We start from the raw sequence: 57,539 nt of genomic DNA, 5'->3' as shown, positions 1-57,539 counted from the left end.
CTGTGCTTGGCATTGTGACATCGTCTGCCTTCCAGGAAGAGCAGGTCCGGACAATGCGGCCCGGCGATACGGTGAACGTCTCTGGATATGAGCTGACATTTGACGGCGCAGTGCCGCGCCGCGGGCCGAACTTCGTAGAGGAAGTTGGGCACTTCACGGTTCGTGAAGGCGGTGCCTTCGTCGCCGAAATGGAGCCGTCCAAGCGCGTTTATACCGCGCGCCAGATGCCGACCACCGAAGCGGCAATCCATACGATTGGCTTTTCGCAGGTCTATGTCTCCTTAGGAGAGCGGCGCAACGACGGTGCGGTGGATGTCCGGGCCTATTACAAGCCGCTGATCACGCTGATCTGGATCGGCTGTGTAATCATGGCACTCGGCGCAGCCTTCTCCATGGCGGACCGCCGCTTGCGGGTCGGGGCTCCGAAACCGGCTGCCAAACGCAAACAACCTGCCAGCGTTCCGGCGGAATAGGAGACTGCTCTCAATGAAACGGCTCCTTGCGCGTCTTTCGCTGGTCTTGTGTGTCCTGTCTGGGCCTGCGCTTGCCATCTCACCGGATGAAATCCTGGAAGATCCAGCCCTGGAAACAAGGGCCCGGGCTTTGTCGGCCGAGCTGCGCTGCATGGTCTGTCAGAACCAGTCGATCGATGACAGCGACGCGCCGCTCGCCAAGGACCTGCGAGTTCTGGTGCGCGAGCGTCTGGTCGCTGGGGACTCAGACGCGCAGGTAATCGATTTTCTGGTCGACCGGTATGGCGAGTTTGTTCTTTTGAAGCCGCGATTTGCCTGGCACACGTTCTTTTTGTGGGCCGCTGGTCCTCTTGCGCTGATTGCCGGTATTGTCGCCATCGTGATCACGCTGCGCCGCAGACAAACAACAGCTGCTGCGGTGGGAGTAAACCAGCCGGTGCCGAAATTGTCGGAAGAAGAAGAAAAGCGCCTGAAAGCGCTGCTGTCTTCAAAAGACCAGAATTGATCCGAACGGCATTTGCTCAGATCATCTTGTGTGAACGCACTGGTCACGGCCTTGACACCAAGGCGTGACTTGTTTGCCCTTAAGCTCTCCTTACCTGTGCAGGGAAACAAGACTGGAGGGCCAGGCGTTGGCACAACAAGCACAAAAACTGGAATTTGAAGGATCGCAGGGCGCACACCTTGCCGCGCGGCTGGATCTGCCGGCTGGGCCCATCCGCGCCTTTGCGCTGTTTGCCCATTGTTTTACCTGTTCCAAGGATATCGCTGCCGCACGTCACATTGCCGGCGCCTTGAGCGCGGAAGGGGTTGCCGTTTTGCGGTTCGATTTTACCGGACTTGGGGGCAGCGGCGGCGATTTCTCCTCAACCGGCTTTTCCTCCAATGTCGAGGACCTGAAGCTTGCAGCGGATTTCCTACGCAAGAATTATGAAGCTCCGCAGCTTCTGATCGGCCATTCGCTCGGCGGCGCGGCCGTTCTGTCTGTCGCCAAAGACATCCCCGAAGTGCGGGCGGTCGTCACGATTGGTGCGCCATCGGAAGCCGGTCATGTCGTGCATAATTTTGCTCATGCGATCGATGATATTAAGGAGCAGGGCGCCCTAGAGGTTGATCTTGCCGGTCGGCTCTTCACGATCCGGCGCGAGTTTCTGGCGGATTTGGAACGCCAAGCGGTGCTCTCACACACTGCAGAACTCGGAAAAGCACTTTTGGTCATGCATGCGCCGCTGGACGAAACGGTCGGCATCGACAATGCCAGCGAAATCTTTCTCGCCGCCAAACACCCAAAAAGCTTTGTGTCGCTGGACAAGGCCGATCACCTGCTGTCCCGCAGTCAGGATGCGGAATACGCGGCAAAAGTCATTGCCGGATGGTCCAGCGGTTATCTGGATCCGATTGTTGAACCGGCCGCCAGCGCAAAAGGCGACGGCGTGGAAGTCATGGAAACCGGGCAGGGCAAGTTTCAGGCACTCGTCGCCAGTGGGCATCACCGACTGATCGCCGATGAACCGGAAAGCTATGGCGGTTTTGACAGCGGTCCGTCTCCTTATGGCTATCTCTCCGCGGCGCTGGGTGCGTGTACGGTCATGACGCTTCGCATGTATGCCGATCGGAAGGGGCTGGACATCGACCGTATCGGGACGACGGTGCTGCATGACAAGGTCCATGCAGCGGAGTGCGAGGACTGTTCGGAAGAGCAGAAGACCCGCGGCGGCAAAATTGACCGTTTTGAGCGGTTGATCACGCTGGAGGGCGATCTCGATGCAGCAACCCGGACACGGCTGCTCGAGATCGCAGACAAGTGCCCCGTTCACAGGACGCTGGAAGCCGGGGCAGCTGTCGTCACCCGGGAAATTGAAACGTAGTCGTTGGACGTTTTTTGAGATCTATGCAGCTTCGGCGCGTTCGGTTGCCTTGAGCTTGATTTTCATCAGGTTCAACAGCCGGCGGGCGTCCGTATCATCCAGCATGTGGTAATTGGTCAGCCATTTGCTGCCGGTGCTCTCCGGAAACTTCAGGTGCTTGCAACGCTCCTTGCAGATTGCCTGAAATTCCTTGGCACCAAGGCCCGTTGCCCGGCAGATGGTCGCAATCCCGGTGCTGTCAAACCGGACCATCAGGTTGTGGACATACTTCATCTGCATGCCGGAGAAGAAGGAAAGCAGGGCAACCACATCGAAAAGATTGTGTTCCACGCTGCACTGGTAGACCGCCTTGTTGAGTGTGGTCTTGCCCATCTTGATGCCCATGACCCAGGCCTTCGGGCTGATTTTGGACGGACGGCGTTGAAGTTCGCTGCCGGCTGCGATTTCACCATCGTCCTTGAAGAGGTCTTCCAGGAGCTCTTCGTTGGACTTACGCAGGTGGCGGATCCGGTCGCCCATCTGTTTGGGCATGTCTTTGACCAGCGCCTCAAACTCCGGCATCTCGATCTCTGCGCCAAGATTGCAGGCAACGGTTTGCTTGACGTCCTTGTCTCCACGCGAAATCAGGATCTTGGTCACGTCTTTACTGACGTGGTCGCGTTTGGCGAGCGCGAGGAGAAAGTCCTGACCCTTGGTTTGGGCCAGTTTGACGATATCTGCTTCGGACAGCGAGGTGGAGCGCTCCAGAACCGCCTGGGCGATCGGGATATCCTCGTTTGCAAGCGCTGCGGCAAGGGTTGAGGACATGGCAGAGACGTCTGCCAGCTTGTCCGACATCTCCTGCTTGGCTTCATCGCCAAGAGACGTATAAACGCCTTCCAGCATGGAATTCAGCAACTTGGTCTCTTCGGAGGAGGTGGTAGCGTCATCACGGGCCGCGAGCAGCCCGGTCATGTGAGCTGCCAACTCGTGCTTTTTCTGCGAGGAGCTTGCCTTTGCAAGTTTAAGAAGCGAATCGTCCATCACAAATCCTACCAACAGCAAATATTGCTGGAAGTTGTAAAAAAAGGTCTAAGCAAGGTGTTCCGTAGGGGCAGTTGCGTGGACTGCTTGACCCCGGCGAGCGGATGCGCGATGGGAACGGTATGACCGATCAGCCAATACTCTATTCGTTCCGGCGCTGCCCTTACGCGATGCGGGCAAGGCTCGCAGTGATGTCCAGCGGATTGACCGTGGAATTGCGGGAAATTGTACTGCGCGACAAGGCGCCCGAGTTCCTGGAAACATCGCCCTCTGCAACGGTCCCGTGCCTGAAGTCGGGTACGCAGGTGATTGATGAAAGCCTCGACATCATGGTCTGGGCATTGGAGCAATCCGACCCGGACAATTGGCTTAAACCGGAAACGGGGAGCCTGGACGATATGCGTGCCTTGATTGCAACCTGCGACGGGCCGTTCAAAACCCACCTTGATCGCTACAAGTACGACACGCGGTATGCCGATGCGGACAAAACTTCGGAACGGTCGGCGGCGTCCGAGTTTCTGAAGGAGCTTGATCAACGGCTGGAACGCTCTGCTTGTTTGTTTGGTGCAGAGCCGTGCCTGGCTGACTTCGCGATTTTGCCCTTTGTCAGACAGTTTGCGAATGCGGACCGCGACTGGTTCGATTCCCAGGACTGGGACAACCTGAAAACATGGCTGGTCACTTTCGAGAAATCCGACAGGTTCGCGGCCATCATGCCGAAGTTTTCCAAGTGGGAAATCGGCGATACGCCAGTTCTTTTTCCGTGATTTGTCAGATATTTAAGCCGTTGCCCGGCTGAACTGCTAGCAACCTTACAAAAACGTAATCCATCCGACAGGCGCCTGTAAGGGAGCCTTTCCTATCTTCAGTTTCGACCAGGAAACGCACGTCCCCGCGTGGTCCTGAATGAATTGACCTCCAGTCAAACTGTCGAAAAAGGAAGAATAGATGGAAAATCGTCGGTCAAGCTCCACTTTGCGGTCTCGCCGCGCCAAACTGCTGGCCGGTGCAGTCGTACTCGGTGCGGCCGGTCTCATGACCGTGCAGACCATTGTGCCGGCGCAACTGGCACAAGCAACGCCAGTCCGGATCGATAACGCCGCACCTGCCGATTTCTCTGATGTCGTCGGAGCCGTGAGTCCGGCTGTTGTCAGTGTGCAGGTGAAACAGGCTGCTGAGCCCCGGATGATGAATTTCAACGGCGGCAACAACTTCCGTGACTTCTTCGAGGATCTGCCGAACGGTCACCCGTTCGAGCGTTTCTTCCGTGACTTCGGCGAACGTGGCGGCGAAGAAGGCCGGCCGCAACGCCGCGCGCCGCGCCAATACGGCATGTCCCAGGGGTCCGGCTTCTTTATCTCCGCGGATGGGTTTGTTGTGACCAACCAGCACGTGATCGACAAGGGCACTGAATTCACAGTGATCGATCATGAGGGCGAAGAGTATGACGCTGTCCTGATCGGCGCTGACAAGCGCACGGATCTTGCGCTTCTGAAAATCGAAAGCGGCAAGGACTTCACCTATGTCGACTTTGCCGATGAGGCACCAGAAGTCGGCGAGTGGACCGTTGCCATCGGCAACCCGTTTGGTCTCGGTGGATCGGTAACCGCAGGCATCGTGTCTGCACGTGGCCGTGACATCGGCGCTGGTCCGTATGACGACTTCATCCAGATCGATGCTCCGGTGAACCGCGGCAACTCCGGTGGACCGGCGTTCAACATGAACGGTGAGGTCATTGGTGTGAACGCTGCGATCTTCTCGCCGTCCGGCGGCAACGTCGGCATTGCATTCGCCATCCCGGCCTCCACGGCTCAGGATGTCATCATGGAACTGAAGGACGGTGGCACGGTCGTGCGCGGCTGGCTCGGTGTTCAGATCCAAAACGTGACCGATGACATTGCCGAAAGCCTTGGTCTTGATGAAGCGCACGGTGCAATCGTTTCTGAAGCCCAGGAAGGCAGCCCTGCGGCCAAGGCTGGTCTGAGGTCCGGTGACACGATCCTGGAAGTAGAAGGCGCGAAGGTCGATGGCCCGCGTGATCTGTCCAAGATCATTGCCGCCTATGACCCAGACACCACGGTGGAAATCACCGTTTGGCGCAACGGCAAGGAGCAGGACATCGATGTGACCCTCGGTCGCCTGCAAGATCAGCAGCAAGCTGCTGCCCAGCCGGAAGCTGTGGAACCTGAAAACACCAGCCTGGACGACATGGGTCTTGTCCTGACGTCCAAGACAGATGCGGGCCTGGAAGGCAGTGGCGTCCTGATCGCTGACATTGATCCGGACAGTCCGGCCGCTGAGAAGCGCCTCAGCCGCGGTGATGTGATCCTTGAAGTCGCCGGCATGCCGGTCAATTCGCCGGAAGACGTCATCAAGGCGGTGAAGAAGGCGGAAGAAGATGGCCGCAAGGCAGTCTTGTTCCGGGTCGAAAGCAACGACAACACCCGGTTTGTGGCTCTGCCCATGAACCTGGCCTGATCAGGGCCGGTCCTGCACCGGCCTCTGAGAGCAAGACCGGTCTGCCCTCTGCCCCCAACCCCGACGGGCCGGTCTTGCGAATTGATGGCTGGCAACAGTGTTCACATCCGCATTGTTGCCAGCCCTTTTCTTTATCCTCTCACTCGCGGTAAAAGAGAGCCATGTTGCAGATTCTTGTGATTGAAGACGACCACGAAGCAGCCAACTACCTTGCCAAGGGTTTGAGCGAGCTTGGTCACAGGGCCGACAAGGCGGACGACGGCGACACCGGTCTGCAAATGGCGCTTGATCGCGACTACGACATCTTGATCGTCGATCGCATGTTGCCCAAACGCGATGGCCTCGCCGTGATCGAGGAATTGCGGAAAAGCGGCAATCATACGCCGGTCCTGATCCTGTCAGCGCTCGGTCAGGTTGATGACCGCGTCACCGGCTTGAAGGCGGGTGGAGATGATTATCTGCCGAAGCCCTATGCTTTCACAGAATTGCAGGCGCGCGTCGAAGCGTTGGCGCGGCGTCCGAAGTCTGCCAGCCAGGTAGAGACCACCTACACGGTCGGTGACCTGACGCTGGACCGTATGGCCCACTCCTGCCGCCGCGGTGACATGGAAATACCGCTGCAGCCACGCGAGTTCCGTTTGCTGGAATATCTGATGCAGCACGCGGGCCAGGTTGTGACCCGGACAATGCTTCTGGAGAATGTCTGGGAGTATCATTTCGATCCTCAGACCAATGTCATCGACGTCCACATTTCGCGTCTGCGCGGCAAGATCGACAAAGGGTTCGACGTACCGCTGCTCCACACGATCCGCGGTGCCGGATACACCATCCGTGACACGGCTCACTAGGTTTACCCGGACAACAGCGTTCAAGCTGTCACTGCTTTACATCGCAGTGTTCACGCTGTTGTCGGGCTTCCTGCTTGTCTACATTTCCGAAAATACAGACCACTTGATGTCGGAGCAGGTGGTTCAGACCATCGACGCCGAACTCAAGGGCTTGTCGGATATATATGTTCGCGGCGGTGTGCGCGATCTGGTGGAGACCATCGACCGGCGGTCGCGCCATCCAGATGCCAGCCTCTACCTTCTTGTTGATTTTGCGGGCAATGCCCTGGTTGGCAACATCGCCCGCCTTCCAACCACTGTTCTGGAAGAGGCCGACGGCGGTATCCGCCGGGTTCACTACACCCGCCTCGGGCAGGACAGCCCGGACACACAACGCCAGGCAATGGTCCGGACCTTTGAACTGCGCGGCGGATTTCGTCTGCTGGTCGGTCGTGACCTTGGCGAACAACTTCGGTTTTCTCACCTTCTCGGCAATGCACTTCGCCTATGGCTGATCGTTGTCGTCGCCATGGGTGCGATCACCTGGCTTTTTGTCAGCCGGCGCGTGATGAAGCGGATCGACGAGATTACAGACACCAGCCGAACGATCATGACCGGCGATCTGACCGGACGATTGCCGATTGCCGGCAATGATGATGAGTTTGACCGGTTGGCTGTCAGCCTGAACACGATGCTCGACCGGATCGAGCTTCTGATGCGGTCCATGAAGGATGTGACCGACAATATCGCACATGATCTGAAGACGCCGCTCACACGCTTACAGACTCGCGTGGAGACAGCCCTGCGGCAGGCGGAAGGGCAAAACTGCTACAAAGAGGCGCTTGAAGAAACGCTCAGTGAAACTGACCACTTGCTGAGGATCTTCAACGCGCTGTTGCGGATCGCCCGGATCGAATCCATGGCGCCTGGAGAGGTCATGGAGCGGACTGATATCAACAACCTTATCAATGAAGTCTCCGAGCTCTACGAGCCGCTGGTTGAAGATGAAGGGGGCGTGTTGGAGACCCAAGTATCCGACGGTCTCGAAGCCATCTGCCAAAAAGATCTGGTGTTTCAGGGGCTGGTCAACCTGATCGAGAATGCCCTGAAATACGGACGCCCGAAGGATGGAGAGTTCCGGATCAGGATTTCTGCTGAAGAACATGAGGGCCGTGTGGTGTTGAGTGTCTCCGACACAGGTCCCGGAATCCCGGAAAAGGATCAGGATCGGGTCAAAGACCGGTTTGTCCGTCTTGACGAAAGCCGCTCTGAGCCGGGAACCGGTTTGGGATTGAGCTTGGTCAAGGCCGTTGCCCGCTTGCATGGTGGAGAGTTGCAGCTCACAAATGGGGACCCGGGCCTTGTCGCCCGGATCGATCTTACCCGGGCCAAACCGGGGAGCAGCGGGAGCAGCAATGGGCACGGCGGAAAATCAGACGGGGCAGAGCCAAAACCGGAATGAGCCGGGGCAACACCAGCCGCTTATGGCGCGGATTTCGATCATTCCGCCCGTTGCAGACCCGGATCACGCGCAGCTTTTCCTGAACGATATCCTTGCCCAGCCCGAGGCCGGCGCAGATGTGAAAGCGCTGCTTGAGGACAAGCCCGACCTCGCGCGCCTGCTGCTTGGCGTCATCGGAAACTCGCCGTATTTGCGAGACCTGATGACTGCGAACGCCGCACGATTGCTGAGCATCCTCACCGATTCACCTGAACGCCGGCTCGCAGACTTGCTGGCAACAGCGCAGGAAACGACCGCCGAAGACGAGGCGGGGATCACACGGGCGCTTCGTCTGTTGAAACAGGATCTGGCCTTAACGCTGGGACTGGCCGACATTGGGGGTGCCATAGATCTTGATCAGGTGACCCATGCACTTGCAGGTTTTGCAGATGCAGCGCTGACCGCATCGATTCGGTTCTGCCTCAATGACTTGACCCGGCGCGGCAAGTTTGAGCCGAAGGATCCGGAGAAACCGGAAGTCGACTCGGGCCTGATTGTGCTCGCCATGGGCAAGCACGGTGCAAATGAGCTGAACTACTCCTCCGACATTGACCTCATTGTACTGTACGAGCCGGACAAAGCGCCAATGGCTGGATCCGCCGAGGCCCCGGTAGAGTTTGTGCGGCTGACCCGGCGTCTCGTAAAAATCATGCAGGACCGGACGGCGGATGGATACGTGTTCCGCACAGACCTGCGTTTACGGCCGGACCCAGGTGCCACACCGCTCGCCATGTCGGTTCCCGCAGCTCTTGTCTATTACGAGTCGCTTGGCCAGAACTGGGAGCGCGCGGCGCTTATCAAGGCGCGGCCCTGTGCCGGGGATATTCCGGCCGGTGAGGCCTTCTTGAAGGAAATCGTGCCGTTCATCTGGCGCAAGTATCTCGACTTTGCAGCGATTGCCGACGTGCAATCGATCAAGCGCCAGATCCACATGCACAAGGGCCATGGCGCAATTGCGGTTGCTGGTCATAACGTCAAACTTGGCCGTGGCGGCATTCGCGAGGTCGAGTTTTTCGTTCAGACCCAGCAGTTGATCGCCGGGGGGCGCAATCCGGAACTGCGCGGCCGCCGGACCCTCGATATGTTGCAAGGGTTGACCAAGGCCGACTGGATCCGCCCAAAGGCACGGGACGAACTCACCAGCGCCTACCGGTTTTTGAGAACCGTCGAACACCGTATCCAGATGCTCAATGACGAGCAGACCCAGCTCTTGCCCAAAGACGCGGAAGGTTTGACCCGCATCGCGTCCTTGATGGGATACGAAACGCTAGATGGCTTCAAGACGGATCTGCTTGGTCATTTCCAGAACGTTCAGCATCACTATGCGGAGCTGTTTGAAGATGAGCCAGGGCTCTCGTCCGAGACAGGCAACCTGGTGTTCACAGGCGATGACCATGATCCGGACACGCTGGAAACCCTGTCGAAGCTTGGCTTCCAGCAGCCAGCGGAAGCTGCTGCCATCGTCAAGGCGTGGCATTTCGGGCGGTATCCGTGCACTCGCTCGACAAAGGCCCGCGAACGTCTGACAGAGATGCATCCGGCTTTGTTGACTGCTCTTGCAGCCACGGATAACGCAGACGCAGCGCTCCGCGCTTTTGACAGTTTCATGGCCAAACTGCCGGCCGGGGTGCAGCTGTTCTCACTTCTGCGCTCCAATCCGCAACTCCTCACACTGCTCGCGACAACCATGGGCGCGGCGCCGCGCATGGCGGACACGGTGTCCAAACGGGTGCATGTCCTGGACGCGGTTCTGGATCCGGCATTTTTTGGTGCCATGCCAAGCGTTGACGAGTTTAGAGCCGGACTGGACCGGACACTGTCACAGTCGCAGTTCTATGAAGAGGCTCTTGATCGGGCCCGCATCTTTGCGCAGGAGCAGCAGTTCCTCATCGGTCTGCGCCTGATCTCCGACACGCTATCCGCGGACCGGGTCGGTTTTGCGCTCGCCCGTCTTGCAGAGGTCGTGGTTGACCGGATCATGACGCAGGTAATCGCTCATGTCGGCGAGACCCATGGAACCGTGCCTGGCGGGGAGGTTGCTGTTCTTGCCATGGGCAAGCTTGGCGGTCGTGAAATGACAGCGGCCTCTGATCTGGACCTGATCCTGCTTTATGAAGCCCCTGAGGACGTCAGACAGTCTGACGGAAAACGGCCGCTCGCCATCAGCCAGTATTACACGCGCCTCACACAGCGGCTGGTCACGGCCTTGTCCGCGCCAACGGCCGAAGGGTCCCTCTACGAAGTTGATTTCCGTTTGCGCCCATCCGGCAATGCGGGACCGCTCGCGACCAACCTGGACGGCTTCATTGCCTATCAGGAAAAGGATGCCTGGACCTGGGAGCACATGGCTCTGACGAGAGGAAGGGTGATTGCATCGACGTCCGATGCCTTCAGGCAAAAGATCCAGGACAGCATTTGTGGAACATTGGTTCAGCCGAGAGACCTGAAAAATCTGGCCGATGATGTCCGGTCCATGCGCGCAAAGATCGAAAAAGAGAAAGGGACCAAGGACATCTGGGACTTGAAACAGGTGGCGGGCGGTCTGGTCGATATTGAGTTCATTGCACAGTTCCTGCAGCTCGAAAATGCATATGAGAGCCGAAGTGTTCTGGCTCAAGGAACCGAACAGGCTTTGGAGAACTTGCGGGACAGCGGCTTTCTGGAAAATGGAGATGCCGGAAACCTTCTAGAGGCCTTGCGGCTCTATCACCGCCTAACCCAGGTTCTGCGGTTGGCTTTGTCTGGAAAATTTGTTCCTGCCGATGCCCCGCGCGGTGTGCTCGATCTACTGCTTCAGGCTTCGGGCAGTCCGGCTTTTGAGCGCCTTGAGGCTGAGTTGAATGAGATGCAGCAAGGTGTCCGGGCCATCTTTGAAAGGCTCGTTGGCCCCGTCGAAATCATCGAGGCCGCGCTAACATCGCAGTAAGTAAATGCCCCTTTGCCGTGCTCGCTGGTCATAGGCCGCGCTCAAAGGCAAAGGGGCCGAAATGTGTTTATCCGCGGCCTGCGTTCATGCCGCCGTCGTGTTCTTGACCGAAGAAAGTGCCGCCCAGCTGGCCGCCGGTGCTCGAATTTTCCGCGACTTTCTTGATGCGCTCGGCTTCTTTTTTGATCTCAACTTCGCGTTTTTCACGGTCTGTCATCATGTCTCTTTTCAGTTTCATGAGCCTTGTAAACGCGCGAAGCCAAACTTCGTTCCAAAGAAATTCAGGATGTGGCCTGTAGATGCCTTTAAGTGGTGGTTTCAACTGGTGCACTTAAGGCTTGTTTGCGTGCGCGCGCTCGTGTAGGGACAGCATCGTCCGGCGGCCAATTTCTCAACGCGCAGTTATCCGATTGCGCGACCCCTTTGTATTTCCCGGAGTATTTCAGTTGATTTTCCCGACATCTGACGCGATCCGCAATCCGGAGCGCACAGCGAAGCTTTCTTTGCAAAACGGCCGGAGAATGGCCTGGTCCGAGTGGGGACCGGAGACCGGTAAGCCGGTTCTATTCATTTCAGGGGCCGGAACTGCTGGGTCGCTTGGTTTTGGCGCTGACTGTCTCGATGAGCTGAACATTCGCCTGATCGCTCCGGACCGGCCGGGCCTTGGCGGCTCTGACCCGGACCCCGGCAAAACCCTGCAAAGCGTTTCTGATGATTTCGCTGAAATGATCTGGCACCTGGGACCTGGCTCAATCCCGGTTGTGGCCGTCTCGCAGGGAGTGCCCTTTGCACTGGCGCTTGCTGCCGGTGGGCCGGTCAGTCGGTTGGCGGTGGTCTCCGGGCAGGATGAGCTGTCCAGGCCGGAGTTCTTCAATGGTTTGCCAGACCAGCTTCAGCAGATGGTCCGGGATGCCGAGGACGATCCCAAGGCATTAATTGCAATGCTCGAGGGCTTTGCCGATCCGGATAGCTTTCTGGAGTTCATTATCTCAACCAGCTCTGCGCTGGATCAGGGGATCTATTCGTCCGAACCTTTCCGTTCGGCCTTCAAAGCCGCTCTGGACCGTGGTTTTGCGCAAGGGGCGACCGGCTATGCCCTCGATACGGTTGCTGCAATGGGGCCATGGTCGTTCACTTGGGACGCAATCACCTGTCCCGTGGATCTCTGGTATGGCGGGAAGGATGCAAGCCCGGTCCATTCACCTGACGGCGGGGCGCTGATGGCATCCCGTCTCAAGCATGCGAACCGGCATTTCTTTGAGAATGAGGGCGGCTCTCTGCTCTGGGCGCGCTCTCGGGAAATTCTAACCGTTCTTGTCGAGGCGGATTAGGTTCAAACACAAGGTCTGGGCTTCAATAACGGTTGGCATTGACGAAAAATCCCCGGCCTTGGGCCGGGGACAGTGCGGTTTTGAACGTATTTTACCGGCTAGAAGCCCTGCAAAGCGATCTTGCTTATGCTGCCGCAACATCGTCCAGGAAGCGGTCAACGGCCTGCTTCAATGCTTCGGTCTTGGTGTTCAAATCATCCGATGCGGTCACAACTTCACCGGCCGAGGTATTGGTCCGGCCGACCGCGTCGGTCAGTTCCGTGACATTGTCAGTCACCACTTCTGTGCCCTCGGATGTTTGCTGGATGTTCCGGGAGATCTCAGACGTGGCCGAACCCTGTTGTTTGACTGCGGCCGCAATCGCGCTGGTGTAGCTGTTGACCTCGTCCATCGTCTCGGTGATCGAGCCGATGGCATCCGCGGACTCCTGCGTCGCAATCTGGATCGCGGCAATTTGCGAGGAGATTTCTTCGGTCGCTTTTGACGTCTGTGTTGCCAGTTCCTTGACTTCGGCGGCAACAACGGCAAAGCCCTTGCCCGCTTCACCGGCGCGGGCCGCCTCGATGGTCGCGTTCAGGGCGAGTAGGTTGGTTTGCTCCGCAATTGCTTGGATGAGTGTGACCACTTCTCCAATCTTGGAAGCCGATGCGGACAGGCCTTCGACTTTCTCGTTTGTGGTCCGGGTGCCTTCGGTGGCGCGGCCAACCACATCCGTGGTGCGCGCGACCTGTGCGCTGATTTCGCCAATGGATGCTGCGAGTTCTTCGGCGGCAGAGGCGACCGTCTGAACATTATGAGCCGCGTCGCTGGACGCTGTGAGCGTGTCATTTGCGCGCGAGGCGCTGTCACGGGCAATCCCGGTGAGGTTCTGTGCGGTCCGGTCCAGCCGTTCAGCCGTTGTGCCCACTGAGCCGAGCAGATCTTGTGCGGTCGCACGAAAGTCCGTGATCAGTGTGTCGACCAATTGCTGCCTTGTTTGCCGCGCGGATTGCTCTGCTTCTTGTTCCTGACGCAGGCGCGCGCGTTCCTGTGCGTTGGTTTTGAAGACCTCGACGGTCCGGCTCATTTCACCGATCTCGTCCAAACGGGTCGTCTCCGGGATCTCCATGTCCCTTTCACCACCAGCGAGGCGTGCCATGACGTGTGTGAGCGAACGGATCGGACGTGTGATTGCGAGGCTTAGGACATATGCCAGAAGGACCCCTGTTCCAATGGCGATAACAAGGGCGAGCGCGATCTGAAACAACGCGTTCTGGCTGGCCGTGCGGGTCACAACCGATTGATTGGCAGCAATCGCGAGGATGTCGGCACCAATCTCATTTGACAGGGATTGCAGTTGAGCGAGCAACATATCCCTTTTTGTCTTTGTCGCCACGATCTCGTCAAACGCTTCAGAGAAATCCATGGACGCCTTGAGAACCAGGGCGATGGTATCAGCGGTTTCCGGGATAGCCTTGCTGCTGTCTTCCAGAGTTGCGGAGATCAATCGGAGTTGGTCAGCAGCGTGACGTACCTCATCTGAATTTGCGCTGCTCAAGCCGGTTGCATATTCCACAGTACCCGAGCGGATGACCGTCGTGGATTGAGCCAAGGCGATCGCCTGTTGTCCTATCCCGGTGAGTGCCGCCAACCGTGCCTGGGTATCTGTGGCGTTTGCCAGTTCCTCATCGAATGTTTCGTAGATCGAGATCCGGGCGCTTAGTCCACCTTCCTGAAGCAGGGCCAAGAGGTCTGCAACAGTCTTCTTTTTACCTGCCCGGTTAAACAGGTTTGTTTCTCCGAGAAGGTCCGAAAGAGCGGTTGGAAACGCTCTGGCGCTGTTCGCCAGGAGCTTGGTGGTTTCTGGGGGCAATGTCGAAAGATCAGCATTTTCAAGCGTCTCTGCAGCTGCAATCATCTGTGTCATGCCGGCATCGATTTCGTCCATGACATCATCTGTGAGCTCCTTGAGTTTGAATTTTCCGCCATAACCAAACTTCGGAGCAAGAAAGTCGGCTTGAGCCTGCAACTCTACAGCTGCGCGACCCAACATGCGGGCCGTGTCCTGGGTTACCTTTGCTGTTTGGGCTGCAGTTGCTGCGGACTGCTGTTCATTTGCGACAGCCTTTCCGATCTGCTCCGTTAAAGCCGAGAGTTCTGATGCTGTAAACAAAACTGTGTCCAGGGCAGCGGCTTGAACACCGATCGCGACTGCGAGTTCCTGGAACGTCCGTTCGAGTTCTTTAACGTTTTCCTTTGCGGCGTTCATGTTACGGGTCAAAGCTGGATCGTCAACAATCGCGCCGTCAAGCGATTGCAGCGATCCGTGAAGTGCGCGCAGTTCGGTCAACGCGGCGTCGGCGTTCTTCTCGTCGGGTGCCTTTAAGTAAAGCTCCCGGGCGTTGGCCGCTTGATTTAGGTCCGCCAGAGCTGAAGACGTCTGGTTCAGTGTCTGTGTGCGGTCTTTAAGTCCAAGTATCGTAAGGGTCGCGACACCGCCTACTATTGCAGCCAGCATGAGGATAGCTGTAAAACCGCCCCAGACTTTGTAAGGAAGTCTTATATTATTGGTAAATCTTGCAATGAAAATCATTTGATTACCCAGAGTAAGAATTGAATGATTGGCTTTGGTTGAAGAAATAATTATTGCAACAAGTGAATCAGACGTAAAAATTGCTGAAATATGGCGGGTATATACCATTGGTTTAGGCGGCTTATTTGAGGTTTTACTTACGGGTGTGACTAAAAATATGTCATTACCTATGGAAAATGCATAGATATTTACTTAGCGGGCAAAATATATGTTGTGTGGATAAATCGACGCAATTCGCGGAAGGCGCAGCTATGTCCGAGCGAGCAGCGCTTTACTATGATGGATATGAAGCCACGCGGGAGAGGGGCGCTGGAAGCCAAAGACGGCGCGTTGATCAGGCAGACTGCGCGATCTGAGTGCTGTCGGTGCGGGCCAGCGGCAGCGAAAAGCTGACAACGGTCCCTTTCTTGACCTCAGATTCAATGGCCAGTTTTCCGCCGTGCAATTCAACCAGAGAGCGGGCAATTGCAAGGCCCAGTCCGGACCCCTGGTGGGTCTTTGTGAACTGGTTTTCTACTTGAACAAACGGCTTGGCCAACCGTTCTATATCGCGCTCCGAGATGCCAATTCCGGTATCGGCCACTTCAAAGCGGACTTTGTCGCCGCGCGGGCGGGCCTTCAGGGTGACGGTTCCATTGTCCGGTGTGAACTTAACGGCATTGGCGAGAAGGTTGAGCAGCACCTGTTTCAGCGCGCGTTTGTCGACGTCGACATGAAGGTTGTCGGCAACGTCTGCAGAAATGGCGATGTTCTTTTCCGTAGCGGCGCCCGTGATGATCCGCGCCGCGTCTTCCGCAGCTTCGCTTGCGTTGACCACTTCGGTTTCGATCGACATCCGGCCGGCTTCGATCTTCGACATGTCGAGGATGTCGTTGATCACATTTAACAGGTAGGTGCCGGAAGAGTAGATGTCCTTGCAATAATCCGTATACCGGTCTGTACCGAGCGGGCCGAACATCTCCTGAGTCATGATGTCGGAGAAGCCGATGATCGCATTCAGCGGAGTTCGCAGCTCATGTGAGATGTTGGCAAGGAATTCAGACTTCGCCTGGTTGGCGGCTTCCGCGCGCGTCTTTTCTTCCTGATACTTTTCGGCCATTTCGGAAAGTTGGCGGGTCTGAACTTCAAGGATCTTGCGGGAGCGCTGCAAGTCCGTAACCGAAGCTTTCAGGCGTTTTTCCGATTCCGTCAGGCGCTCTTCGTGCTTTTTCAGCGCTGTGATGTCCGTACCCACAGAAACGAAGCCGCCGTCCTTGGTCCGTCGTTCAGAGATTTGCAGCCAGCGACCGTCTTCCAGCTGTGCCTCATAAGATCCTTCCGGCCCGCCCTGACGTTTGCTGAGTTGGACCGGCTGCGGAGAAACCGCACCGTTTTCGGCTGCTGCCAGAACATCCTTGTAGGGCGTTCCCGGCTTCACGGCGCTTTGAGGCAGGTTGTGCAAGGACTGATAGTTGGAGTTGCAAATCACCAGTTCGTTGCGGGCGTTCCAGAGAACGAAGGCTTCGGAGATGGTCTCAATCGCATCGCGCAGGCGCAGGTCCGCCATCTGGCTTTGCTCTGCAAGCAAATGCTGCTCGGTGATGTCGAGGCAAATGCCGATGAGATGCGGCTCGGCACGGCCTGGATCCATCTGTATTTCGCCGCGGGCGCGGAGCCAGATCCAGCTGCCGTCGGCGTGGCGCATGCGGAATGTCTCATCGACCAGCGTTTCACCGCTTTCCAGGAGATGCTCTGCCAGTCCGAGAAGGTCGATGTCGTCCGGGTGCGTGAGGTCGGAGACTTCTGCAAAGCTCAAGATGTCATCCTTGGGCTCACGGCCAAGGAGTTCGTAAAGCGACGAAGACCAGAACATGCGGCCGCGCGAGAGATCCCAATCGAAGAGACCGCAGCGGCCATGGGTGAGGGCTGTGTCTATGCGGGCCCGGGTCGCCGCATAGTTCTCGTCCGCCTGTTCGGCGCGCGATGCTTGGCTGAAAAAGCCGTAGATTATCGCCAAGAGGACCAGCGAGATTCCCACATAGAGTGTGACATTGGCAGACAGGGCACTGCGCCAGTCTGCAAATACGACCGACTCTGGCTGCAGGACGGCAATCATGCCGAGTTCGCCGTCAAGGTGGCGGACAGTAGCCAGCACAGGTTCCGGGCCGTCGCGGCCGGTCAGGATCACCGGAATGGAAAGAACGCCAGCGCGTTCGCCAAACACAGTTAAGGGCTGCGCCGGACCAAGAAGGTCGGTGAGCGGGCGGCCTTCCAGAGAAGGCTGCAGCGGTGCGGACGCTGCGATCGTGCCGTTCGTATCGGAAATCAGAAAGATGCGGCCCTTGCTGGTCGCGCCGGAGGGAAGGCTGTCTGCAAGGATACGCTTCAGTGTCGTCCGGTAACCTGCTACCGGGAGATCTTTCCCGGATGCATTGAGGGGAGGTGCGACAACAGAAGCCATAAGGCTGAGGGTGGTTTCTGCCTCTGATCGCGCGGCTTCATGGTCCCCGATGAGCTCGCCTGTGCGATAAACAGCCAAAAAAACCAGAAACAGGATGGCGAGGGCCGGGATCAACCGGCGCATCAGGCCATCAGAGCGTTCAAGGTGATGATGGGCGGAAGACACGAAGTTGAGCCAGAACGCTTTTTGTGCGCCCGTGCTGGTTTTACGTCCTGAATCCTTAGCGCTGCGCCGCCCGGTAGCGGAGCCCGCAAATGCTCTTGACATAGGAAGTGTGCCTCAATTCCGTCGCTCCGAAGCTGAGCTCCGAATCACTTCCATTTGAATCAAATCGTCAGTATTTGTCTAGAGTCGTAGAAGAAGAAAATGGTTAACAAGGCGCGCTTTTACCAGAGCTCTTGTTAACGTTTCCAAATATAGCAACTTACTGCAATGTCCGCTCGACAATGTCACGACAGTCTCTCGACAGTTCTTCGCTTGAAGAAACCCTCAAGAGGGCAGATTCAGCAAGGGATGATCTCCGGTCCTCCAAAGCTCTCCAGGAGCGGAAGCTTGTCAATAATCGCGAGGCCACCTGCGGATTTCTTTTGTCAATTTCCAGAACTGATTCGGCAATAAGCTTGAAACCTTTGCCGTCAGGGCGTGAAAACTGTGTCGGGTTCCCGGTGGCAAAGGAGTGCAGCACGGCGCGAACGCGGTTCGGATTGCTGGGCTCATAAAGCGGATCAGCGATCAAGTCTTGCACCACTTGAAGCGTGTCATCGCGCGGGGCTGTTGCGCGCGCTGAGAACCATTTGTCCATGGCAAGTGCGCTGCTCTCATGGCGGGCGCGGAATGCCTGAAGCGCGCCAGATGCGCCGTCGAAACCGTGGTGTATGAGTAAGGTCAGTGCCATGATCCGGTTGGTCATGTTGTTGGCGTTTTTGAACCGGTCATTGACCAGAGCAACGGCATCCGGATCGCTTGAGTGGGCATGATAGTTCAGAGCCCGGTTGGACAGAGCGCGTTTTCCGGTAGAGGCTGCGTCCGGGGAAAATGCGCTGTCTTTTGCGTAATCCCGCGCCAATGGCAACAGAAGGGATTGCAGCTCATCTGCAATTTCGGCAATCAAGCCGGATCGGGCGATATGAATAGCACCCGGATCGACATTGTTGCCGATCTCCTGGGCAGTATCTGTTTCGCTTGGCAACGTTAGTGCCTGGGCTTTGAGCGCAGGGTCGAGACGGTCATCCTCCAGCACGGTCTGAAGAACGGCGACAAGATCTGTAGCGCTTGCGAAATCCGTGTCGCGGCGCACCGCGTCGGTGCGCGCAAGAAGGGTTTGAGTGGCCAGTGTCTGGACGGCTTGCCAGCGATTGTAAGGGTCGCTGTCGTGCTTTGCCAGGAACGCCAAGTCGTCAGCCGACTGGTCCTGGGTCAGACGCACAGGAGCGGAGAAGCCGCGCAAAAGGGAGACCTTCGGGGTGTCAGGCATATTCTGGAAGGTGATCGTTTGCGTCGATTTCTCAAGCAGAATAACGTCGCCGATCACATCCGCACCGTCCACCGTCGTAATCCCGAGATCCTGGCCATTGGGTCCAAGAAGGCCAAATTTCAGTGGGATCACGGCCGCCTTTGCCGATTTTTGTCCCGGCAATGGCGGGATCTCCTGGGAGAGGGTCAGCGTGAAGCTTTTGTTTTCCGGATTGTGGGCGGTTTTGACCGACACGGTCGGTGTGCCGGCCTGTTCATACCAGAGTGAAAACTGCTCAAGATCATTGCCAGTGGCATCTTCGAAACATTTCAGAAATGCTTCGATCGTGGTGGCTTCGCCGTCGTGGCGGTCGAAGTACAGGTCCAATCCGGACCGGAAGCCGTCTTCGCCGAGCAGCGTTTGCAGCATCCGGACGATTTCGGCGCCTTTTTCATAGACCGTCGCGGTGTAGAAGTTGTTGATTTCCTGATAGGATCGCGGTCTCACCGGATGGGCCAGCGGGCCGGCGTCCTCAGGAAACTGGTGCATTTTCAAGAGTTTCACATCCGCGATCCGTTTTACCGGACGCGAGCGCATGTCGGCTGAAAACTCCTGGTCCCGGAAAACGGTGAGGCCTTCCTTCAGGCACAGCTGGAACCAATCCCGGCAGGTGATCCGGTTGCCGGTCCAGTTGTGAAAGTATTCGTGGGCGATCACGGCCTCGATATTGGCGTAATCCTGATCGGTGGCCGTCTCAGGATCGGCAAGCACGTACTTGTCGTTGAAGATGTTGAGGCCCTTGTTCTCCATCGCCCCCATGTTGAAGTCCGACACGGCAACAATGTTGAAAACATCAAGATCATATTCGCGGCCAAATGCCTCCTCATCCCAGCGCATGGAGCGTTTGAGCGAATCCATGGCCCAGTCGCAGAGCGCCTGCTTGCCATGCTCGACAAAGATATTGAGCTCGACCTGCCTGCCGGACGCGGTGGTGAAGCTGTCCGTGATATTTGCTAAGTCCCCGGCCACCAGAGCGAACAGGTAGGCCGGTTTTGGATGGGGATCGTGCCAGATGGCATAGTGCCTGCCGGTGTCCGAAACCAAACCAGTCTCGATCAGGTTTCCATTCGCAAGCAGGACCGGGCAGGTATCGCGCGGGGCTTCCAGCCGGACTGTGTAGACACTGAGGACATCCGGGCGGTCCGGAAAATAGGTAATACGGCGGAACCCGTCGGCTTCACATTGGGTGCAGTAGGTGCCGGATGATCTGTAGAGCCCCATCAGCTGCGTGTTCGCATCCGGATTGAGTTCGGTGGTGATGGCCAATGTGAACCGGTCAGAAGTTGGCGGAACGAGTTCAAGCGTAGAGGGAGTCACCCGATAGGCATCTTCCGGTAGAGTTACGCCATTTATCTCAATCGAGTGCAGTTTAAGGTTGTCGCCATCCAGGAGGAGGGGGGCACCGGGTTTGGTATCCGGTTGGCGGGCAATTTTCAGCTTGGCAACGACTTGGGTGGCTGTTGGGTCGAGAAGCACATTGAGGCTGACAGTCTCGATGCGGTAGGCCGGCGGCTGGTAGTCTTCCAGCTTGATGATGGTCGGCGTTTCTAATGGCATTGATGTCTCCGCGTGCGTCTCGCCTGTGTGAGGCAATCAGAGCCGCTGCTTGCAGGGTTCGGAACGGTTCGTCAATCGCCCAGCATCCCAATATGGCTGGCTGGCAGTTATCCAGCATGTTAAAAATTGGTAATACTGCTTCAATTTCAATGCCTTCATCGCCATCTGTATATCAAACGTAAATGGTCTAGCATAATGGGATTGCCCGCATAGCGATCCCCATGCCATCGTTTTAACGGGCTGATCCTTTGCTGGGAGGTGTGTGGTGGCTGACGAAAACACAAACGATTCAGGATCTGACTCGAAAATCGATTACAACACCAAACATGCCTATTTTTACCTGCCCAAAGTACCGACGGAAGATGGTGAAGTCGCCGATAACATTGACCTTGGGGCCATATTGCGACTGGGCGGCTATTGTGATCTGGAGCAGCAGGCCCATAAGGTGCCGGCCGATCAGCAGCATTATTATCCGCAAAAGCACATTGAGGTGCAGGGCGCTGGCAGCGAAAACGTCTTCAAAAAGTCAGCGGGCAGCAGCGGTGAGTCCAGCCATGGCATATTAATGGCCTGCGACGGGCATTTTCTTTTGAAGGCCGCTGAAAAGATGTTCGTTGAAACCGGGGATCACCATCTGCAGGTCAACGGAGACTATGAGCACGACACCACCGGTAGCGTTAAAGTGCAGTCTGGCGACACTCTGGACATAAAAAGCGGTGCCAACAAGACGCTCACACTGAATGCCGGCGACCAGACCGGAGACATGAAGCTGTTTGCGAACAACAAGACCGAAACGGTTCAAGGGGACAGTACGAGCAATGTGACAGGAGACGAAAACAAAACGACGAGCGGTGATTTTTCCTGGCTCAAAAAAGGTTTCGATACGACTTACTCACTCAAGGTGAGTGTTTCCGGGTTCGCTGCTGGGCAGATTGTCGGTTCATCATGGGGTTTTCAGTCTTTCGGTTATCTGTTCAAAATTTATCCAATAGGTCATTTGATTTTGTCAGGAACCCAATTTAATTCCACTGGTTATGCGATGGGTAATACAGCGCTAAGGAATAACATTGACGGTCTTTTGCTTGAAAACAATGGTGCACGGGTGAAAAATGCTTTAACCAACAACGGTTTCTTCGGGCTGAATATTCATTACGCTGAGATTGTAAACCAGTATGCTGCTCTCGGTGCTGGAGGCAACGGTGCCAATGTGAACAATGGCGGTCCTGATGTTCGCGTGCGGGCTCTGATGAGTTTCATGTAGTCCCAAATACTGTCAGACTGACGTTGAAAACCCGTACTCGTTGGGAGATAGTCTTCTTTAAAGAATCAATATTTTCAATGCCTTGGTGTTTTCGTCGACGGTAGCGACCTTCCAAGTTTATGCCTGTTGAAATACGAAAGGGCATTATTGGATTGCTCGCATAGCGATCGCCATGCCATCGTTTCAACGGGCTTATCCTTTGTTGGGAGGTGTATGGTGTCCGACGGAAACACAAACGAGTCAGGATCTGGCTCGAAAATCGATTACAACACCAAACACGTCTATTTCTATTTGCCCAAAGTGCCGACGGAAGACGGGGAAGTTGCCGATAACATCGATCTGGGAGCGATTTTGCGGCTCGGCGGCTATTGTGATCTGGAACAGCAGGCTCACAAGATCCCCGCTGATGAAAAGCACTATTATCCGCAAAAGCACATCGAGTCGCAGGGTTCAGGAAACGAAAATATCTTTAAGAAGTCAGCGGGCAGCAGCACAGACTCCAGCCACGGAATATTGATGGCCTGCGACGGGCATTTTCTCTTGAAGGCCGCAGAAAAGATGTTCGTCGAAACCGGAGATCACCATCTTCAGGTTAATGGAGACTACGAGCACGACACAACTGGCAGTGTGAACGTTCAGTCCGGCGATATCATGAAATTTAAGAGCGGTACGAACAAAACGTTGACCCTTAATGCCGGTGACAAAACGGGTGACATGGAGTTGCTTGCCAACAACAAGACGGAAACTGTGCAGGGCGACAGCAACGATAACACTTCAGGCAATAAGTCTGAAACAACCAAAGGAAACCACACACTCACCACGTGGGGGTTAACGATGACCTATAGCCTCGACGTGGCTTATTCTGCGTTCGCTGCTGGACAGATCGTGACGTCCTCCTGGGGGCTTCAGCTTTATCTCGCAACGCTGGTCAAGGTTTATCCAGTTTCCGAAGTTGTACTTGCGGGCATGCGGTTTCAAGCAACTGGTCTTAACGTTGCAAGTGTCCAAAGTCAGGTCGGCTACAAGGCATTGTCGGTCGAAAGCCGAATGGCGAACTTGCGAAGTGATCTCACAAGTATGGATGCGATCGAAATGCGAATATCGCAGGCTGATCTCGATGCAAACGCAACAGCAGTTGCAACCAACATGCGGGAGGCCAATCTGGAACAGGGTGAAGTCGATGCAAAGGTCAAACAGTTGGTCGTGTTTGTCTAATCGAGTCGCCCCCTCCAGGGCGGCCCGCCCGTTTTTTTGGTTTTCTCACGCTTTGGGAGCGTGGTCAGAATTCCACTAACCCACTTGCATGATCGCAAAAGATCATCGGTCGGGTCGCCAAAAATACCGGACCCTACATATTCACGATCATGTTCGACATGGCCACCATTGCGTTGGTTGTCGACATTTTGAACTCTCCAAGGTCAGTTTTCAGTTCGCGAGCTGCGACTTCGATTTCCGACGTTTTGGTTTGCAGCGGTGCGACATCAGCTTGAACATCGGAGACCCGGGTGCCGAGCGCCGTAATGTGTGTTTCGAGCTCTGTGATCTCCGCTTTCGTGGCCGGAACGACGACCTTCATTTCCGCGATGTCGAACTCGATTTTCTTGTAAGAAGCCTCGATTGTCGCGATTTCGATGTTTATCAGGAGGTTCATCTCGAGAGCCGCGGAGAGGGAGATGGAGCAGATGGCCGCCAGGTTCATCTCCAAACATCCACCAGTCACCATTTCAACCTTGCCGCCAGCAAAAAACTCATAACGGTTCGCATGGACGACCTCGTAGGAGTTTTCGGTGATCAACTCATAAGAATGACCAAGGATTTTTGTCTGCTGTTCCTTGCCCTGAATGTAGATCGTGCCGGTCTCGCTCCCTGCATCAAGGGTAATAGACTGATTTGTCCCGGATTCGATCTTGACCGTGCCTTCAGCACTCATGTCGATCTTCCCGGTCGTCTCCAGCTCGTAGTCCCCCTCAACATCAATGTTCTGGTCGCCGGTTTGCATATAATATTTCTCACCAGCCTTCACCAACATGCGGCCATCGCATGCCAGCAGAATTCCGTGACTGGATTGAGGGGAGGGACCGGCCGCTTTCTGATAGACGTCTTCAGATGCCACTCCGCCTTCGTCTTCAATGTGCTTTTCCGGGTAGTAGTGCTCGGTATCTTCCGCGATCTCGTTGGCCTTTTCTTCCAGTTCACAATAACCGCCGAGCCTGAAGATGGCGCCCAAATCAATGTTATCCGGTACGTCTGACTCGTCTTCCGAAATGCGGGGCAAATAGAAATACACATGCTTGGTATCGTATTGGATCTGGGCTTGCTGCGTTGTGTCGGCGTCTGACATCGTTCGTCACCTCAGTTGTGCTCAGATCCCGGGGCTGCCGTTCAAGCTGATTGTCGTTCTCCAACAACCGAACCGCGCAAAAAGCCGACCCGAAAATGGCTTTTCCAATTCCGCAGGGCCATCCAAAGTGTACGTAACGTCACCTTCAAACTTCCACTGCCGGAGTGAACTTGGCAGACAAGGATTAAGGCGGTGTTGCATCCCGGGATACACATCGGACTTTTTGACCTTGCTCGCCAGCCGGTCTATGCAGTGCAAACACTTTGCACAGTCAGGACTTTTTGCATGAGCCGCTTGGACAGTTTTATCCGCCGGATGACCTCTCAGAAGATCATTCTTGAATACCTCGTCGACAAGGTGAACGAGGTTGAAGGGCCCATTCTGGAGCTGGGGCTGGGCAACGGCCGGACATACGATCACTTGCGGGAAATCTATCCGAACAAGGAAATTTTCGTTTTCGATCATGCGTTGACGTGCCACCCGAGCTGCGCGCCGGATGCAGAGCACATGATCCAGGGCGACATTCGGGACACATTGGCGTTCTGCGGGCCGCGGGTCGGCGGTAAGGCGTCTTTTGCGCATATTGATATTGGATCTGGCGACCCGACGACAGATCTGGCCACCGTGCATTGGCTCGCGCCGATGATTGACGAGCGGATGGCGGTCGGCGGCTATATCCTGACCGGTCTGGAACTGAAGCTTCCCAATTTTGAGTATTTGCCGAACCCAGAGGGGATCAAGGCGGACCGGAACTTCATCTACCGCAAGACTTCCGAAGCTTAATAACAGCGGACATCAAGGACATACCAAATGACTGCGCCGCTTAAAGGCATCAAAGTCGTCGAACTGGCCCGGATTTTGGCGGGGCCGTGGATTGGTCAGACGCTTGCGGATCTCGGCGCCGACGTCATCAAGGTCGAAGCCCCGCAGGGCGACGACACGCGTGGCTGGGGCCCGCCGTTCCTGACCACAGAAGACGGTGAGCCGAGCGATGCGGCTTACTTTCATTCCTGCAACCGTGGCAAGCGCTCGATCACGGTCGATTTCCGGACCGAGGAAGGCCAGGAAGTTGTTCGCAAACTCGTCGCGGATGCAGACGTTTTGGTCGAGAACTTCAAGGTCGGCGGACTGGCAAAATACGGCCTTGATTATGAGAGCCTGTCAGAGGTCAATCCGAAGCTGATCTATTGTTCTGTCACCGGCTTTGGTCAGGACGGACCTTATGCTCACCGCGCCGGATATGACTTCATGATCCAGGGCATGGGCGGCATCATGGATCTCACCGGCGATCCGGATGGATCTCCGCAAAAGATCGGTGTTGCCTTCGCTGACATCTTTACCGGCCTTTACGGTGTGATCGGCGTGTTGGCCGCGCTCCGACGCCGCGATGAGACCGGGGAGGGCGAATGGGTCGATATGGCGCTTCTGGACGCCCAGGTCGGTGTTCTGGCAAACCAGGCGCTCAACTATTTCGTGACTGGGAAAACCCCAAAGCGGCTGGGCAATGCGCACCCCAACATAGTGCCGTATCAGGTCTTTCCGGCCAGTGATGGCCACCTCATCATCGCGGTGGGTAATGACGGGCAATACAAGCGCCTGTGCAGTGTGCTCGGCCGTCCGGAGCTTGCAGACGATCCAAAGTTTGCAACGAATGCTGCCCGGGTTGCGTCCAGAACGGAACTGGTAGCAATCCTGACGGAAGAGACCGCGGCGCGGGCGCGGGACGATCTCCTCGCGGCTTTGGAAATGGAGGGTGTTCCAGCCGGTCCGATCAACTCGGTGCAAGACGTCTTTGAAGACAAGCAAGTCAATCACCGGGAGATGAAAGTCGACCTGCCTGCAACGGATGTGGATGGTGGATCTGTGACATCAGTCCGGACGCCAATCCGGTTCAAGAATGGATCGCTTGTTCTGGAGCGGGCAGCGCCTGCACTTGGTGAACACACCGCCGAGATCCTGGCTGAGCTTGGTTTGATGGATAAAGGCTGATCTATATGAGCGCGCCGGTGAAGGAGACCGACTTCCTCAAGATCCTGAACGAGGAGCTTTTGTCGGACAATTGGGGCACGGTGACCAAGTATACGCTCGACTACCGGCGCCGGGACGGGACTTGGCAGCGGCAGACCCGCGAGGTCTACGATCGGGGGCATGGTGCGGCGTGCTTGTTGCACAATCCGGAAACCGGCTGTGTTCTTCTAACGCGTCAATTCCGCTTGCCCGTTTGGCTCACAGATGGCTCTGCAGCGTTCATCGAGGCACCGGCTGGCCTGCTTGAAGGCGCTCACCCGGAAGAGCGGATGCGGGCAGAGTTGATGGAAGAAACCGGCTTTGAAGTGTCGGAGCTGGAACATCTCTTCGATCTGCAAATGAGCCCCGGGGTCCATTACGGAGGTCTTGTCCTATTTCCGGGGCTACTATCAGGAGCGCCACCGGACAGGCGAGGGGGGCGGTGCTGAAAGCGAAGGAGAGGACATCGAAGTGCTCCATATTCCACTGGAAGAGGCGCTTCAGATGGTGTCCGATGGTCGTATCCGGGATGCCAAAACGGTGATTCTCTTGCAGGATCTCGCACTGCGTGAACTTCGAGCTGCAAAAGACTGAAGTCGTAGGGGAAACAATCGGATGGTATTCTTCGCGGCGGCTGCCTTAATTTGAAGGCAACTGTCAGGCATTACGATTTTAGGCAAACTCAGGACGGAGCCAGATGGCGCTGAATTTTCGCAAACCCCGGCGTGTCCGGCTGCAGCTGACGACGATCGTCGGGCTCGGCTTCGGCGGGTTTGTGGCATTGGCCATCGGATTGGTGCTGGCCCTCTCAGTGACCGCCAATTTCCAGAACACCTTCTCCTTGTTGAACGACAAGACGATCTTGAGCACGCAGTCGCTTGAGACCCAGGTGCGCACCCATTTCCAGTCAGTTGAAAATGCGGTGATTGGCCTCAAGCCGTTTTTTGAAGACGGCACCTTGTCGATCGAGGATCGCAACCGGATTTACGAAGACTTTTCAATCGCGCTCCAGACCAACACGGATCTGACCACGCTCGCCATCACCTACGCAGACGGCCGCCGCCTCGGAGTCTACCGGGCGAAAAACGGCAAGCTCTGGCGGATCAATTCAGACGCCCCGCCGCCCGGCATGAAAGAGGAGGTCGTGCCGGTTCTCACCGCGGACAGCCCGCCGACATGGGGCCCGATCATGCGGCATGAAGTTGGGCTCTTTGCCAACGTCTCCGCACCGCTTGTTCATAATGGCGAAATGTTTGCCGTGCTGACGGCGGCAACCACGATGGAAAACCTGTCGATCATCGTCGCCAGCCAGGATGAAGGCGTCAACAACACGGTGTTCATCCTTGATGGCAACGGAGATGTCTTGATGCACTCCGATGCGGACTGGATTCAGACCGGCGGCAGCATCGCCGAGAATTTGCCGGGGTCATGGAAGACTGTTGGAGATCCGGTACTCGCCGCCATGGGGGATGAGCAAAAGCTCGAGGAATTCGAGCGCGCTTCGGAGCTTGGGATCGACGTTTCGATCATTGAAGCTGCCGACGATGAATATCTCATGATGCGCCGGGTCGTGCCGGGTTTTAGTGATCAGCCTCTGACTGTTGGGCAATACTATCTGGGGGCGACTGTCTCTCGGGAGGTTCGGCGGCTGGCAGGCTCCGGCTTTGTTGGACTTGGAGCTTTGGTCATCTCTGTTCTTATCGCCATCTGGATGGGGCGCCGCGTGTCCCGACCACTACGCAATCTCGCGCGTCAGTCCGAGCGTGTTGCGACCCTGTCGCTCAAAGATGTCGAACCTCTGCCGCGCAGCCGGGTCGTGGAGATGGACCAGGTGGCCTCTGCCTTCAATGCGATGGTGGAGGGCCTCAAGGCCATGAACACCTATGTGCCGCGATCCTTGTTCATCAAGCTCATGCGCCTTGGCGGGCAAAAGGCCGCCGAGGCCCGCAAGGCGGAGCTGACGATCCTCTTTACCGACATCGTGGGTTTCACGGCGCTTTCTGAAAACATGAGCGCTGAACAGGCGGCCGCGCTTCTCAATCAGCATTTTGCGATTTTGGTCGATGCGGTGGAGAGCGAGGGCGGCACGGTCGACAAGTTCATGGGCGACGGGATGCTGGCATTCTTCGGCGCGCCGGATGACCAGCCGGATCACGCAGAAGCAGCCGTCCGGACAGCCCGGCGCATTGCAGCCGCCCAAATGCAGGCAAACGAAACGGCCAAAGCCGAAGGCGGTGTGACGCTGAGGATGCGGATCGGGATCCACACGGGACCGGTGCTGGTTGGCAATGTTGGCGCTCTGGACCGGTGGAACTACACGGTGGTCGGCGACACCGTGAACGCGGCGGAACGGCTGCAGCATTTGGGCCGCGAAGTGGCCGGTGAGCCGGAGATAACAATTCTGGCAAGCGCAGAAACCGTATGCCGGTTGCCGAATGAACACAGCCAGACAGAGGTCGGCGAACACTACTTGCGCGGCCGGTCCGGGAGGATGGAAGTCTACTGGCTGGCGCCAAGCGCAACCGACGTGTTGCCCGCAAATGAAGCATCGGAAGCGCCGGTTTCCGCAGCGGAGTAACCGCCTTCAATTCGTAACGTGTGTGTAAGTTGCGCCTATGATAGGCATTATCAGGTTGACGTGATCTAGATCACAGCACCTGCTTCCGGATTATTGCGTTGCTAATACAGCGTAAATTTGGTTGTCTTTGTTTCGCAACACAGGCTGGGTAAGCATCGGGGCGATAACCTTGGCCCGGGAGGAATTTGACGGTGAATGTTCTCTCCATCGAGGGATTGACGGTAGAGTTTAATACTGCCGAGGGACGGACCAAGGCGGTCAACGATGTTTCCTTCGTGGTTCCGGAGAACAAGACCGTCGCTCTTGTCGGAGAATCGGGTTCCGGAAAGACGGTTATATCCCAGACAATCATGGGCCTTTTGCCGTCGATTGCTTCGGTGACATCCGGAAAAGTGATCCTGTCTGATCCGACTGGCGCAGAACCGCCGGTTGACATTGCTGCGCTGGACCGCAAAGGACCGCAGATGCGCCATCTGCGCGGCAACCGCGTTGCGATTATCTTCCAGGAACCGATGACCTCTTTGTCGCCGCTGCATACGATTGGCGACCAGATCGGTGAGGCGGCAAAACTCCATCGCAACGTCACCGCGCCAGAAGCGCGCGAACTGACCCAGGAAATGTTGCGGTTGGTTCAGTTTCCAGATCCTGCAAGAGCGTTGGACACATATCCGTTCGAGTTGTCCGGTGGATTGCGTCAGCGTGCCATGATTTCCATGGCGATGATCTGCAATCCGGCGCTTCTAATTGCCGATGAGCCAACCACCGCATTGGATGTAACGATCCAGGCGGAAATTCTGAAGCTCATCAAGGATGTGCAGTCCGAACTTAGAATGTCGGTTTTGATGATCACCCATGACTTCGGGGTGGTGGCCAACATGGCCGACGAAATCGCCGTGATTTATCACGGCCGGATTATGGAAAAAGGCACAGCTGAGCAGCTGTTTGGCAACCCTCAGCATGACTACCTGAAGGCACTGCTGAACGCGGTTCCCGGCTTCCATATGGACAAGTCCGAACGATTGGTCCCCATCAGGCCGATTGAAGTGAAGTCGGAAGACCTGACCAGAAACCGTCCGAAATGCGATGTCCTGCCGGGCGAGACCTTGATGGAAATGCGCGGTGTCACCAAGGAATTCACCCTGCGCAAGGGGTCGTTGTTCAGCGGCAAGCCAAAGACGCTCAAGGCGCTGGATAACATCAACCTGACCATCAAGCGGGGCGAATGCCTGGGGCTCGTGGGCGAGTCCGGCTCAGGCAAGACCACGGCCGCAAAGGCGATCCTGCGTGCCCTTCATCTGGAACGTGGTGAGGTGGTCTATAACCGCGGCAAGGGCCTGGAAAACATAGCTGATCTCACCGGCGATGACCTGATGGACTACCGGCGGCGGGTTCAGCTGATATTCCAGGACCCGTTCTCGTCGCTCAACCCGCGCATGACCATCAACGATATTCTGGCGGAGCCGTTTGAAGTCCATGGGATTGGCACAGCGGAAGAGCGCTCTGAGCGTGTCCGCAGCCTGATAAGCCTGGTCGGTCTTGATCCGCGGTTTCTGCGGCGCTATCCACATTCGTTTTCCGGCGGTCAGAGACAGCGGATAGGCATTGCCCGGGCGCTTGCGCTCAATCCGGAGTTCATCCTGTGCGATGAGCCGACATCGGCTCTGGATGTGTCAGTGCAGGCACAGATCCTGAACCTCCTTCAAGATCTCAAACGCGACCTCAATCTGACATACTTATTTGTCAGCCATAACCTTGCGGTCGTCGACTATATCGCCGACCGGATCGCCGTGATGTGCCGTGGACGGCTGGTGGAGCTTGGAGAAACGCGCGAAGTCGTGTCCAATCCGCTGCATCCCTACACAAAAGCCCTGTTGTCTGCGGTGCCGGAACCGGACCTTTCGACGCCGCTTGATTTCTCGGCACTGGATGCCAACCGCGCATCCGAACCGCACCTGTGGCCGGAGCCATTCCGCGTCACCAATGAAGATGTTCCGTCGTTGTTTGAGATGGAACCAGAGCATTTTGTCTGTGCACCCGGTCTTAAGAATGCCGGAGCACTTGAGGGGACTGCAGCATGAAACTGAAACGCATTCTTGGTGGAGGTGTCTTCCTTGCCGCTTTTGCGCTGGCCGGACCGTCGTCCGCGCTGGATCTTGAAGAAACTCCGGGCCTGGATCCGAAGCTTCCGCCTGTGGCTGAACGGGTTCCATCAGAGCCGCTGGTCGTGGATCTGGAAGCCAAGGGCCGCACCGTCGGCGAACATGGTGGCAAGCTGAACACCTTGATCGGCCGGGCCAAGGATGTGCGCCTCATCAATGTGTGGGGGTATGCCCGTTTAATGGGGTACACCGAGGACCTGGAGCTGGTTCCGGACCTTCTTGAAAGCGTTGATGTGGAAGAGGGGCGTATCTTCACACTGCACACGCGCGAAGGGCACAAATGGTCCGATGGCCACCCTTTCGGTGCGGAAGATATTCGGTATTATTTTGAAGATGTTGTCAGCAATCCCGAGCTGACACCATCAGGCCTGCCGCCGTTCCTGCTGGCCGACGGAAAAGGACCAAAGTTCGAAGTTCTTGACGAAACAACTGTCCGGTTTACCTGGGATGCGCCGAACCCGCTGTTTCTGACAGAGCTTGCCAAGGCGCGCCCGCCGTTTATTTACCGGCCCGCGCATTATCTCAAGCAGTTCCACGAAAAGTACGGCGATCCGAAGACCATCGCGGCGGAAGCTGAGAAGGTAAAAGCGCGCAGCTGGGCACCGCTGCACAACAAGAAGGACGACATGTACAGCGCGCGCAATGTCGACCTTCCAAGCCTTCAACCTTGGATCCGCAGGGACGACAGCAGCGACCTTCGGTTTATTCTTGTACGCAACCCGTTTTACCACCGGGTGGACTCGACGGGGCAGCAACTGCCTTATATCGACGAAATCATCATGACGGTCGCTGATGGCAAGCTCATTCCGGCCAAGACACAGGCCGGTGAAACCAACCTGCAGGCACGCAATCTCAACTTCTCAGACATCACCGTGTTGAAGAAGGGCGAGAAGCTGAATGACTACATCACCGCGCTTTGGTCCAATGCCAAAGGCTCGGAGATGTCGATCCTGCCGAACCTTACGGTCAAGGATCCGGTCTGGCGGGAGTTGATGCGAGACACCCGGTTTCGCCGCGCTTTGTCGCTTGGCATTGACAGGACGTTGTTGAACCGCGTTTTGTTTTTCGGGCTTGGAACTCCGGGCAATGATACCGTTTTGAGCCGTAGCCCGCTGCATGAGCCGGAATTCACCACCAAATGGGCCGAATACGATGTGGAGAAGGCCAATGCACTTCTCGATGAAATCGGTCTGACCGAGCGCAACAAGGATGGCATCCGGCTGATGAGCGATGGCCGTCCGCTTGAGATCATCGTGGAGACATCCGGCGAAGACGAAACACAGTTGGATGCGCTCGAGTTGATCGCGGAAAACTGGGCCGAGATTGGCGTCAAACTGTTCGCCAAGCCGAGCCAACGTGACAACCTGCGGGAACGCGCGATCACCGGCGAACTCGTGATGTCGGTCTGGTGGGGCATGGAGAACGGCATCCCGACTGCGGACATGAGCCCGAATGACCTGGCTCCGGTTCAGTCGGAGAGCCTGACCTGGCACGCGTGGGGCGATCACTACGAAACGAAAGGTGTGGGCGGCGAACCCATGGATTGGGCACCGGCGCAACGTCTGATGGAGCTCTATCAGTCCTGGCTGGTGTCGAAAACGAGCGAAGAGCGCGAAAAGATCTGGCAGGAAATGCTTCAGATCCATGCTGAAGAAACCATTCGCATCGGCTTGGTGTCGGGCGTACGCCAGCCGGTCGTGATCAAGGGCGTGAAAAACGTGCCGCTGGAAGGCATCTACGGTTGGGATCCGGGCGCACATTACGGCATCCATCGGATGGATGAATTCTACATGGACGAATAAGGTTTGCGACAAGATGCCGGGCCGGTTCGATGGAACCGACCCGGTCGAGAACAGCGCAAGAATAGAGCGCTGTTCCGATAGTTGGAGGCGGCAAGAGAGAGCCAGCGGAGTTATTGAAGCACCGTTGGCTACGAGCCGCTTCAATAACCGGCAGTGTGGCTTTCTGCTGGTATGGCATTTGGGTCTTCAGCGTCGCCCGGCTCCCGAAACTTTTCGGAGCCATGAAGCGGAAGATCCGAGGCTGAGGGGAAATTAGGTGCTGTATTACATTCTGCGCCGGATCTTGATGATGATCCCGACATTGTTCGTGATCAGCTTTCTGGTGTTCTTCATCATCGAGTTGCCGACGGGCGATTACATTTCGAACCAGATCGCCGCGCTGAAAACGTCCGGCGAGCAATCGTCTATTGCGAAACTGGAGTTCCTCCGCAAAGAGTTTTCCCTCGACCGTCCGTTTTTCGAGCGGTACCTGATCTGGGTGGGCCTTTGGCCCGGACCACACGGTTTGGATGGACTGCTGCAGGGCAACTGGGGATGGTCGTTTGAGTTCGACAAGCCGGTGGCGGATGTTGTTGGACCGACTTTGCCGCTGACAATTGTGCTCAATTTCGCGACCATCCTGTTCGTCTACGTTGTGTCCTTTCCGATCGGGATCTATTCAGCGACGCGGCAGTACTCCTGGGGCGATTATGGTTTCACCTTCATCGGATATGTTGGCCTTGCCACACCAAACTTTCTGCTCGCGCTGATCCTCCTGTATTTCTTCAATCAGTGGTTTGGCCTGGCCGTCGGCGGGTTGATGGCGCCGGAGTACATCGATCAGCCCTGGAGTTTCGACAAGGCGATGTCAGTTCTGGCACACCTTATTGTGCCGACCATCGTGATCGGGACGTCGGGAACGGCCGGCATGATCCGGCGCCTGAGGGCCAACCTGCTCGATGAATTGCACAAGCAGTATGTGACGACCGGAAGGGCAAAGGGCCTCAAAGAAGGCCAGCTCCTGGTCAAATATCCGCTGCGGATGGCGATCAATCCGTTCATCGCAGACATCGGCAACCTTATTCCCTCGCTGGTGTCCGGTTCGGTGATCGTATCGGTCGTGATGAGTTTGCCGACCGTCGGCCCGGTCCTTCTGTCCGCGCTGCAGTCTCAGGATCAGTTCCTTGCCGGATTCGTGCTTCTCTTTGTCGCCGTCCTGACCCTGATCGGCATGTTGATTTCTGATCTGCTGCTGGCGGTGCTTGACCCAAGAATTCGTCTCGGCGGGAGGGCCTCGTCATGAGCGACGACCTCAACACCAAGAAACCAGTGAACGACGTCGAGCATTATGTGGATCCCGAGCCGTTCAATCCGGCAGTGGTCGAAGAGCTGAGTCCGGAACAGGAGCGGTTCTACCAAGCCTCCCAATGGCAAATCATGTGGTGGAAGTTCAAGCGCCACAAACTGGCTGTTTGGTCTGGCGTTATTCTCCTGATTTTTTACCTGTGCGTTCCGTTCGCGGAGGTGATTGCTCCCTATTCGCCAAACACGCGGGACAGTTATCATCTTTATGCTCCGCCGCAGCCATTGCATCTGTTCCATGAAGGCGAGTTCGTCGGGCCCTTCGTTTATGGACTGAAATCTGAAATCAATATGGAAACGCTCCAGTGGGAGTATTCTCCTGATCTGGAAAAAGTGCAGCCACTCCGCTTCTTCTGTTCAGGGGACGACTACGAGTTCTGGGGTTTGTTCCCGGCAACGTTCCATCTGTTTTGCCCAGCTGACGGCGGCACGGCATTTCTCCTCGGGACCGATCGGTTGGGCCGGGATCAGTTCTCAGGACTGGTTTATGGTGCGCGGCTGTCGCTGACGATCGGCTTGGTTGGCGTCACCATCTCCATTGTGCTTGGCCTGTTCTTTGGCGGCATTGCCGGCTACTTCGGCGGTATCGCGGACACGCTCATCCAGCGGCTGATCGAAATCATGCGGTCGCTTCCCGAGTTGCCGCTCTGGATGGCCTTGTCTGCGGCCTTGCCCGTAACCTGGAGCCCTGTCTGGGTCTATTTCGGCCTCACGATCATCCTTGGGCTGCTCGATTGGCCAGGGCTTGCGCGTGCCGTCCGATCGAAACTTCTGTCTCTCCGCGAAGAAGAATACGCCAAGGCTGCGGTGATGATGGGGGCCAAGCCAAAGCGGATCATCACGCGTCACCTTCTGCCCGGCTTCACCAGCCACATCATTGCCTCGGCCAGCCTGTCGATCCCGGCAATGATCCTTGGCGAGACGGCTCTGTCCTTCCTCAACCTCGGACTTCGAAGGCCGGCCATCTCCTGGGGCGTTCTTCTGAACGAGGCGCAAAACATTTCTGTCGTAACCGTCTATCCTTGGCTGATGGCACCGGTGATCCCGATTATCATTGTGGTTTTGGCCTTCAATTTCCTCGGTGATGGTTTGCGCGACGCGGCTGATCCCTATAAGTGATCACGAGATAAATTATTATGCGGCGGGCCTAAAGGGTCCGCCCGGTCTATTGGAGCAATCATGTCAAACAATGCGAGTACCGCCGAAGGCTGGGATGAGGAATACGTCGCTGGGCGCTGGGCCTTTTTGCGGTCACTTCCAGAAAGCGGCCGGTACGGCATTATCGGCATGTGGCTCAACCTGACCAACTCGATTGAAGAGGTGCTGGACATCGGTTGCGGGGAAGGGCTGCTCTATGAACGGCTCCAGCCGATGGGCGTCAAGCGGTACGTCGGCATGGATCTGTCTCCGGCGTCTCTCAAGATTGCCAATGTCGATCCGGAAATCGCGTCCTTGCGCGCTGGCGACATGCACACCTTTGAACCGGAAGCAAATGAACGGTTCTCAGCGATTGTCTTCAATGAGGTTCTTCACTTTGCCGAAGATCCGGCGGCCGTTGTTGAGCGTTACCTACCGTACCTCAAGGACGACGGCGTAATCGCGCTGTCGATGTACTCTCCGAACAAACCGAACTCCGGTGCCAACAAGCTCATTGAGAAGCTGTGGGATGCCACGGATGATGCGAGCAAATGGGACGTGCTCGATGATTATCGGCTGACGTCCGACAAAAAGGGCAGTGTGACCTGGCGTATGCGGTTGGTGAAACCGGTCGCCTGATCCGGATCCCATATGTTCAGAAACGAGAGCCGCTCTCGGAAACAGGGGCGGCTCTTTTGCTATCCGGAGATCCGGATCTGCACCTCGTTGCGCCGGAAGGGTGGCGGGGTCAACGGATCGTTGAAAAACGCAAAGGTTGGCGGCCCCAGGGCCGTGAGCCCTTCTTCTTGCAAGAACGCTTCAAGTCTTGTCTGATGCTCTTTCAGGTTCTGCGGAGACCATCGCCCGGAAAACCGAATCGTCGCAACCGTCGCATCCGAGATCGGGACTATGGAAACCCTAGAATCCTCTGGCTTCGGCGCAGTTTCTGGTGAAAAATCGGACGGCAGATAGAACGCGACCGTCCAGCTTTCCGCATTCGTTGGGCTTTGGATGACGGGTGCTGTCATCGAGATCTTGTCGGCCGCTCCGTTGTTTCCCGAGATGTAGCTGAACAGGATTCGGAATGCGTCGCGGGCCGCTTCGTCCCGGTCACCCAGGACTGTGACCTCTGCAGCGGCCGCTGATTTGTATTTCCGGATTTCGATTGGACCGTGGGACGCAACCAGTGTGAATTGTGGCTGCTCCAAAAACCTCGACATGTTGGACCAGAGCAGTGTTCCGATACCACCGAGTAGAAGGAGTGTGCCAAGCGTGATTGCAAAATACTTCAGCATGGACCGTTTACGCGCAGCGCGCTGGAAAGGACCACTTATTGATGGGTGCCGAACCGGCAATCCGCTCTGAACGAGTAGAAACGATCCTATTCTCAGTCCGGAGGTGACCATCCGGCCTGTTTGAGGTAGCCGGCCACTCGGTCCGGGTGGGCTGGGTCCCGCATGATGCGCGCAATGACCTCGTCGATCGGAATTGGCCAGGTATCCATCAGGATTTTGGCATGTCTTTGTGCCGTCTCGGTTTGGCCCAGGGCTTGGTGTGCGGCAATCTTGAAGGCCAGCATGCCAGAGCTGACGGGCTCCCCTTGTTCGGCTGCAATCTGAAGTGCCTGAAGGGTTTCAGCGTAGTTGCCAAGAAAGAAGTTGGCGACTGCATAGACATTCCGGTTCGCGGTGCGGTGGAGTTTCTCTTGAGCCTCAATGAGGGGCCGAGACAGGTCCAGCGCCAGCTGGAAGTCACCATTTGCCAGGGCCACCGTGCCATAAATCTCAAGAATATGAAGATCCGCTGGCGCCATTGCATTTGCCCGCGCCGACAGCCGGCTTGCTTCTGCATAGTCCCCTTTCGCCATGGCGGCCCAAGAGGCGGCAGACTGCGACCAGGGATCGGTCGGATCCAGCGCCACGGCCTTGTCCGCATAAGAGCGCGCTTGGGTTTTAAACGTTTCCTTCTGATCGCCGGCCGGGCTCAGCAAAGCAAGTGTACCGGTGGTCTGGGCCGCGCCCGCATACCCCCCCGCATAGTCCGGGTCGAGGCGGATAGCTTCTTTGAAAAAACCGAGCGACAGCCGCTGCCGCTCAACGTCGAAGATCGGAAAAATGAGATCGCGCGCCTGCTCCGCCATATTGACGGCTTGCAGCGCAGCCGGAGACTTCTCCAGGATGGCTTGCCTCTCAACCAACCTGCCCGAAGACGCGCTGATCTCACTCGAATGAGTGTGAAACCCATAGATGAAAAACGTTGCGCCGAAGGCCGTCAGCATTAAGAGCGCTGCTCCTGCCACCCAGTATGGCAGTGCGCGATGTCGCTGCGGTTGATCGGGGAGGAGAGGGCCGGGAGCGGGTGACGGGTCGTCGATTTCGATGGACGTTGCATCGGAGACAGTTTCGAACCGCGGCGTGTATCCGCCACTGTCAATATGGATGCGCACCTTCGCATCCCGGCCTTCATCCTCATAATACTCGGCAAGCCGTCGGCGGAGCCGGCGCGCGTCGACCCTCACGACATTTTCAGGGTCCCCGTCCGTCTCGGCACGCCGCCCATAAACATCCTGAGCGATGGTTTTCCCCCGGATGCCATCGCCGCGCCCGTGAACGGTTTCAAGGACGACATATTCCAGGAAACTCTTGAGTCGATCCGCGTTCCAAAAGGTGGCGCTCGCCAGGATCTCCGACAAAGCTGACAGAATCTGCGCCGAGTCACCGTGAAATTCACTGGGATCAATTGTGGGGTCATTCTTTGCCATTATAGCGATATGTTTGCATCAAACGGCGTTGAGTAACAATAGAAAATAACGTAGCGGCAGTTTCGCGTCACGGTTTATGTCACCGTGTTTCACTTGTCTTATGGGTTGTACACCGCGATCTTGCTCCACACAGGAGATTCCGGCGGCTCATGTCATATGCGGAGCAGATCAAATCGTGGTTTCCCGAAGATTGGCCCATTATTTTGGAAAACTGTGCGGCCAATCCGGAGATTGAGGAGATTTGTTCAGACCTTGCCCGGCTCGCTAAGGACCTAGAAACGGCGGAAGACAACATTGCATTCATGTCGAGCAACCTGAAGCAGGATGTGCTGAAGACTATGGAAGCTCTGGCTCAGGAAATCAGGCAAAAACTAGACTTGAGCTGAAAAACAGAAAAGTGCGATTGTGGCCCCATCCTGACAAACGCATTCCTCCTGAGATGACTGCCGGGCATCTGCGTCACTGCAGATGCTCGGCATTTATCATTTGTTTCCAAACTTTCTAGTTCGGGATCACGACAATCGTGGATCTGCCACCCTCGTTCCGCAGGGCATGCACATCGGCGAGATCGGGGTCGTTGATCCATGCTTTTGCTGCATCCGCATCCGGGAACGATAGAAGTGCAGCGATATTGGGCGCGTCTCCAGCGGCCTCAAGGACGATCGGCTCCGGATCAACGGTTACCAGGGCACCGCCATGTCTGGCGAGCGCCGCCGGGGCCTTTTCACGATAGGCGCCAAGGAGCTCCCGGTCGGTGATTGTGATCATGGCAAGGGCGTGGGTGGTCATGAGAAAGTCTCCTTTGATTGCGACACGCACAACATAAGAACCATCGGTCATGATAAAAATTCTTCAATTGCAGACGCATGATGTGCAAAAATGCACACCATGGAAAAGTGGGATGACCTGAAATTTGTTCTGGCGATTGCCAAGGCCGGGAACATCACCAAAGCAGCGCGCGGTTTGAAGGTTACCCATTCGACCGTTTCACGGCGCCTTGCAAGCCTGGAAGCAGAGCTTGGTACGAGATTGTTTGAGCGGATACCCGAGGGGTTCCTGCCGACAGCGGCCGGGCAGGAGGCTTTAATTGTTGCTGGACGTGTGGAGCGCGAAATGCTGGCGCTCGATACCAGCATCACAGCGCAAGACGCGGAACTGGAAGGACCGCTTCGCATCACCGCGCCGCAATTGATGTTCCAGGTTCAGCTTGCTGACATCATGAAGGCTTTTGCCGAGAAACATCCCCGGATCCAGATGGAGATGATTGCGGCCAACGAGATCCTGAGCCTTCACCGGCGCGAGGCGGATGTGGCGGTCCGGGTGACCAACAGGCCGGACGAAGCCTTGTTTGGCCGGCTCGCAACCCGTCAAAAGCGGACCTATTACATCTCAATGGACTATGCGCGCCAATTCGGAGAGTCGCTTGCGGCCAATCCGTCAAACGCCGAGATCGGATGTCTCGTTTTCAAATGGGCCTCGCAAAGCGTGCCCAAGCGCATTCTCGCCCGATTTCCGAATTCCTTTGTGAGCGTCATGGCTGATGACATGATCGCGGCCCACGCAGCTGCCCGCGCAGGACTCGGCATGGTCCACATGCCGTGCTTTATGGGCGATCCGGATCCGGATCTGATGCGTGTTCCCGGTCTGGAACCCGAGCATTATCTCGATATCTGGTTGTTGACGCACCCGGACCTAAAGAATGTTGCCCGTATCCGGGCATTCATGCGTTTTGCGGCAGATGCGTTCGTCAAAAAGAGCCACTTCTATGAAGGTGACTGATGAGCGGGTCAGTGAGCTCGCGCAAGAAACCAGGTTCGTGTCGCATCATCCGCCGGTAAAAGTGTTTCGATCCGGATGTCATCGAGAGCGGCATCGGAACTCATTCCGATGGTCGCGATCATGGAAAACAGGCTGAGCTCCGCGCCGTCAACATCGATCTTGAGGGCAAGAACCGGCTCAGGCGGGCCATCAGGAACGGCCTCCATCGCCGCTCGGACACCGGGCAAATCCAAGAGGTCCTTCAAAAGGTCCTGGGCTTCCTGATCATTCGGCCGCCGGGCGGCCTCCATCTCAACGATCCGCATCAGCGCCCGGGCGCTGTCGGTCCAATTTCGCAGACGGTCCCTGACCGGTCCAGGGCTTAATATGGCTCGCAGGATATTCATCTCGGTGGTGTTTCCGAGAAACGCAAAAAAGGACTGTGCCGAGAGATTGGCCTTTTGCACTGTCCAGATGCGGTCGACACTGAAGGCAGGAAAGGGTTCGTGACCGGTCAGAACATGATCGATTGACGCCTGGACCGCCGCGCGGGTTTCTGCGCTCCATCTCTGGTCCATCGAGGGGGCCGCATATCCGGCAGACACCAGCATCGTATCCACCTCCGCGACCGGCATGCCAAGCGCCAAGCCAAGTTGCGAGATGGCCATTCGACTGGGTTTTGACCGGCCGGTTTCCAGAAAACTGATGTGACGCTGGGAAAGCCCGGCTTCCAGAGCAAGGTCAAGTTGGCTGAGCCGCCGCCGCGATCGCCAGGTTTTCAGGAGTTCGGGAAACTTCGAGGCTGTCTGTGTCATGGCCTGACTATTCCGGCATGTCGGCGGCTTGTCCATTACCTCTAAGGTAATTGAGATCAGTCACGGCTTCGGCATCCTTAGGGGCGTACACGCTCACAGGAGACTTGAAAAATGACTGCAGAACAATTTGGAAAACGCGTTTTGGCCGCAAATGCCTTTTTTTGCGCGGCCTGCGGCTTTGCCCTGATCATGTTGCCGAGCGTCTTGACAGATTTGATGTTCAAAACTTCCGGCAGCTGGTTGTTTACCGGAGCACTTGCCTTTGGGGCCAGTTTGGTGGCGACCGCTGCGGTTCTCCTTTGGGCCAGCCGGGACACGGCTCGAATGGCACAACGGCTCTATCTGTTTGCGGCCCTGGATGCGGCATGGGTGCTTGCAAGTGCCGTCATTCTTTTGGAGTTTGCGGCGGCTTTCACAGTAACCGGCTGGTACATCGTTGCCGGCATCGCACTGATCGTTGCGGATTTTGCTGTGGCCGAGTTTCTGGCGGCGCGCAAACTCTCAACACCGGCGCATCGCTACCAACGCGCCGATGCATGACGTTTGACTAGACAAGTTGACCGGGCCGCAGATCCCTGCGGCCAACGAGGCCAACCAACCTGCCAAAGGCGCATTCCCGGACGCAGTGAAGCGGAGATCCGGGATCGAGATTACTGATACTATTTCGAAAACAGGGTCATGTTCGATAGTTGGCACCGGCTTAACGCCGGTGCAGCAAGGGTGCAGACTGTTGAAAAATGTTTCTCAACCCGCCTTGGCCGCAGATCCCTGCGGCCTTGATCAGATCCAGCGGCGGACCTTGGTGAGATAGTCCAGATAGTCTTCGCCGAACTTGTCTGCCAGCCGCGTTTCTTCGGGTTTGATCTGAAACTCGGTCATATACCAGATGAAAAGCGGGCCGACCGCAATCAGGGTCAATGTGCCCCAATAGATCCCGGCTGCAAGCAGAAACAGCAGAAGTCCCAGATACATCGGGTTCCGGCTGATGCGATAAAATCCGCTGGTCACAAGAGCGGAGGCCTCTTCCGGGTGCATCGGGTGCACGGTGGTCTTGGCCTTTATAAACGCCAGGACAGCTTGAGCACCCAGGAGGCCGCCGACCAAGATAATGATCAGAGCAATCGGTGTGTTGAACGGCGGTGCGACGGAGGCAAACGGCAAGACGATGTGTCCGGCGTAAAGAAATCCGAGGCAGACAAGGAAAACGACCGGCGGCGGGACTTTTAGTTCCAAGGCATTCACCTCTTCAGCTCAATTGGCTCGCCATGTGGCGTAGTCCGTGCAGCCTGATCCCAAGCATCGCGCAATCCCTGCAGTTGGTCGGCCGCGGCGATCCCCTTGCGGTTCAGCAACGTTTCAAAGGCGTTCAGCCAGTGATCATAGTAGCCAAGGGACGTGCCGCTGCCGTCACCGTCTTTTGCCAGCTCTGCCCCAAGGGTTTCGGCCCATTCATTCCAGGAAAACATACCGGTTTCATGTGCTTTCACTGTCATTGCAAAGACGCGGGCCTCCCAAGGCTCGGAAAAGACCGGCCCGCCATCCTGATCGAGCGGCAGTTTCGGCGTCGCAAGCACGGGATCAGGCAAGGTCAAGATAGGGCTCCCACAGATCGATGCGCAGGGTGAGGCCCGGATCGCTGTCCGGCCCCCAGATGTCGGTTCCCTTAAACAGCACCCCGTAGAGCCAGGTCGGTTGTTCGCCGCGCCCATGGGCGTTGGAGTCCGGGAAAACGTGAACACCATGCACGGCCTCGATGACGCCAACAGTGTCGCGGGCATAGCGGGGCAGGCGGGTATGGCCTTCCGGGTGCATCCGCTTGGTGCGGATCCTGTCGCCCACCTTGAATCGGGCCGGTTGCTGTTCCGGTCTGTCCGCAGGGCCCCCCTTGGCAAGGGCTGCGGCCACTTTGTCCGCCGTAAGCACCTGTTTGACAGGCTTGGCCGGCTCTTCCATGTGGCCGGTCTTCAACTCGCCTTCCGTGATCAGGTCCTTGTCGAGACAAAGCTTTTCGAGGCCTCGAGTCCAGATCTCATAGTAACTGGAGGTGAGGTAGATCGGCGGCGGCAGGGTTTCGCGGGCATGGCGTGAGGTGTCAATGTTCCAACTCCCTGTCCCGCCCATGGCAAGTGTGATCGCAAAGGCTCGCTCTTCCCACTTGGCATGAAAATTCGGTTCGTTGTCCTCCAGCTCGATCGGCCCGAACCCCATTTGTCCGCCGAGATCCTGTGCACCGTTCATTGGGCCGCCTCCAGTTCAGACGGCTGAAGGGCAAGCCCGGTGCCAATCATACTGTCGCGGGTGACGAGTTCTGCCAGTTGCTCTTCGGACCAGCCGTCGGTTCCGGAAGGGCGTTCGGGGATCACGAGATAGCGGATTTCAGCGGTGGAATCCCAGACTCGGATCTCCTTGCCCTCTGGCAAGCTGACGCCGAATTCGAGAAGAACGCCACGCGGATCGCGCACGGCTCGGGAGCGGTAAGGCGCGGATTTGTACCAGACTGGGGGCAGGCCAAGCACCGTCCACGGGTAACAGGAGCACAAGGTGCAGACGACCATGTTGTGGGTGTTGGCGGTATTTTCGACCACAACCATGTGTTCGCCTTGCCGGCCGGTAAAGCCGAACTCGGCAATTGCAGCGGTGGCATCTGCGCGCAAGCACTCCAGATACGCCGGATCCGACCAGGCCCGGGCGACCACCTGCGCACCATTCTTGGGGCCGATCTTGGTCTCATAGGTCTCGATCAGCTCATCAAGGGCGGGCGGATCGATGTAGCCCTTTTCCGTCAGAAGCGTTTCCAGCGCCCGCACCCGGAGTTCGATTTCCGAGAGTTCGGAATGGTCGTGATCGTGGTCATGGTCGTGATTGTGCGCCATGAGGGCTCCGTAAAATTGTGATGCTTTGCCGATGGAAATTCCGGCGTTGGATCTTGAGCTTAAGGCGGTAGACGGAGAGCGCCAAGAGGGCATCAATCAAAATTCGAGGATCTCGATTGGGGGCAACTTCGTCATGGCATTTTGCGTTTCTCCTTTTCCCCGGCAAAGTGGCCGTCATACGGGAGACGGAACAATTGCAGACACTGGGGAGACCTCAATGAAACTCGGGCTCGGCGGCGGGTGCCACTGGTGCACCGAGGCCGTCTTTCAGACCCTTGCCGGGATTTCGAATGTCGAGCAGGGCTTTGTCCGCTCAGACCCGCCCAACCATGCCTGGTCGGAAGCTGTACTGGTCACCTTCGATCCGGTGGCGTTGCCGATGGATGTGCTGATCGAGGTTCATCTGCGGACCCACTCGGCCACCTCTCACCACAAGATGCGCGGCAAATACCGCAGCGCAGTCTATACTTATGATGCGGGCACCGGCGTGCGTGTTGCTCAAATCCTGCACGACCTCCAGAAGCATTTTGACGAACCGCTGGTCGCCAAGGTGCTCACTTTGTCGGCCTTCAAGGCGTCTGACGAGCGGTTTCAGAACTACTACCTGAACGGCCCCGAGCGCCCGTTCTGCAAGACCTACATCGACCCAAAACTCAGTCTTTTAAGACGCGACTACGCCGCCCTCCTGCGCAAGGACGGGGAGGCTGCGGAGTAGGGGAATACGGATTCATTAAAGCCGGAGCCACTATCGTACATCCAAATGCCGACAGGGTGATCGCATCTGCCGAGTGTCTGAGTGAGGCCCGAAATCGTTGCAGCCGTCACAGCATGGATTGCCGGGCTTGACCCGGTGATCCATACCGTTTCCTAAACTTTGAAAGAGTGCTAGGTGGTCGCAGCATGCCTAGTCATTCTTCTGGATTCGGTTGTTCGATCATCATTAGTCGTTGCAAGGCACTTTGAATGTCACGAGAAGTTATTGACGCTGCATCTGAGTTCTTCACTCGAGGATGCCCCGGGAATGTTTTGATCCAGCGATCCGCAGTATTGGAGATCCTTAAACAACTCGACGAACACGGCCTTCAGGTCTACGGCATGGAGGGCGGACCGTTGTATCCTGATGGGTCCTACATGCTTAAGACAGCGTCCTGTTTCGACAAAAATATCATGTCCGGAGATCCTGAAACCGCCCGGCAAATCAACAAAACGGCGGTTCTGTCCGTCGAAGAAGACCCTGCTGACTGGAGTGTCTATGAGTTGAGGGTGGCGAAGGTATGAATGATTCAATCAGTGAAACTTCTGTTCAGCCAAGTATTTTGAAATCAATAATCGGTGAAACGGTGGCGGATACTTTGTCCGTTCACGATTATTTGCAGCTGTATTTATCTGATCGAACTATTATAAACACTCATAATGTATACGAAATTTCAGCTGGTTGCGTCAAGAATTTTGAAGGTCTCGCAATCAGCCGCATAGATACAAATGATCCCAAGGCATTTGTATTTATATTCTCTGATGCACGACGGCTTACTGTGAGATTGGACGATGAGGCGTTCAACGGTCCTGAAGCAATGACACTTCATGGTGAAGGTTTTCCTATTGTTGTTGTTCCCTGATACAAGTCATCTCCTGTCGATCCGGGCTGCTCTGGCCGAATGACGGGCGCTTCAAGGATGAGGCTCGGGAAATCCGTGACGTTCTGAGAGCGCTTCCAGAATGGAATCCTTGTCGTCGATGAAACCGCCGTCGTCCAGGATCAGCACCGGCAGGCTCTGGTTTTCTTCGCCCAACAGTTCAACGAGCTCCGTCCTCGGGTGGGGCCAGGCGATGCGTTTGACGTCCAGCTCCGCTCCAAGTTCGGGGAAGGACGCCAGCACCCCTTCCATCAAAGCGCAGTGCCAGCAGTAGAAGGTTGTGTCCGGATAGGCCGGATCTTCAAAGCCAGGGGTCAACAGGTACAGCGTGTCGGTCATGCGGCAGAGCTCTTGGGTGGTTCGGTTACAGGAGTGCAGCCAAACAGATCTTTCACCTCTGGCCATTCGGCCCCCGGGTGATGCGCGGCAATGGTGAGGAACTCGTGCAAGAAATCCCAGCAGCCCGCGTCATGGACAAGGTGGTGGGTCAGGAGGCCAAGGGGTTCGTCCGGGTTGGTCCGGCGGCGGCAGAGCTCCAGATCGAACTTGCGGAAGGCGCTGCCCCAGCCGATGAACCGGACTTGTTTTTTCCACTTGATGATGTCGACGTGGCACTGAACCTGACGGGCCTTCGGGAAATTGTGCCAGGTGAACGTGGACAGGCCCGGCAGGCCGAGGCCGGGCAAGGCGCGTGAGACGTCCGGGGCGATCCGGTTCCAGGGCGGTACGATGGCTGGAATGAATTTCTCACCAAAGAGCTCTTCCAGCTTGGCCTTGCCTTCAGTCAGTTGTGCACCGAGTTCATCAAGATCACGGCGGAAGCCAAGCTCGGCGGCCCGCTCGCCCAAATCCTTGCGCTGGAAGTTCTTGTGTTGCCAGCCGTGTTGCAGAACCGGGGCGTGGCGTTCGTCCTTCAGCCGGTCCGCCAAGGCCGCAGTTGCCTGTTTCGGGATCACCGCAAGGGCAACATCGACATCGTGGGTATTGGCAAGATGGAGTAACTGCTCCAGCTGCGGTGTCGGCTCAATCGCATCATCATCGCGCCACCAGAACCGGACCTTGCGGCCACGTTCGGCAAACCAATCGAGGTGAGTGGTCAGAGAGGCCTTGAAGCGATCAAGCTCCGAGCTCATGCGCTGCGTGCCTTGAGCAAATCCATCAGAATGTCCGCGCTGCGGTCCGCACCGCCCAGAAGCACCTTGTGCGAACTGCGCGGCAAGGCCAACGCATCGTCTGCCGCCGCTGCCAGCCGTTCTGGTGTCAGCATGTCCTCGCTGGCGACGACAACGCGGCCATGGTTCGCAAGGGCCTTCGCGCGCTGCTCCTGTTCGGTTTCCGTTGCAAGTGCAAACGGGACGATCACGGAGGGAACCCCAGCTTCCAGAACATCGAGAACGGTATTGTAGCCGCCCTGACTGATCGACAGCCGTGCGCGGTTCAAAAGGCCCGGAAAATCGGGCCTTGCCCGTTCCACGATGACCCCTTCGCCCGCGCGGGCCTTGTAGGCCTGAAACTCGTCTTCCGGCACATTGTGACCGGCGAGCACCCGCCAGGTGCAGTCTTCAGAGCGCCGGGACAGGGGACGGGCATCAATGGCGGCGCTCAAGAGGCTTTCGGACATGGCCCCGCCGCCACAGGAGACAACAACCTCGTCCTCGCCGTCGCCTTCCGGCGGCTCGGGGCGATCGCCCTCGCGCACGACATAGCCGGTGTAGGCCAGAAGATCCTCGATCTTGTGGGCAAACGGGAAACTGTCGGCCAGAGTGATGAAATCCGGGTCGGCGTGGATCAGCACCTTGTCGAAATAGTCGCGCGCCTTGTCAGCCATCCATTCTTCTTTCCAGAGCTGCTGCTTGGGGACCAGAATGTCGCGGATGGAGCTTGAGATGATGGGCGGGTTAGCTCGCGCCTTGGCCGTGTCCATCAGGACCGAGAGCTCGAACTCGAACTGCCGGCGGCCAAAGGGATAGGTCTCGGTCAGAAGAAGATCGTAGGGCTTGGCACCAAAGGCCTTCAGCGTTTCGGCTGTGCGCATGGCGCGCCAGTCATCGTCCAGATCCTTGCCCTCCAAGGTGATCAGCCGGGAAAACTCCGCATTTGCCGTCTTGGCGCCGGGAAGTTCCAGAATCTCCAGCCCTTCGACATCCAGTGTCGGCGGGATCTGGTTGCCGGAAGCGAGCGTCACGTCCACGCCCCTCTCCGCGAGTTTCTTGCCGATCGCCGTTGCCCGGACCACATGGCCCGTCCCCAGAAGATGTTGGACATAGATGAAAGCAGTCAGCGGCATGATGATCAAAGATCCCCGGATCGGTCGGACGAGCGTTTGTAGTGGTCTAGTGCGCAATTCAGAAAGGCGTCAAGGCGCTCGGCGCCTGCATCCAGAGAATGCGTGGCAATCATGCGGGCTCTTGCGGCTTCTCCAAACGCCCGGACCCGCTCCGGATCGGTCAGCAGTTGGCGCAGTCTTTCAGAAAAGGCTGGCGCATCGCCTTCGGGTGCAAGCAGGCCAGTCGAGCCGTTTGCCACGATTTCCGGTACGCCAAGCGCATCGCCGGCAACAACGCCAAGGCCGGAGGCTTGGGCTTCCAAAAGCACGAAGCCGAAGCTCTCGCGGATCGCGGGCCAGACAAAGAGGTCGTGTTTGGGATATTCAGCTATGACCTGTTCTGGCGGCAGGGCTCCGAGCCAGGTAATTCTGTCCTTGGGGAACTGGTCCAAAATCGCGTCACGGTTCGGCCCATCGCCAATGATGGTCAGATGCCACGGCAGGTCGGATAGCTGCCTGAGGGCAGCTGCCAGAACCTCGTAGGACGCCGTCTTGTCACCCTCGCGCATCATGCCGACCGCCAGCAGTTTTATAGGAGGCTGCGGTATTGGCCGTGTTGAGTGTGGTTCCGCAAATGCTGAAAGATCCAGAAACGGCAGAACCGTGCGCAGGCGCTGCGCTGGATCTGTTCCGGTTTCCTCGAAAAACGGCAGCAGCCGGTCCCGGTCCCAGTCATGGAGAGCGGCGATCCCGTCTGCGCGCGCCAAGGCTTCATCGGCCCCTTGAAATCCAATGGCCCAAGGGCCTGTGCGCCGTTTGCGCGCCCGGCTCGCCTCAATAACGGCGTAGGGAATGCCAACCCGGTCTGCCAGCGCTGGTCCAATCCAGTCCGGGGCCTTGTGATAAAGGTGATAGGTCAGAAAAATGTCCGGCCGGTAGCCTTCGGTTTCCCAGGCATCCCCAACGCGTTCTGCTTCTTGCAAGGCAGCCGATTTGACGGACAGAAGCTCGGCATCACCGCCGTCCTTGCGCCAGGCCCGAAAGCGGGTTGCTGTGCGGACGTTGTGCCCGCCAAACTCCAGCGCCTTCACGATCAGACGGCCCATGGTGCGATCGCCGGACGGCGTTGGATCGTCCAGCGGCTTCATCGGGGCTGTGAAGGCGATCTTCACGTGAAGACCTCAAATCTCATAATGCGTTACAACAACTTGCGGAATTTCTCCGCCAAATGATCGAGGCCTGGCTCGGTCGCAAAGTTGGTCCGCACATTGTTGGCCGACGCTTTGCCAAGCCGGTCCCGTTCCCCAGGATTTTTAATCAGGTCTTCCAGTGCCTTGGCAAGGGTCTTCGGATTGGCGGGCGGCACAAGGCGGCCGGTCTCGCCATCGGTGATCAGCTCCGGAATGGCCGAAACGCTTGTCGACAGGCAGCAAATTCCCATCGATTGCGCTTCCACCAGCACGTTCGGAATGCCGTCCCGGTCACCGGATTTGGTGAGTTTGGAGGGCAGAACAAAAAGGTCCGCCTTCTGACAGGAACTGATGACTACCTCACGCGGTTGCGCTCCGCGCCAAGTGACCTTTTCGGACAACCCGAGACGGTCCGCGCGCTCCTTCAGTTTCTCTGAAAGTGCCCCGCCACCGATATGCGTGAAGTGCCAGTTGAGGTCTTCGGGCAGTTTCGAAAGGGCTGTCAGAAGATCATTGTAGCCCTTTTTTTCCACCGCCCGGCCAACGGAAATCAATTGAACCGGAGCGCCGCTGCCATCGTTTGTGGACGGTTCCTCGGACGGCATTGGAAAGCAGCAAAAATCCAGTCCGTGATAGACCAGCTCAACCTTGTCCGGATTGCTGCAAAGGCTTTTCAGGTACTTCGCGTTGACGCCGGTACAGGTCACGCCCCACTCAGCATCATCAAGTTTCGTTCGCAGATCCCATTCCGGGCTGGTCCAGATGTCCTTGGCATGGGCGGAAAAGGACCAGCTACGGCCAGACAAATGTGCCGCGTAGCGCGAGGCAGAGCAAGGCGTGTGCAGATAATGGGTGTGGATCCAGGTGATGTCCTCGGGCAGCTCATGCGCAAACACGCAGCCCTGCGCCCAGCGGCGTTGCCGGTTGGCGTTGCTTTCGCGGGCGAAATCTGCATCAAACAGGGCTTTTGCCGCTTCATAGGTCGGCTGCGCTTCTGCCCACTTTTTGGCGCGGGCAACGCGCCCCGGATCGTCTTTCACGTATTCGGGCAAGTACATGACCTCTGCCGAGATCTGGCGGTGCAGGTCATGAATGTAAGGGTCATAGGGTTGGCGAAGCGCGACGATCAGAAAGTCGATGCCCCTGCGTTCCAGGCCAAGAATTTCCTGGGCAATAAAGGTTTCGGAAAGGCGTGGATAGCCTTTCATCACAACAGCAATTCGGGACATTTGGTTGACTTCGGATCGACGGGATTAAACGGGGCGTGGGCAGCGGTTAGAAGTTTACCAGCTTGGGGGCAAGCGTTTCCTGCCGTTCAGCGAAAATGTCTCCAACGCGTTGGCCGATGGCATCGAGACCGCCAAGCAGATTGTCGACACCGGCCGTGCTGGGCGGCGCCATTTGCGGCAACTCCGACAAGGCTTCGGCCATCAGATCGACATCTGGATACCGCTCAATCGGCAGAACTTTCAATAGTTTGCTCTGCTCGGCGCGCTCTGCCCGGATAGCCTGCTCTCGGCGTGGCACCACACGCGGAACCATCAAAGTTGGTTTATCGAAGGACAGGATCTCGCAAAACGTGTTGTAGCCGCCCATACCAACAATAGCCGTCGCGTTCGCGAGATACGGCTCAATCTGCGGCGTAAACCGCAACACTTCCACATCGCGAAGATGTTCTGCGCGTTCTGTAAAATCGGCCGCTGCCGCAGCGGGCATGAACGGGCCAAGCACAATTAGTGCTGGGAACAGGGGGCGTTGCCGTGCCTCATAGGCGCGCATCACCCAATCAACCATTTCAACGCCATCGCCCCCGCCGCCCGGCGTCACAAGGATGTAAGGCTCTTCTTCAAACGGCGCCGGTGCAGGCTGGTCTTCGGCCGACTTCGGCAGGCTGCGCCGCAGGTAGCCGGTGTAGCGAAGTTTGTTCGTGATCGTTGGCGACACGTCCATGCCGTCGAGGGGGTTGCAAATGCCCTCAGGTCCATAGACCCAGATCTCGTCATAGAGATTTTCCAGCGCCGGATAGACGTTCTTGCGATCCCATTCTTCAGTGAGTGTCTCAGCGTCGTCCATGACGTCACGCAAGCCGAGAACGAGGCGTGTATCCGTTTTCTTCAAGGCCTCCAGAGTGCCGAGGACTTCACCGCGCAGGCCGGTCGGTTCCTTGTCGACAATGAAGATGTCCGGATCAAAAACTTCTGCTGTGTGCTCAATGATCGAGGAGCGGATCGCGAGGGTCTGATCGATATTGATATGCAGGGACAACGGCGTGTATTCGCCGTTGCGCAGCTTGATGACACCGGGAATGCGGACGAAATCGACGCGGGAGCGAAACTCGAAGCTGCCGATGATCGGCGAGCCGGACAGGATCAGGACAGACAGGGTGCTGAAGTCACCAACGAGGGATTGGGCAATTGCGCGGCAGCGTCGGAGATGTCCCAGCCCAAACGAGTCGTGGCTGTAAATCAGGATCTTCGGTGTCGTGGAACTCATACTGCCCCTGGAATTGTAATGCGGCCCCGCAGGCTTTATGTCTCATAAGGGCCGCGGTTGTCACGTCCAGATATCAGATCATCGGATGACTATCGACAGGAAGCGGTTCAAAGATTTAAAGATTAAGTGGCAGGGACCGATCAGGGTTGGCGCGTTAATTTATCGTATTTTGGTGTATCAACACCAACGCGCCTGCCGTAATGTTGTGCCGGACCAAGTCGGATAAGCTGATGGAAAAAAGCCTTTTTAGCTTCATTTGGAAGTACAGCTCACGTCAGCAAATCTACATTCTCATGGTCACGGTGCTGACCTATCCCGTCATTTACATCCTTCTTGAACTGCCGAAACTGATCATCAACGACGCCGTGGAAGGGGACAATTTTCCGCGGACATTTTTCGGATTCGACTTCGATCAGATCCCGTATCTGATCCTTTTGTGCTGCACATTTCTTTTCCTGGTCGTCGTTTCCAACGGTCTGAAATTCTACCTCAACGTCTACAAGGGACGGCTCGGCGAACGGATGTTGCGCCGTCTGCGCTTTGAACTGTTTCAGCGCGTCTTGCGGTTTCGGCTGCCGCATTTTCGTAAAGTGAGCTCCGGCGAGATCATTCCAATGATCACGTCAGAGGTGGAAGATGTTGGCGGTTTCGTCGGCGAGGCGTTTTCTCTGCCCGCCTATCAGGGCGGCATGCTGGTGGTCCAGCTCGGCTTCATTTTCATGCAGGACCCTTTGCTGGGCCTTGCAGCCGTCGCGTCCTATCCGGTTCAGGGCTATATCATTCCGATCTTGCAGCGAAAGGTCGCCCAGCTTTCCCGTAAGCGCGTGAAAAACATCCGGGTCATTGCCGACAAGGTGGGTGAGGGGATCACGGGCGTTGCCGAAATCCATGCCAACGACGCGTCCGCATGGCACTCGGCAGACCTCTCCGATCGCCTCTACGAGAACTTCAAGATCCGGTACGAAATTTATAACCGGAAGTATTTCATTAAGTTTCTCAATAACTTCATGAACCAACTGACGCCGTTCTTCTTCTACATGATCGGCGGGTATCTTGTGATCCAAGGCGACCTCAGCATGGGCGCTCTGCTTGCAGTGATCGCGGCCTACAAGGACCTCGCTGGCCCTTGGAAAGAGCTGCTCGCCTACTACCAGATGACGGTTGACGTCGGCATCAAATATCAGACCGTTGTTGAGAACTTCGACCCGGTCGACATTCACGACACCGATCGGCTGACCAATGATGAAACCGTGGATCTGAAAGGCGATGTGAAGTTTGAAAACGTCACCTTCTCCGGCGGCGCGGCTGGCCAGGAGGTGACGGATATTACCTTGAAGGTACCGGAGGGAACGGCTTGTGCGGTGATGGGGCCGGATGGCTCCGGGCGGGCTGAAGTGTTGCAGCTCGCCGCCGGATTGGTTTCGCCTTTGACGGGCAAGGTCTATATCGGAGACCACGATCTGGACAAGCTGACGGATTCCACACTTGGCCGGGAGATCGCCTATGTCGGCGGCGCGGTGCATGTATGGACCGGGACGATCCGCGAGAACCTTTATTACGGCCTCCGTCACCGGCCGTTGACGAAAGTCGAGCGCACGGGTGAGGAACTGAAGGTCTACAAACGCAGTCTGAGTGAGGCGGCCGAAACCCAAAATCCGTCCTACGACCTTGCCGCGGACTGGCATGATCTCAAAAAGGCCGGTGTCACCGATATCGATGCGCTTGATTTGAAGGCACTTGAGCTGCTGGGCGCGGTCCAGCTGGATGCGGATATCTACCGTCTCGGTCTTCAGTCGCGTTTTGATCCGTCCATGAACGATACGTTCGCCGAACGCATCTTGAACGTGCGCAAAGAGTTGGTCACCAGGATTGCGGCTGACCCGACCCTCGCTGGCCTTGTTGAGCTTTGGGACCCGTCCACCTTCAACGCCAGCGCCAGCCTTGCTGACAACCTGTTCTTCGCCGTGCCGTCCGATGCGGAAATCACGATGGATCAGGTGCCGGATTTGCCGGTTGTGAAGAGCTTCCTGTCGAGCAATGGATTCGACAAAAAGCTACAGGATATCGGGGTCCAGATTGCAGAAACCATGCTGGAGCTTTTCTCCAACGTTTCGGGCAGCAGTGGCCTGCTTGGGTCCTATTCCTTCATCACGCAGGAAGAATTGCCCGAGTTCGAGCGCATGGTACGCATTGCCCGGTCAGGACAAACCCGTCCCGGCCTCTCGGAAAACGACAAGTCACGCCTCACGGGCCTCGCGTTCAAACTGGTCCCAGCCCGTCACCGCTTGGGCGTGATGACCGACGAACTCAAGGCCGAAATCATTGCAGCCCGCGCAAAGTTCCTCGAGACCGTCGTCAAGGACAACGATGAATTCCTGGCCTTCGATCCGGAGGTCTATCTGCCGCCGCTGACGATTGAAGACAATCTTCTCTTCGGCCGTCCGCGTGTCGATCGGCGCGATGCGCGCCGGCGCATCGACGCCGTTATCCGCTCAATTGTGGAAGAGACCGGCCTCCGCCAACCGATCATCTTTGCAGGTTTTGGGTTCCATGTCGGCGTTTCAGGGTCGCGGTTGTCCGCGGGCCAGCGCCGGCGGATTACGCTTGTCCGCGGCCTCTTGAAAAACGCGCCGACAACCATCCTCGATGATGTCGCGACCGGTATGACGGAGGAAGACAAGGCCTTGCGCGAAAACCTCAGGCGCATATTGTCCGGAAGGACGCTTCTGTTCGGGACTTCCAACGCAGATATCGCCGCTGAATTCGAGCATCGCTACACCCTGGATCAGGGGCGGCTGTCGGAGAGTGAAACATAATAATAAGCCGAACAGGCAGTCATACGGCTGAACAGGCCGGTACCAAGGGGAATAACACGAAAAGAGCCGCTCAACCGGCTCATGGAGACAAATGTGACGCTGGAAACCGAAGTCGAAGCACTGCGAAAGGTGCCTTTGTTTCACGGCATTGATGACACGAAACTGCGTTTGCTGGCATTCATCAGTGACCGGACGGAGTTTCAAACCGGTGAGCGCCTCTGCACACAAGGTGAGGAGGGCGACAGCGCCTTTATCATCTTGTCCGGAGACGCGGACGTTCTCGTCAACACACCTGCGGGGGAGAAAAAAGTGGCCCAGGTGTCGGAGAACTCGATCGTCGGCGAGATCGCCATTCTCTGCGACGTTCCGAGGACCGCAACCCTGGTTGCCGCCAACAGCATGGACGTCCTGATGGTATCCAAAGACGATTTCTTAAAGCTTTTGAATGAGTTTCCGGATATTTCTCTTGAGGTGATGCGGACCCTGGCGATGCGTCTGGAACGGACGACCCGGGATCTGGCTGAAGCCCGCCAAGGAAACAGTGGCGGGTAGGGAGTAGCAGGTTGGCAGAGAATTTTTCGCTTCGTTGTTGGGGAGTCCGCGGGTCCACACCGACACCCGGCCAGAAAACTCTGCGGTATGGCGGTGAAACTTCCTGCTTTGAATTGCGGGCAGGAGATGCGCTGGTTCTGATTGATTGCGGCTCCGGCGCCCGAAACCTCGGGATGGATCTCTGTTCTGCAGGCTCCAGATCTTTCGATCTCCTGTTTACGCACACGCATTTGGATCACATCTGCGGTTTGCCATTCTTCAAGCCCGCTTATGATCCGAATTTTTCTGTAACCGCCTGGGCCGGTCACTTCCAGGACGACACATGCCTGATGGATATTGTCAGCCGCATCATGTCGCCGCCGATTTTCCCCGTGGCTGCCAAGACCTTGAAAGCCGTGGAGTTCAAGACGTTCCGGGCAGGAGACGTGTTGCCGCGCCGTGATGAACTTGTGATCCGGACAATCCGCTTGAATCATCCTGGTGGAGCCTGCGGCTATCGGTTTGATTTCAAAGGCAAGTCCATTTGCATCATCACGGATCATGAACACGGAAATCCGGACGTTGACGCGGCGCTGCCTGCCTTTGTCGAAGGCGCAGACGTCATGATCTACGATGCCATGTACACCGATGCGGAATATGAGAAGTTCAAGGGATGGGGCCATTCGACCTGGCAGAAGGCCGTGGAACTAGCAAAAATTGCGAAGGTTAAAACGCCGGTCCTCTTCCATCATGATCCGACCCGCTCCGACGAAGACCTTGATGAAATTGGCCTTGCGGCAAAAGCGGCCCATCCCGGCACTCTTGTTGCTAGCGAGGGCATGATCCTGGCGCCCTAAAATCAGGCGTTCTGATTGTTCGTGTCCGAATAAAAAAACGGCGGCCGAAAAGGCCGCCAACTTCTCAATATGACTTGCAAGTAAGTGATCCGTACTTTTCAGATTTCGTGCCTGTGGGAGCACGAGTGAAATCCGGGACCACGAAACCTCGGGAAATGCCCCTTCAACAGCTACATGATCAACGAGATCATCTTCAATTTATACAACGGTAGATGTGACGGCATGACCCAAATGGGCTATGCAATAGAAAAAGTGTCATTGATAATATCGCAGCAGTCACTTGGGGAATGAGGGGTTGAGCGTCAGGTGTCTGTCACGGTAGAGCAGTTCGCGGAGTTGTCTAATCTGGTCATCGCCGCCGCGTTGGAGCCGGGGCGCTGGCAAGACGTTGCAGATGCCTTGAGCCGGGCCGTGGGGCCTCAAGTCTGCACCCAGATCATCGGCTATGATACGCACACCAATTCGGCTCCCCTGGCCGTGGCTTCCGGCTATGATCCGGATATCTTGAAGCTCTACCAGGAGCACTATCACCTTCAAAACCCTTACGCCGTCCGTTTTGAGGACATGCGCGTTGGTGACGTGGTTCCAGCCGCCATGCTTTGCAATCCGAACGACATGATTCGGACCGCGTTCTATTCAGACCTCCTGCGTCCGATGGAGGATATTTACTGCGGTGGCGGTACTCTTCTCTTTCGCGAAAAAGGACGGGTGTTTGTGTTCGGCGGCAATATGCGCGCAAAGGATCAGGATCGTTATGAGGACACGTGGTTGTCTTTGTGCGCCAATATTGCACCGGTCATGCGCCAGTCCTTGGAGGTCAACCGCATGATCGCCGGATTGTCCTTTGAAAACTGGGCTTTGAGCCAGCACAATCTTGGATCGCAGACCGCACTTGTTCTCATTGATCCGAATTGCCGGATTCATTATGCGAGCGCCGAAGCTGAACGCATGCTCCAGGCGGGCGACGTTATGAAAACTGGTTTGTCTGGCAAATTGCAGTTTGCATGTGAAGAGGTGCATCACACCATTACCCAACAGAACGGATCGCAAACCGCTCGTTGTGGTTCGGTTGTGCGAAGTTTGGCATTTGAATCGGATCGGGGGCAACGCTGGACTTGCCGGAGCATCGGTGTGGACCTCAGCAAACTTGATTGGTCGCCCTTTGGCAATGTTTTCAATCAGCAAGGTCCGGCTCTCCTGATCGCACTTAAACCGGAGACCTGCCGCCTGGACGTCAACAAGATGATCCAGAGCGCTCTCGGATTGAGTGAGATGGAGGCAGATACGGCGCTTTATCTGGCCGAAGGGATGACAGCTGCGGAAATTGCGGAAAGCCGCGAAGTGAGCATTCACACCGTCCGAAATCAGATCAAGGCGGCGTTATCCAAATGCGGGTGCCGCCGTCAGGCCGACCTCGTTATTGCGGTTGACCGGCTCCGGACAACCGGCGCCCACACTGAACCCCTGTCGCCGATCACATAAGCTCACATTCCAGCGGTCACTGCTTGCCATCCTGACTGTCAGCGGCAACATTCAGGCCAGATACAATCGAACCGCTCATGGCAAGACTTAGAGAAACGATCAGATACATCCTGCGCGGCGGGCCGCCCATTGATGGCCTGCCTGATCGGGTGCAAGTAGAAATCCGTGCCCGCGAGGCCGCATCTGAGCGATTGATCGGCTGGGTTCAGCTGGCTTTGGTGCTGTTTTTTGCATCGCTTTATATGCTTGCACCGAGAGCTGAAGGGTCTGCCGGTTTTAACTTTGTCCCGATCGCGCTCGGCGCCTACTTCCTGTTCACCGTCACCCGCTTGGCGCTTTCCTACCGGTTCGAGCTGCCCGAGTGGTTTTTGCTGATCTCGATTTGCGTCGACATGGCGCTTCTGGTCGGACTGATTTTCTCCTTCCATATCCAATACGACCAGCATCCGACCTTTTATCTGAAAACCCCAACCTTGATGTACGTGTTCCTGTTCATCGGCTTGCGGGCACTGCGGTTCGATCCGAGGTTCGTTTTGACGACCGGTCTGGTAGCTGTTGTCGGCTGGATCGGGCTCGTGGCCTATGCGATCTTCTCCGATATGGGCGGGATGCGGGTCACCCGAAACTATGTTGAATACCTCACCGGGAACAGCATTTTGCTCGGGGCCGAGCTCGACAAGACGATGGTTATCTTGGCGGTGACGGTGCTGCTGTCCGCGGCGCTCTACCGCGGAAGGTCTATGTTGTTTGAGGCGACCCGGGATCACAGCGCGGCCATGGATCTCAAACGCTTCTTTTCTCCGGAAGTGGCGTCCTCCATTACGGAAGCCCATCAGGCGCTGGAAGCGGGCGAGGGAAGCTTGCGTGAGGCGGCGATCCTCTATGCCGATATCCGTTCCTTTACGTCCACATCGGCAGTTCTGCCGCC

Annotated in this window: 51 protein-coding genes and 1 pseudogene (2 of these 52 cut by a window edge); 32 read left to right on the top strand and 20 right to left on the bottom strand. The window is 56.8% G+C overall.

All coding sequences use genetic code 11. The features are described from left to right. From ACQY4Z_RS04105 to ACQY4Z_RS04095, 3 genes are all read left to right on the top strand, one after another. On the top strand, positions 1-473 hold the 3' end of the coding sequence (locus tag ACQY4Z_RS04105) for a heme lyase CcmF/NrfE family subunit (protein ID WP_306146546.1). 1,516 nt of this gene lie to the left of the window's left edge; only the last 473 of its 1,989 coding nucleotides appear in the window; its start codon lies off the left edge, out of view; the stop codon is at positions 471-473. 13 nt (positions 474-486) lie between these two features. Further along, positions 487-978: a cytochrome c-type biogenesis protein gene (locus tag ACQY4Z_RS04100; RefSeq protein WP_428526906.1), complete on the top strand. Its 492-nt coding sequence runs from the start codon at positions 487-489 to the stop codon at positions 976-978. A 127-nt stretch (positions 979-1,105) separates the two neighbouring features. Further along, positions 1,106-2,341: a bifunctional alpha/beta hydrolase/OsmC family protein gene (locus ACQY4Z_RS04095; protein ID WP_428526904.1), complete on the top strand. Its 1,236-nt coding sequence runs from the start codon at positions 1,106-1,108 to the stop codon at positions 2,339-2,341. Positions 2,342-2,362: 21 nt separating this feature from the next. Here ACQY4Z_RS04095 and ACQY4Z_RS04090 read toward each other — a convergent pair whose 3' ends face one another. After that, positions 2,363-3,364, bottom strand: a complete 1,002-nt coding sequence (locus tag ACQY4Z_RS04090; protein ID WP_428526902.1) for a DUF2336 domain-containing protein — start codon at positions 3,362-3,364, stop codon at positions 2,363-2,365. A gap of 122 nt (positions 3,365-3,486) precedes the next feature. On the opposite strand from ACQY4Z_RS04090, the gene ACQY4Z_RS04085 reads away from it, so the two are divergent. The 5 genes from ACQY4Z_RS04085 to ACQY4Z_RS04065 all read left to right on the top strand — a co-directional run bounded on the left by ACQY4Z_RS04085 (position 3,487) and on the right by ACQY4Z_RS04065 (position 11,096). Then, a complete protein-coding gene (locus tag ACQY4Z_RS04085) occupies positions 3,487-4,131 on the top strand; it encodes a glutathione S-transferase (protein WP_428526900.1) in 645 nt (214 codons plus the stop codon). Between the two features lie 181 nt (positions 4,132-4,312). Then, on the top strand, positions 4,313-5,842 hold the full coding sequence (locus ACQY4Z_RS04080; RefSeq protein WP_428526898.1) for a Do family serine endopeptidase: 1,530 nt from the start codon (positions 4,313-4,315) through the stop codon (positions 5,840-5,842). 161 nt (positions 5,843-6,003) lie between these two features. After that, complete coding sequence (locus ACQY4Z_RS04075) at positions 6,004-6,690, top strand: response regulator transcription factor (RefSeq protein WP_428526896.1); 687 nt, start codon at positions 6,004-6,006, stop codon at positions 6,688-6,690. Then, complete coding sequence (locus tag ACQY4Z_RS04070; RefSeq protein ID WP_422018808.1) at positions 6,674-8,131, top strand: sensor histidine kinase; 1,458 nt, start codon at positions 6,674-6,676, stop codon at positions 8,129-8,131. Before ACQY4Z_RS04075 ends, ACQY4Z_RS04070 begins: the two co-directional genes overlap by 17 nt. Positions 8,132-8,153: 22 nt before the next feature. Then, complete coding sequence (locus tag ACQY4Z_RS04065) at positions 8,154-11,096, top strand: bifunctional [glutamine synthetase] adenylyltransferase/[glutamine synthetase]-adenylyl-L-tyrosine phosphorylase (protein ID WP_428529704.1); 2,943 nt, start codon at positions 8,154-8,156, stop codon at positions 11,094-11,096. A gap of 67 nt (positions 11,097-11,163) precedes the next feature. On the opposite strand, the gene ACQY4Z_RS04060 is transcribed toward ACQY4Z_RS04065, so the two are convergent. Further along, positions 11,164-11,316 carry a hypothetical protein gene (locus ACQY4Z_RS04060; RefSeq protein WP_428526894.1) on the bottom strand — a complete coding sequence of 51 codons (153 nt, stop codon included), beginning with the start codon at positions 11,314-11,316 and terminating at the stop codon, positions 11,164-11,166. A gap of 226 nt (positions 11,317-11,542) precedes the next feature. On the opposite strand from ACQY4Z_RS04060, the gene ACQY4Z_RS04055 reads away from it, so the two are divergent. Beyond that, positions 11,543-12,427: an alpha/beta fold hydrolase gene (locus tag ACQY4Z_RS04055; protein ID WP_428526892.1), complete on the top strand. Its 885-nt coding sequence runs from the start codon at positions 11,543-11,545 to the stop codon at positions 12,425-12,427. 124 nt (positions 12,428-12,551) lie between these two features. Here ACQY4Z_RS04055 and ACQY4Z_RS04050 read toward each other — a convergent pair whose 3' ends face one another. Then, positions 12,552-14,924, bottom strand: coding sequence for a methyl-accepting chemotaxis protein (locus ACQY4Z_RS04050; RefSeq protein WP_428526890.1), 2,373 nt, complete (start codon positions 14,922-14,924; stop codon positions 12,552-12,554). A 103-nt stretch (positions 14,925-15,027) separates the two neighbouring features. On the opposite strand from ACQY4Z_RS04050, the gene ACQY4Z_RS04045 reads away from it, so the two are divergent. Beyond that, positions 15,028-15,183 carry a hypothetical protein gene (locus tag ACQY4Z_RS04045; protein WP_428526888.1) on the top strand — a complete coding sequence of 52 codons (156 nt, stop codon included), beginning with the start codon at positions 15,028-15,030 and terminating at the stop codon, positions 15,181-15,183. A 150-nt stretch (positions 15,184-15,333) separates the two neighbouring features. Here the strand turns inward: ACQY4Z_RS04045 and ACQY4Z_RS04040 are convergent, their stop codons facing one another. After that, the gene (locus ACQY4Z_RS04040) at positions 15,334-17,706 is read right to left on the bottom strand and encodes an ATP-binding protein (RefSeq protein WP_428526886.1); all 2,373 of its coding nucleotides are present in this window, start codon (positions 17,704-17,706) and stop codon (positions 15,334-15,336) included. Positions 17,707-17,863: 157 nt separating this feature from the next. After that, entirely contained in the window at positions 17,864-20,509 is a 2,646-nt protein-coding gene (gene pepN, locus ACQY4Z_RS04035) for an aminopeptidase N (RefSeq protein ID WP_428526884.1), read from the bottom strand. A 265-nt stretch (positions 20,510-20,774) separates the two neighbouring features. Here pepN and ACQY4Z_RS04030 point away from each other — a divergent pair, with 265 nt between their 5' ends. Next, complete coding sequence (locus ACQY4Z_RS04030) at positions 20,775-21,770, top strand: hypothetical protein (protein ID WP_428526882.1); 996 nt, start codon at positions 20,775-20,777, stop codon at positions 21,768-21,770. A gap of 213 nt (positions 21,771-21,983) precedes the next feature. Next, positions 21,984-22,985: a hypothetical protein gene (locus tag ACQY4Z_RS04025; protein WP_428526880.1), complete on the top strand. Its 1,002-nt coding sequence runs from the start codon at positions 21,984-21,986 to the stop codon at positions 22,983-22,985. A gap of 133 nt (positions 22,986-23,118) precedes the next feature. On the opposite strand, the gene ACQY4Z_RS04020 is transcribed toward ACQY4Z_RS04025, so the two are convergent. Further along, positions 23,119-24,111 carry a hypothetical protein gene (locus ACQY4Z_RS04020; RefSeq protein ID WP_428526878.1) on the bottom strand — a complete coding sequence of 331 codons (993 nt, stop codon included), beginning with the start codon at positions 24,109-24,111 and terminating at the stop codon, positions 23,119-23,121. A 285-nt stretch (positions 24,112-24,396) separates the two neighbouring features. Between ACQY4Z_RS04020 and ACQY4Z_RS04015 the strand changes: the two genes are divergently transcribed. The 9 genes and pseudogenes from ACQY4Z_RS04015 to ACQY4Z_RS03975 all read left to right on the top strand — a co-directional run bounded on the left by ACQY4Z_RS04015 (position 24,397) and on the right by ACQY4Z_RS03975 (position 35,774). Continuing rightward, the gene (locus ACQY4Z_RS04015; protein ID WP_133950929.1) at positions 24,397-24,894 is read left to right on the top strand and encodes a class I SAM-dependent methyltransferase; all 498 of its coding nucleotides are present in this window, start codon (positions 24,397-24,399) and stop codon (positions 24,892-24,894) included. A gap of 27 nt (positions 24,895-24,921) precedes the next feature. After that, positions 24,922-26,100 (top strand): CaiB/BaiF CoA transferase family protein, encoded by a 1,179-nt coding sequence (locus ACQY4Z_RS04010; protein WP_428526876.1) that lies wholly within the window; start codon positions 24,922-24,924, stop codon positions 26,098-26,100. Between the two features lie 5 nt (positions 26,101-26,105). Beyond that, a pseudogene (locus ACQY4Z_RS04005) lies at positions 26,106-26,712 on the top strand (NUDIX domain-containing protein). Between the two features lie 103 nt (positions 26,713-26,815). Further along, a complete protein-coding gene (locus ACQY4Z_RS04000) occupies positions 26,816-28,696 on the top strand; it encodes an adenylate/guanylate cyclase domain-containing protein (RefSeq protein ID WP_428526874.1) in 1,881 nt (626 codons plus the stop codon). A 191-nt stretch (positions 28,697-28,887) separates the two neighbouring features. After that, on the top strand, positions 28,888-30,774 hold the full coding sequence (locus ACQY4Z_RS03995) for an ABC transporter ATP-binding protein (RefSeq protein WP_428526872.1): 1,887 nt from the start codon (positions 28,888-28,890) through the stop codon (positions 30,772-30,774). Continuing rightward, a complete protein-coding gene (locus ACQY4Z_RS03990; RefSeq protein WP_428526870.1) occupies positions 30,771-32,657 on the top strand; it encodes an ABC transporter substrate-binding protein in 1,887 nt (628 codons plus the stop codon). The genes ACQY4Z_RS03995 and ACQY4Z_RS03990 overlap by 4 nt, the downstream gene beginning before the upstream one ends. 256 nt (positions 32,658-32,913) lie before the next feature. Next, complete coding sequence (locus ACQY4Z_RS03985; protein ID WP_428526868.1) at positions 32,914-33,939, top strand: ABC transporter permease; 1,026 nt, start codon at positions 32,914-32,916, stop codon at positions 33,937-33,939. Then, positions 33,936-35,117 carry an ABC transporter permease gene (locus tag ACQY4Z_RS03980; RefSeq protein ID WP_428526866.1) on the top strand — a complete coding sequence of 394 codons (1,182 nt, stop codon included), beginning with the start codon at positions 33,936-33,938 and terminating at the stop codon, positions 35,115-35,117. Before ACQY4Z_RS03985 ends, ACQY4Z_RS03980 begins: the two co-directional genes overlap by 4 nt. Positions 35,118-35,177: 60 nt before the next feature. Next, on the top strand, positions 35,178-35,774 hold the full coding sequence (locus tag ACQY4Z_RS03975; protein ID WP_428526864.1) for a class I SAM-dependent methyltransferase: 597 nt from the start codon (positions 35,178-35,180) through the stop codon (positions 35,772-35,774). Positions 35,775-35,833: 59 nt separating this feature from the next. Here ACQY4Z_RS03975 and ACQY4Z_RS03970 read toward each other — a convergent pair whose 3' ends face one another. Together ACQY4Z_RS03970 and ACQY4Z_RS03965 are read right to left on the bottom strand one after the other, a co-directional pair. Continuing rightward, on the bottom strand, positions 35,834-36,430 hold the full coding sequence (locus tag ACQY4Z_RS03970; protein ID WP_428526862.1) for an SOUL family heme-binding protein: 597 nt from the start codon (positions 36,428-36,430) through the stop codon (positions 35,834-35,836). A 92-nt stretch (positions 36,431-36,522) separates the two neighbouring features. Beyond that, entirely contained in the window at positions 36,523-37,896 is a 1,374-nt protein-coding gene (locus ACQY4Z_RS03965; RefSeq protein ID WP_428526860.1) for a tetratricopeptide repeat protein, read from the bottom strand. A 149-nt stretch (positions 37,897-38,045) separates the two neighbouring features. On the opposite strand from ACQY4Z_RS03965, the gene ACQY4Z_RS03960 reads away from it, so the two are divergent. Then, complete coding sequence (locus tag ACQY4Z_RS03960) at positions 38,046-38,282, top strand: hypothetical protein (RefSeq protein ID WP_428526858.1); 237 nt, start codon at positions 38,046-38,048, stop codon at positions 38,280-38,282. 115 nt (positions 38,283-38,397) lie between these two features. Here ACQY4Z_RS03960 and ACQY4Z_RS03955 read toward each other — a convergent pair whose 3' ends face one another. Beyond that, positions 38,398-38,736 carry a DUF1330 domain-containing protein gene (locus ACQY4Z_RS03955; protein WP_428526856.1) on the bottom strand — a complete coding sequence of 113 codons (339 nt, stop codon included), beginning with the start codon at positions 38,734-38,736 and terminating at the stop codon, positions 38,398-38,400. A gap of 39 nt (positions 38,737-38,775) precedes the next feature. On the opposite strand from ACQY4Z_RS03955, the gene ACQY4Z_RS03950 reads away from it, so the two are divergent. After that, positions 38,776-39,675, top strand: a complete 900-nt coding sequence (locus ACQY4Z_RS03950) for a LysR family transcriptional regulator (RefSeq protein ID WP_428526854.1) — start codon at positions 38,776-38,778, stop codon at positions 39,673-39,675. Between the two features lie 8 nt (positions 39,676-39,683). On the opposite strand, the gene ACQY4Z_RS03945 is transcribed toward ACQY4Z_RS03950, so the two are convergent. Continuing rightward, positions 39,684-40,469 carry a helix-turn-helix domain-containing protein gene (locus ACQY4Z_RS03945; RefSeq protein ID WP_306146575.1) on the bottom strand — a complete coding sequence of 262 codons (786 nt, stop codon included), beginning with the start codon at positions 40,467-40,469 and terminating at the stop codon, positions 39,684-39,686. Between the two features lie 111 nt (positions 40,470-40,580). On the opposite strand from ACQY4Z_RS03945, the gene ACQY4Z_RS03940 reads away from it, so the two are divergent. Then, entirely contained in the window at positions 40,581-41,009 is a 429-nt protein-coding gene (locus ACQY4Z_RS03940) for a hypothetical protein (protein ID WP_428526852.1), read from the top strand. 240 nt (positions 41,010-41,249) lie between these two features. Here the strand turns inward: ACQY4Z_RS03940 and ACQY4Z_RS03935 are convergent, their stop codons facing one another. The 4 genes from ACQY4Z_RS03935 to nthA are packed head-to-tail and all read right to left on the bottom strand — an operon-like array spanning position 41,250 to position 43,342. Continuing rightward, complete coding sequence (locus ACQY4Z_RS03935) at positions 41,250-41,711, bottom strand: methyltransferase family protein (protein WP_428526850.1); 462 nt, start codon at positions 41,709-41,711, stop codon at positions 41,250-41,252. Further along, on the bottom strand, positions 41,708-42,061 hold the full coding sequence (locus ACQY4Z_RS03930) for a nitrile hydratase accessory protein (protein WP_428526848.1): 354 nt from the start codon (positions 42,059-42,061) through the stop codon (positions 41,708-41,710). Before ACQY4Z_RS03930 ends, ACQY4Z_RS03935 begins: the two co-directional genes overlap by 4 nt. Next, positions 42,048-42,707: a nitrile hydratase subunit beta gene (gene nthB, locus ACQY4Z_RS03925; RefSeq protein ID WP_428526846.1), complete on the bottom strand. Its 660-nt coding sequence runs from the start codon at positions 42,705-42,707 to the stop codon at positions 42,048-42,050. Before nthB ends, ACQY4Z_RS03930 begins: the two co-directional genes overlap by 14 nt. After that, positions 42,704-43,342: a nitrile hydratase subunit alpha gene (gene nthA, locus ACQY4Z_RS03920; protein ID WP_428526844.1), complete on the bottom strand. Its 639-nt coding sequence runs from the start codon at positions 43,340-43,342 to the stop codon at positions 42,704-42,706. The genes nthB and nthA overlap by 4 nt, the downstream gene beginning before the upstream one ends. A 217-nt stretch (positions 43,343-43,559) precedes the next feature. Here nthA and ACQY4Z_RS03915 point away from each other — a divergent pair, with 217 nt between their 5' ends. From ACQY4Z_RS03915 to ACQY4Z_RS03905, 3 genes are all read left to right on the top strand, one after another. Beyond that, on the top strand, positions 43,560-44,057 hold the full coding sequence (locus tag ACQY4Z_RS03915) for a peptide-methionine (S)-S-oxide reductase (protein WP_428526842.1): 498 nt from the start codon (positions 43,560-43,562) through the stop codon (positions 44,055-44,057). A gap of 248 nt (positions 44,058-44,305) precedes the next feature. Further along, entirely contained in the window at positions 44,306-44,620 is a 315-nt protein-coding gene (locus tag ACQY4Z_RS03910; protein WP_428526840.1) for a hypothetical protein, read from the top strand. Beyond that, a complete protein-coding gene (locus ACQY4Z_RS03905) occupies positions 44,617-44,958 on the top strand; it encodes a hypothetical protein (protein WP_428526838.1) in 342 nt (113 codons plus the stop codon). The genes ACQY4Z_RS03910 and ACQY4Z_RS03905 overlap by 4 nt, the downstream gene beginning before the upstream one ends. 51 nt (positions 44,959-45,009) lie before the next feature. On the opposite strand, the gene ACQY4Z_RS03900 is transcribed toward ACQY4Z_RS03905, so the two are convergent. The 6 genes from ACQY4Z_RS03900 to ACQY4Z_RS03875 are packed head-to-tail and all read right to left on the bottom strand — an operon-like array spanning position 45,010 to position 50,925. Further along, on the bottom strand, positions 45,010-45,315 hold the full coding sequence (locus ACQY4Z_RS03900; protein WP_428526836.1) for a DUF3088 domain-containing protein: 306 nt from the start codon (positions 45,313-45,315) through the stop codon (positions 45,010-45,012). Continuing rightward, complete coding sequence (locus ACQY4Z_RS03895; RefSeq protein WP_428526834.1) at positions 45,312-46,109, bottom strand: polysaccharide deacetylase family protein; 798 nt, start codon at positions 46,107-46,109, stop codon at positions 45,312-45,314. The genes ACQY4Z_RS03900 and ACQY4Z_RS03895 overlap by 4 nt, the downstream gene beginning before the upstream one ends. After that, entirely contained in the window at positions 46,106-47,263 is a 1,158-nt protein-coding gene (locus tag ACQY4Z_RS03890) for a glycosyltransferase family protein (RefSeq protein WP_428526832.1), read from the bottom strand. The genes ACQY4Z_RS03895 and ACQY4Z_RS03890 overlap by 4 nt, the downstream gene beginning before the upstream one ends. Positions 47,264-47,268: 5 nt before the next feature. Further along, complete coding sequence (locus tag ACQY4Z_RS03885) at positions 47,269-48,414, bottom strand: glycosyltransferase family 4 protein (protein WP_428526830.1); 1,146 nt, start codon at positions 48,412-48,414, stop codon at positions 47,269-47,271. 26 nt (positions 48,415-48,440) lie between these two features. Next, positions 48,441-49,661 (bottom strand): glycosyltransferase family 4 protein, encoded by a 1,221-nt coding sequence (locus ACQY4Z_RS03880; protein ID WP_428526828.1) that lies wholly within the window; start codon positions 49,659-49,661, stop codon positions 48,441-48,443. 46 nt (positions 49,662-49,707) lie between these two features. Beyond that, positions 49,708-50,925, bottom strand: coding sequence for a glycosyltransferase family protein (locus ACQY4Z_RS03875; protein ID WP_306146592.1), 1,218 nt, complete (start codon positions 50,923-50,925; stop codon positions 49,708-49,710). 230 nt (positions 50,926-51,155) lie between these two features. On the opposite strand from ACQY4Z_RS03875, the gene ACQY4Z_RS03870 reads away from it, so the two are divergent. The 5 genes from ACQY4Z_RS03870 to ACQY4Z_RS03850 form a co-directional block, all read left to right on the top strand. After that, entirely contained in the window at positions 51,156-53,741 is a 2,586-nt protein-coding gene (locus ACQY4Z_RS03870; RefSeq protein WP_428526826.1) for an ABC transporter transmembrane domain-containing protein, read from the top strand. Between the two features lie 93 nt (positions 53,742-53,834). Next, positions 53,835-54,293, top strand: coding sequence for a cyclic nucleotide-binding domain-containing protein (locus ACQY4Z_RS03865; RefSeq protein ID WP_166672764.1), 459 nt, complete (start codon positions 53,835-53,837; stop codon positions 54,291-54,293). Between the two features lie 11 nt (positions 54,294-54,304). After that, complete coding sequence (locus tag ACQY4Z_RS03860; protein ID WP_428526823.1) at positions 54,305-55,129, top strand: MBL fold metallo-hydrolase; 825 nt, start codon at positions 54,305-54,307, stop codon at positions 55,127-55,129. A 306-nt stretch (positions 55,130-55,435) separates the two neighbouring features. Next, positions 55,436-56,611, top strand: a complete 1,176-nt coding sequence (locus tag ACQY4Z_RS03855; RefSeq protein WP_428526821.1) for a helix-turn-helix transcriptional regulator — start codon at positions 55,436-55,438, stop codon at positions 56,609-56,611. A 77-nt stretch (positions 56,612-56,688) separates the two neighbouring features. Next, positions 56,689-57,539, top strand: partial view of an adenylate/guanylate cyclase domain-containing protein gene (locus ACQY4Z_RS03850; RefSeq protein ID WP_428526819.1) — the 5' portion only. 505 nt of this gene lie beyond the right edge of the window; only the first 851 of its 1,356 coding nucleotides appear in the window; the start codon lies at positions 56,689-56,691; its stop codon lies beyond the right edge, outside the window.

Origin of the sequence: Roseibium sp., from assembly GCF_965276855.1 — a bacterium.
Taxonomy (GTDB): domain Bacteria; phylum Pseudomonadota; class Alphaproteobacteria; order Rhizobiales; family Stappiaceae; genus Roseibium.
The sequence above is the reverse complement of the archived record's forward strand: the minus strand, read 5'-3'. Positions and strand labels throughout refer to the sequence as shown.

Bases quoted from the DNA above. Each gene is read 5' to 3' on its own strand.
- ACQY4Z_RS04100 (WP_428526906.1), top strand. From the start codon at position 487: ATGAAACGGCTCCTTGCGCGTCTTTCGCTGGTCTTGTGTGTCCTGTCT.
- ACQY4Z_RS04090 (WP_428526902.1), bottom strand. From the start codon at position 3,364: ATGGACGATTCGCTTCTTAAACTTGCAAAGGCAAGCTCCTCGCAGAAA.
- ACQY4Z_RS04085 (WP_428526900.1), top strand. From the start codon at position 3,487: ATGACCGATCAGCCAATACTCTATTCGTTCCGGCGCTGCCCTTACGCG.
- ACQY4Z_RS04080 (WP_428526898.1), top strand. From the start codon at position 4,313: ATGGAAAATCGTCGGTCAAGCTCCACTTTGCGGTCTCGCCGCGCCAAA.
- ACQY4Z_RS04075 (WP_428526896.1), top strand. From the start codon at position 6,004: ATGTTGCAGATTCTTGTGATTGAAGACGACCACGAAGCAGCCAACTAC.
- ACQY4Z_RS04065 (WP_428529704.1), top strand. From the start codon at position 8,154: ATGGCGCGGATTTCGATCATTCCGCCCGTTGCAGACCCGGATCACGCG.
- ACQY4Z_RS04060 (WP_428526894.1), bottom strand. From the start codon at position 11,316: ATGATGACAGACCGTGAAAAACGCGAAGTTGAGATCAAAAAAGAAGCC.
- ACQY4Z_RS04050 (WP_428526890.1), bottom strand. From the start codon at position 14,924: ATGCTGGCTGCAATAGTAGGCGGTGTCGCGACCCTTACGATACTTGGA.
- ACQY4Z_RS04040 (WP_428526886.1), bottom strand. From the start codon at position 17,706: ATGTCAAGAGCATTTGCGGGCTCCGCTACCGGGCGGCGCAGCGCTAAG.
- pepN (WP_428526884.1), bottom strand. From the start codon at position 20,509: ATGCCATTAGAAACGCCGACCATCATCAAGCTGGAAGACTACCAGCCG.
- ACQY4Z_RS04025 (WP_428526880.1), top strand. From the start codon at position 21,984: ATGGTGTCCGACGGAAACACAAACGAGTCAGGATCTGGCTCGAAAATC.
- ACQY4Z_RS04020 (WP_428526878.1), bottom strand. From the start codon at position 24,111: ATGTCAGACGCCGACACAACGCAGCAAGCCCAGATCCAATACGATACC.
- ACQY4Z_RS04015 (WP_133950929.1), top strand. From the start codon at position 24,397: ATGAGCCGCTTGGACAGTTTTATCCGCCGGATGACCTCTCAGAAGATC.
- ACQY4Z_RS04010 (WP_428526876.1), top strand. From the start codon at position 24,922: ATGACTGCGCCGCTTAAAGGCATCAAAGTCGTCGAACTGGCCCGGATT.
- ACQY4Z_RS04000 (WP_428526874.1), top strand. From the start codon at position 26,816: ATGGCGCTGAATTTTCGCAAACCCCGGCGTGTCCGGCTGCAGCTGACG.
- ACQY4Z_RS03990 (WP_428526870.1), top strand. From the start codon at position 30,771: ATGAAACTGAAACGCATTCTTGGTGGAGGTGTCTTCCTTGCCGCTTTT.
- ACQY4Z_RS03980 (WP_428526866.1), top strand. From the start codon at position 33,936: ATGAGCGACGACCTCAACACCAAGAAACCAGTGAACGACGTCGAGCAT.
- ACQY4Z_RS03975 (WP_428526864.1), top strand. From the start codon at position 35,178: ATGTCAAACAATGCGAGTACCGCCGAAGGCTGGGATGAGGAATACGTC.
- ACQY4Z_RS03970 (WP_428526862.1), bottom strand. From the start codon at position 36,430: ATGCTGAAGTATTTTGCAATCACGCTTGGCACACTCCTTCTACTCGGT.
- ACQY4Z_RS03965 (WP_428526860.1), bottom strand. From the start codon at position 37,896: ATGGCAAAGAATGACCCCACAATTGATCCCAGTGAATTTCACGGTGAC.
- ACQY4Z_RS03960 (WP_428526858.1), top strand. From the start codon at position 38,046: ATGTCATATGCGGAGCAGATCAAATCGTGGTTTCCCGAAGATTGGCCC.
- ACQY4Z_RS03955 (WP_428526856.1), bottom strand. From the start codon at position 38,736: ATGACCGATGGTTCTTATGTTGTGCGTGTCGCAATCAAAGGAGACTTT.
- ACQY4Z_RS03950 (WP_428526854.1), top strand. From the start codon at position 38,776: ATGCACACCATGGAAAAGTGGGATGACCTGAAATTTGTTCTGGCGATT.
- ACQY4Z_RS03945 (WP_306146575.1), bottom strand. From the start codon at position 40,469: ATGACACAGACAGCCTCGAAGTTTCCCGAACTCCTGAAAACCTGGCGA.
- ACQY4Z_RS03940 (WP_428526852.1), top strand. From the start codon at position 40,581: ATGACTGCAGAACAATTTGGAAAACGCGTTTTGGCCGCAAATGCCTTT.
- nthB (WP_428526846.1), bottom strand. From the start codon at position 42,707: ATGAACGGTGCACAGGATCTCGGCGGACAAATGGGGTTCGGGCCGATC.
- nthA (WP_428526844.1), bottom strand. From the start codon at position 43,342: ATGGCGCACAATCACGACCATGACCACGATCACGACCATTCCGAACTC.
- ACQY4Z_RS03915 (WP_428526842.1), top strand. From the start codon at position 43,560: ATGAAACTCGGGCTCGGCGGCGGGTGCCACTGGTGCACCGAGGCCGTC.
- ACQY4Z_RS03910 (WP_428526840.1), top strand. From the start codon at position 44,306: ATGTCACGAGAAGTTATTGACGCTGCATCTGAGTTCTTCACTCGAGGA.
- ACQY4Z_RS03905 (WP_428526838.1), top strand. From the start codon at position 44,617: ATGAATGATTCAATCAGTGAAACTTCTGTTCAGCCAAGTATTTTGAAA.
- ACQY4Z_RS03900 (WP_428526836.1), bottom strand. From the start codon at position 45,315: ATGACCGACACGCTGTACCTGTTGACCCCTGGCTTTGAAGATCCGGCC.
- ACQY4Z_RS03895 (WP_428526834.1), bottom strand. From the start codon at position 46,109: ATGAGCTCGGAGCTTGATCGCTTCAAGGCCTCTCTGACCACTCACCTC.
- ACQY4Z_RS03890 (WP_428526832.1), bottom strand. From the start codon at position 47,263: ATGCCGCTGACTGCTTTCATCTATGTCCAACATCTTCTGGGGACGGGC.
- ACQY4Z_RS03880 (WP_428526828.1), bottom strand. From the start codon at position 49,661: ATGTCCCGAATTGCTGTTGTGATGAAAGGCTATCCACGCCTTTCCGAA.
- ACQY4Z_RS03875 (WP_306146592.1), bottom strand. From the start codon at position 50,925: ATGAGTTCCACGACACCGAAGATCCTGATTTACAGCCACGACTCGTTT.
- ACQY4Z_RS03870 (WP_428526826.1), top strand. From the start codon at position 51,156: ATGGAAAAAAGCCTTTTTAGCTTCATTTGGAAGTACAGCTCACGTCAG.